This window comes from Actinoplanes sp. NPDC026670, from assembly GCF_040638175.1.
In the GTDB taxonomy this organism is placed as follows: Bacteria; Actinomycetota; Actinomycetes; order Mycobacteriales; family Micromonosporaceae; genus Actinoplanes.
On the sequence record NZ_JBEZXU010000013.1, the window covers coordinates 1 to 56,237 of the forward strand.

The 56,237-nt window shown below is 71.4% G+C and carries 53 protein-coding genes (1 of these 53 running past the window's edge); 19 read left to right on the forward strand and 34 right to left on the reverse strand.

Annotation, left to right across the window (positions count from 1 at the left end; all coding sequences use genetic code 11):
- The first annotated feature begins 266 nt into the window (after positions 1-266).
- On the forward strand, positions 267-923 hold the full coding sequence (locus AB0E94_RS14840; protein ID WP_360326371.1) for a hypothetical protein: 657 nt from the start codon (positions 267-269) through the stop codon (positions 921-923).
- 163 nt (positions 924-1,086) lie between these two features.
- On the opposite strand, the gene AB0E94_RS14845 is transcribed toward AB0E94_RS14840, so the two are convergent.
- From AB0E94_RS14845 to AB0E94_RS14880, 8 genes are all read right to left on the reverse strand, one after another.
- The gene (locus tag AB0E94_RS14845) at positions 1,087-2,493 is read right to left on the reverse strand and encodes a protein adenylyltransferase SelO (protein ID WP_360326372.1); all 1,407 of its coding nucleotides are present in this window, start codon (positions 2,491-2,493) and stop codon (positions 1,087-1,089) included.
- Positions 2,494-2,566: 73 nt separating this feature from the next.
- Positions 2,567-3,253, reverse strand: coding sequence for a hypothetical protein (locus tag AB0E94_RS14850; protein ID WP_360326373.1), 687 nt, complete (start codon positions 3,251-3,253; stop codon positions 2,567-2,569).
- Positions 3,254-3,440: 187 nt separating this feature from the next.
- The gene (locus AB0E94_RS14855) at positions 3,441-4,250 is read right to left on the reverse strand and encodes a hypothetical protein (protein WP_360326375.1); all 810 of its coding nucleotides are present in this window, start codon (positions 4,248-4,250) and stop codon (positions 3,441-3,443) included.
- Positions 4,251-4,258: 8 nt separating this feature from the next.
- A complete protein-coding gene (locus AB0E94_RS14860) occupies positions 4,259-5,407 on the reverse strand; it encodes a hypothetical protein (protein WP_360326377.1) in 1,149 nt (382 codons plus the stop codon).
- Positions 5,407-5,688 carry a hypothetical protein gene (locus tag AB0E94_RS14865; protein WP_360326379.1) on the reverse strand — a complete coding sequence of 94 codons (282 nt, stop codon included), beginning with the start codon at positions 5,686-5,688 and terminating at the stop codon, positions 5,407-5,409. The genes AB0E94_RS14860 and AB0E94_RS14865 overlap by 1 nt, the downstream gene beginning before the upstream one ends.
- Positions 5,685-6,008, reverse strand: coding sequence for an SAV_915 family protein (locus AB0E94_RS14870; RefSeq protein ID WP_360326380.1), 324 nt, complete (start codon positions 6,006-6,008; stop codon positions 5,685-5,687). Before AB0E94_RS14870 ends, AB0E94_RS14865 begins: the two co-directional genes overlap by 4 nt.
- A gap of 102 nt (positions 6,009-6,110) precedes the next feature.
- Positions 6,111-6,707, reverse strand: coding sequence for a hypothetical protein (locus tag AB0E94_RS14875; protein ID WP_360326382.1), 597 nt, complete (start codon positions 6,705-6,707; stop codon positions 6,111-6,113).
- 209 nt (positions 6,708-6,916) lie between these two features.
- Positions 6,917-7,381: an Asp23/Gls24 family envelope stress response protein gene (locus AB0E94_RS14880; RefSeq protein WP_360326383.1), complete on the reverse strand. Its 465-nt coding sequence runs from the start codon at positions 7,379-7,381 to the stop codon at positions 6,917-6,919.
- Between the two features lie 369 nt (positions 7,382-7,750).
- Here AB0E94_RS14880 and AB0E94_RS14885 point away from each other — a divergent pair, with 369 nt between their 5' ends.
- From AB0E94_RS14885 to AB0E94_RS14895, 3 genes are all read left to right on the forward strand, one after another.
- A complete protein-coding gene (locus AB0E94_RS14885; RefSeq protein WP_360326385.1) occupies positions 7,751-8,110 on the forward strand; it encodes a PadR family transcriptional regulator in 360 nt (119 codons plus the stop codon).
- The gene (locus tag AB0E94_RS14890) at positions 8,107-9,078 is read left to right on the forward strand and encodes a permease prefix domain 1-containing protein (RefSeq protein ID WP_360326387.1); all 972 of its coding nucleotides are present in this window, start codon (positions 8,107-8,109) and stop codon (positions 9,076-9,078) included. The genes AB0E94_RS14885 and AB0E94_RS14890 overlap by 4 nt, the downstream gene beginning before the upstream one ends.
- Before the next feature lie 128 nt (positions 9,079-9,206).
- Positions 9,207-9,821 (forward strand): hypothetical protein, encoded by a 615-nt coding sequence (locus tag AB0E94_RS14895; protein WP_360326388.1) that lies wholly within the window; start codon positions 9,207-9,209, stop codon positions 9,819-9,821.
- Positions 9,822-9,859: 38 nt separating this feature from the next.
- On the opposite strand, the gene AB0E94_RS14900 is transcribed toward AB0E94_RS14895, so the two are convergent.
- Positions 9,860-12,076 carry an EAL domain-containing protein gene (locus AB0E94_RS14900; RefSeq protein WP_360326389.1) on the reverse strand — a complete coding sequence of 739 codons (2,217 nt, stop codon included), beginning with the start codon at positions 12,074-12,076 and terminating at the stop codon, positions 9,860-9,862.
- 85 nt (positions 12,077-12,161) lie between these two features.
- Positions 12,162-12,479 carry a hypothetical protein gene (locus tag AB0E94_RS14905; RefSeq protein ID WP_360326390.1) on the reverse strand — a complete coding sequence of 106 codons (318 nt, stop codon included), beginning with the start codon at positions 12,477-12,479 and terminating at the stop codon, positions 12,162-12,164.
- Positions 12,480-12,544: 65 nt separating this feature from the next.
- Here AB0E94_RS14905 and AB0E94_RS14910 point away from each other — a divergent pair, with 65 nt between their 5' ends.
- Complete coding sequence (locus tag AB0E94_RS14910; protein WP_360326392.1) at positions 12,545-13,333, forward strand: alpha/beta hydrolase; 789 nt, start codon at positions 12,545-12,547, stop codon at positions 13,331-13,333.
- Positions 13,334-13,349: 16 nt separating this feature from the next.
- On the opposite strand, the gene AB0E94_RS14915 is transcribed toward AB0E94_RS14910, so the two are convergent.
- Positions 13,350-16,049, reverse strand: a complete 2,700-nt coding sequence (locus AB0E94_RS14915; RefSeq protein ID WP_360326394.1) for a LuxR family transcriptional regulator — start codon at positions 16,047-16,049, stop codon at positions 13,350-13,352.
- Between the two features lie 107 nt (positions 16,050-16,156).
- Between AB0E94_RS14915 and AB0E94_RS14920 the strand changes: the two genes are divergently transcribed.
- From AB0E94_RS14920 to AB0E94_RS14930, 3 genes are read left to right on the forward strand one after another with little or no spacing between them, the layout of a single operon-like run.
- Positions 16,157-16,597 carry a hypothetical protein gene (locus AB0E94_RS14920; RefSeq protein ID WP_360326396.1) on the forward strand — a complete coding sequence of 147 codons (441 nt, stop codon included), beginning with the start codon at positions 16,157-16,159 and terminating at the stop codon, positions 16,595-16,597.
- Positions 16,598-16,629: 32 nt separating this feature from the next.
- A complete protein-coding gene (locus tag AB0E94_RS14925; RefSeq protein ID WP_360326397.1) occupies positions 16,630-17,055 on the forward strand; it encodes a hemerythrin domain-containing protein in 426 nt (141 codons plus the stop codon).
- Positions 17,055-17,963 carry a hypothetical protein gene (locus AB0E94_RS14930; protein ID WP_360326399.1) on the forward strand — a complete coding sequence of 303 codons (909 nt, stop codon included), beginning with the start codon at positions 17,055-17,057 and terminating at the stop codon, positions 17,961-17,963. Before AB0E94_RS14925 ends, AB0E94_RS14930 begins: the two co-directional genes overlap by 1 nt.
- 15 nt (positions 17,964-17,978) lie before the next feature.
- Here the strand turns inward: AB0E94_RS14930 and AB0E94_RS14935 are convergent, their stop codons facing one another.
- From AB0E94_RS14935 to ispH, 4 genes are all read right to left on the reverse strand, one after another.
- Positions 17,979-18,425 carry a VOC family protein gene (locus tag AB0E94_RS14935; RefSeq protein WP_360326401.1) on the reverse strand — a complete coding sequence of 149 codons (447 nt, stop codon included), beginning with the start codon at positions 18,423-18,425 and terminating at the stop codon, positions 17,979-17,981.
- Positions 18,426-18,543: 118 nt separating this feature from the next.
- Positions 18,544-19,179 (reverse strand): TetR/AcrR family transcriptional regulator, encoded by a 636-nt coding sequence (locus AB0E94_RS14940; RefSeq protein WP_360326403.1) that lies wholly within the window; start codon positions 19,177-19,179, stop codon positions 18,544-18,546.
- A 120-nt stretch (positions 19,180-19,299) separates the two neighbouring features.
- Positions 19,300-19,917, reverse strand: coding sequence for a VOC family protein (locus AB0E94_RS14945; protein WP_360326404.1), 618 nt, complete (start codon positions 19,915-19,917; stop codon positions 19,300-19,302).
- Positions 19,918-19,940: 23 nt separating this feature from the next.
- Positions 19,941-20,927, reverse strand: coding sequence for a 4-hydroxy-3-methylbut-2-enyl diphosphate reductase (gene ispH, locus AB0E94_RS14950; protein ID WP_360326406.1), 987 nt, complete (start codon positions 20,925-20,927; stop codon positions 19,941-19,943).
- 119 nt (positions 20,928-21,046) lie between these two features.
- Between ispH and AB0E94_RS14955 the strand changes: the two genes are divergently transcribed.
- Genes AB0E94_RS14955 through AB0E94_RS14965 form a run of 3 tightly spaced genes read left to right on the forward strand, consistent with a single transcriptional unit; the run spans position 21,047 to position 24,373 of the window.
- Complete coding sequence (locus AB0E94_RS14955; protein ID WP_360326407.1) at positions 21,047-22,459, forward strand: family 2B encapsulin nanocompartment shell protein; 1,413 nt, start codon at positions 21,047-21,049, stop codon at positions 22,457-22,459.
- A 1-nt stretch (position 22,460) separates the two neighbouring features.
- On the forward strand, positions 22,461-23,525 hold the full coding sequence (locus tag AB0E94_RS14960) for a family 2 encapsulin nanocompartment cargo protein terpene cyclase (RefSeq protein WP_360326409.1): 1,065 nt from the start codon (positions 22,461-22,463) through the stop codon (positions 23,523-23,525).
- A 2-nt stretch (positions 23,526-23,527) separates the two neighbouring features.
- Entirely contained in the window at positions 23,528-24,373 is an 846-nt protein-coding gene (locus AB0E94_RS14965; RefSeq protein ID WP_360326410.1) for a geranyl diphosphate 2-C-methyltransferase, read from the forward strand.
- Positions 24,374-24,413: 40 nt separating this feature from the next.
- On the opposite strand, the gene AB0E94_RS14970 is transcribed toward AB0E94_RS14965, so the two are convergent.
- From AB0E94_RS14970 to AB0E94_RS14980, 3 genes are all read right to left on the reverse strand, one after another.
- Positions 24,414-26,357: an ATP-binding protein gene (locus tag AB0E94_RS14970; protein ID WP_360326411.1), complete on the reverse strand. Its 1,944-nt coding sequence runs from the start codon at positions 26,355-26,357 to the stop codon at positions 24,414-24,416.
- A gap of 145 nt (positions 26,358-26,502) precedes the next feature.
- Complete coding sequence (locus AB0E94_RS14975) at positions 26,503-26,931, reverse strand: hotdog domain-containing protein (protein ID WP_360326413.1); 429 nt, start codon at positions 26,929-26,931, stop codon at positions 26,503-26,505.
- Positions 26,928-27,563, reverse strand: a complete 636-nt coding sequence (locus AB0E94_RS14980) for a TetR/AcrR family transcriptional regulator (RefSeq protein ID WP_360326415.1) — start codon at positions 27,561-27,563, stop codon at positions 26,928-26,930. Before AB0E94_RS14980 ends, AB0E94_RS14975 begins: the two co-directional genes overlap by 4 nt.
- A 94-nt stretch (positions 27,564-27,657) precedes the next feature.
- Here AB0E94_RS14980 and AB0E94_RS14985 point away from each other — a divergent pair, with 94 nt between their 5' ends.
- Positions 27,658-28,671, forward strand: coding sequence for an arabinan endo-1,5-alpha-L-arabinosidase (locus AB0E94_RS14985; RefSeq protein ID WP_360326416.1), 1,014 nt, complete (start codon positions 27,658-27,660; stop codon positions 28,669-28,671).
- A gap of 58 nt (positions 28,672-28,729) precedes the next feature.
- Here AB0E94_RS14985 and AB0E94_RS14990 read toward each other — a convergent pair whose 3' ends face one another.
- The 5 genes from AB0E94_RS14990 to AB0E94_RS15010 all read right to left on the reverse strand — a co-directional run bounded on the left by AB0E94_RS14990 (position 28,730) and on the right by AB0E94_RS15010 (position 36,528).
- Positions 28,730-29,956, reverse strand: a complete 1,227-nt coding sequence (locus AB0E94_RS14990) for an alkaline phosphatase (RefSeq protein ID WP_360326418.1) — start codon at positions 29,954-29,956, stop codon at positions 28,730-28,732.
- Positions 29,957-30,000: 44 nt separating this feature from the next.
- A complete protein-coding gene (locus tag AB0E94_RS14995; RefSeq protein WP_360326419.1) occupies positions 30,001-32,049 on the reverse strand; it encodes a hypothetical protein in 2,049 nt (682 codons plus the stop codon).
- A gap of 359 nt (positions 32,050-32,408) precedes the next feature.
- On the reverse strand, positions 32,409-33,551 hold the full coding sequence (locus AB0E94_RS15000; protein WP_360326420.1) for a hypothetical protein: 1,143 nt from the start codon (positions 33,549-33,551) through the stop codon (positions 32,409-32,411).
- Between the two features lie 95 nt (positions 33,552-33,646).
- Positions 33,647-34,174: a hypothetical protein gene (locus AB0E94_RS15005; RefSeq protein ID WP_360326421.1), complete on the reverse strand. Its 528-nt coding sequence runs from the start codon at positions 34,172-34,174 to the stop codon at positions 33,647-33,649.
- Positions 34,175-34,209: 35 nt separating this feature from the next.
- Entirely contained in the window at positions 34,210-36,528 is a 2,319-nt protein-coding gene (locus AB0E94_RS15010) for a helix-turn-helix domain-containing protein (RefSeq protein ID WP_360326423.1), read from the reverse strand.
- Positions 36,529-36,717: 189 nt separating this feature from the next.
- Here AB0E94_RS15010 and AB0E94_RS15015 point away from each other — a divergent pair, with 189 nt between their 5' ends.
- Both AB0E94_RS15015 and AB0E94_RS15020 read left to right on the forward strand, forming a co-directional pair.
- A complete protein-coding gene (locus AB0E94_RS15015; protein WP_360326424.1) occupies positions 36,718-37,122 on the forward strand; it encodes a DUF1801 domain-containing protein in 405 nt (134 codons plus the stop codon).
- Positions 37,123-37,162: 40 nt separating this feature from the next.
- On the forward strand, positions 37,163-37,657 hold the full coding sequence (locus AB0E94_RS15020; protein ID WP_360326426.1) for a hypothetical protein: 495 nt from the start codon (positions 37,163-37,165) through the stop codon (positions 37,655-37,657).
- A 10-nt stretch (positions 37,658-37,667) separates the two neighbouring features.
- On the opposite strand, the gene AB0E94_RS15025 is transcribed toward AB0E94_RS15020, so the two are convergent.
- Positions 37,668-38,735, reverse strand: coding sequence for an LCP family protein (locus tag AB0E94_RS15025; RefSeq protein ID WP_360326427.1), 1,068 nt, complete (start codon positions 38,733-38,735; stop codon positions 37,668-37,670).
- A 153-nt stretch (positions 38,736-38,888) separates the two neighbouring features.
- Here AB0E94_RS15025 and AB0E94_RS15030 point away from each other — a divergent pair, with 153 nt between their 5' ends.
- On the forward strand, positions 38,889-39,512 hold the full coding sequence (locus AB0E94_RS15030) for a hypothetical protein (RefSeq protein ID WP_360326429.1): 624 nt from the start codon (positions 38,889-38,891) through the stop codon (positions 39,510-39,512).
- 447 nt (positions 39,513-39,959) lie between these two features.
- Here AB0E94_RS15030 and AB0E94_RS15035 read toward each other — a convergent pair whose 3' ends face one another.
- Together AB0E94_RS15035 and eccCb are read right to left on the reverse strand one after the other, a co-directional pair.
- Complete coding sequence (locus AB0E94_RS15035; RefSeq protein ID WP_360326431.1) at positions 39,960-41,075, reverse strand: cytochrome P450; 1,116 nt, start codon at positions 41,073-41,075, stop codon at positions 39,960-39,962.
- 169 nt (positions 41,076-41,244) lie between these two features.
- Positions 41,245-44,670 carry a type VII secretion protein EccCb gene (gene eccCb, locus AB0E94_RS15040; protein WP_360326433.1) on the reverse strand — a complete coding sequence of 1,142 codons (3,426 nt, stop codon included), beginning with the start codon at positions 44,668-44,670 and terminating at the stop codon, positions 41,245-41,247.
- Positions 44,671-44,944: 274 nt separating this feature from the next.
- On the opposite strand from eccCb, the gene AB0E94_RS15045 reads away from it, so the two are divergent.
- Positions 44,945-46,483 (forward strand): plasmid pRiA4b ORF-3 family protein, encoded by a 1,539-nt coding sequence (locus tag AB0E94_RS15045; RefSeq protein ID WP_360326435.1) that lies wholly within the window; start codon positions 44,945-44,947, stop codon positions 46,481-46,483.
- A gap of 46 nt (positions 46,484-46,529) precedes the next feature.
- Here the strand turns inward: AB0E94_RS15045 and AB0E94_RS15050 are convergent, their stop codons facing one another.
- The 6 genes from AB0E94_RS15050 to AB0E94_RS15075 form a co-directional block, all read right to left on the reverse strand.
- Positions 46,530-47,243 (reverse strand): cutinase family protein, encoded by a 714-nt coding sequence (locus AB0E94_RS15050; RefSeq protein WP_360326437.1) that lies wholly within the window; start codon positions 47,241-47,243, stop codon positions 46,530-46,532.
- A gap of 105 nt (positions 47,244-47,348) precedes the next feature.
- Complete coding sequence (locus AB0E94_RS15055) at positions 47,349-48,125, reverse strand: amino acid ABC transporter ATP-binding protein (protein ID WP_360326438.1); 777 nt, start codon at positions 48,123-48,125, stop codon at positions 47,349-47,351.
- Positions 48,125-48,913, reverse strand: a complete 789-nt coding sequence (locus tag AB0E94_RS15060; protein ID WP_360326440.1) for an amino acid ABC transporter permease — start codon at positions 48,911-48,913, stop codon at positions 48,125-48,127. Before AB0E94_RS15060 ends, AB0E94_RS15055 begins: the two co-directional genes overlap by 1 nt.
- 2 nt (positions 48,914-48,915) lie before the next feature.
- Positions 48,916-49,728: a transporter substrate-binding domain-containing protein gene (locus AB0E94_RS15065; RefSeq protein ID WP_360326441.1), complete on the reverse strand. Its 813-nt coding sequence runs from the start codon at positions 49,726-49,728 to the stop codon at positions 48,916-48,918.
- Positions 49,729-49,790: 62 nt separating this feature from the next.
- Positions 49,791-50,735, reverse strand: coding sequence for an NAD(P)-dependent alcohol dehydrogenase (locus tag AB0E94_RS15070; RefSeq protein WP_360326443.1), 945 nt, complete (start codon positions 50,733-50,735; stop codon positions 49,791-49,793).
- Between the two features lie 87 nt (positions 50,736-50,822).
- Positions 50,823-51,920: a neprosin family prolyl endopeptidase gene (locus AB0E94_RS15075; RefSeq protein WP_360326444.1), complete on the reverse strand. Its 1,098-nt coding sequence runs from the start codon at positions 51,918-51,920 to the stop codon at positions 50,823-50,825.
- A gap of 243 nt (positions 51,921-52,163) precedes the next feature.
- Here AB0E94_RS15075 and AB0E94_RS15080 point away from each other — a divergent pair, with 243 nt between their 5' ends.
- A complete protein-coding gene (locus AB0E94_RS15080) occupies positions 52,164-52,460 on the forward strand; it encodes a hypothetical protein (protein ID WP_360326446.1) in 297 nt (98 codons plus the stop codon).
- Between the two features lie 71 nt (positions 52,461-52,531).
- Positions 52,532-53,551 carry a GDSL-type esterase/lipase family protein gene (locus AB0E94_RS15085; RefSeq protein WP_360326448.1) on the forward strand — a complete coding sequence of 340 codons (1,020 nt, stop codon included), beginning with the start codon at positions 52,532-52,534 and terminating at the stop codon, positions 53,549-53,551.
- Between the two features lie 86 nt (positions 53,552-53,637).
- Here the strand turns inward: AB0E94_RS15085 and AB0E94_RS15090 are convergent, their stop codons facing one another.
- Entirely contained in the window at positions 53,638-55,194 is a 1,557-nt protein-coding gene (locus tag AB0E94_RS15090; protein ID WP_360326450.1) for a GGDEF domain-containing protein, read from the reverse strand.
- Positions 55,195-55,304: 110 nt separating this feature from the next.
- On the reverse strand, positions 55,305-55,790 hold the full coding sequence (locus AB0E94_RS15095) for a hypothetical protein (RefSeq protein WP_360326451.1): 486 nt from the start codon (positions 55,788-55,790) through the stop codon (positions 55,305-55,307).
- A gap of 117 nt (positions 55,791-55,907) precedes the next feature.
- Between AB0E94_RS15095 and AB0E94_RS15100 the strand changes: the two genes are divergently transcribed.
- Positions 55,908-56,237, forward strand: partial view of an alpha/beta hydrolase gene (locus AB0E94_RS15100; RefSeq protein WP_360326452.1) — the start only. 471 nt of this gene lie beyond the right edge of the window; 330 of the gene's 801 nt are visible here — the first part of the coding sequence; it begins with the start codon at positions 55,908-55,910; its stop codon lies off the right edge, out of view.

Below are 56,237 nucleotides of genomic sequence, written 5' to 3' on the forward strand. Positions count from 1 at the left end.
AAAAAACGTTACTACCGCCGGGGGGCGCGCCGCGGTGGGGGGGGGGGTTCTCGGTGGGGGGCGCCGCCCCCGCCCCCCCCGCCGACGGAAGCGCTGCTGGCGGAAGCGCTGCTGGCGGAAGCGCTGCTGGCGGAAGCGCCTACCCACGGAAGCGCTGCTGGCGGAGGAGACGTCATTCGCCTGACGGCTGTCTTTCTCAGGGTGAGGTGGCTGGGCAGAAGACTCCCCTGGGCGGGCGGACCCGCAAGATCAGGGAGGATGGCGCCATGAGGGCTGAGGAGTCGCCGTTTCCGGCGTCGTGGTGGGGTACCGGTTTGGCGGAGGCCGGCGTGCCGGCACGTCCCGATGTGGGCACCTACGGGCGGTACTCGTTCGCGGAACTGCCGCCGCTGCCGTTCCCGTTGAGCGGCGATTTCGGCTGGTTGCGGGATCAGCCGGCCCACGACGAGTGGGCGATCAACGAGGACGGCGGGACGCAGGCGGAGCTTCCGCTTCTGCGGTCGGCTTGCGAGGCTGCCGGGCTGGCGCTGCCGGATTCGTTCGTACGGTTCATGGCCGCCCCGGAGCTACAGGAGCGGGTGCGCTCGTCCACCGCCTGCTACCTGGATCTGGATGTCGGCCCGGTGCCGTCGCCCACCGGGAGGGGCCACCTGATCCGGTTCCTGAACGACCAGCAGGGCTGCCTCTTCTGGTACCTGTACCTGACCGAGGACGGCGCCGAACACGCCGTGGTCTGCACAGTCGACATGTACACACACGGAGACGACCCGGCCGCGGAACCCGACGAGATCCAGTTCTGTGCGGAGTCGTTCGAGGCGTTCATCTGCCGTTACTGGCTGGAGAACGAGATCTTCTTCGCCGAGGACGCCGGGGACGAGATGCCGGCCGTGGCCGCCGAGTACATCGAGCAGTACCGCATCTGACCCGCCGGCTGTACACCAGCACGGTAATTCCAGCCCCGAAAGGCGGCTGAGCGACGGCTGGCGGTCTTTGGACCGCCTCCGCCCGAAAGACGCGCTGGCGGCCGTGAGGCTGCCGGGAGGCCGCGGGGTAGCCACGGCGCTCTCGGTAGCCGTACAAAATAGGTTATGTCCCGCAGAACGTGCGGTAAGTGCCGAAGTCAGGCGGGGCGGCTTCGGTGAAGCGTTCGAGGCCGGGGCGCTCGTCGAAGGGTGAGGTGATCGCCTCGAGGAGCCGGTGGAGTGGTTCGAGGTCACCGTCCGTAGCCGCCGCGAGGGCCTCTTCGACGAGGTGGTTGCGGGGTATGTAGAGCGGGTTGACCCGGTTCATGGCTTCGGTGTCGGGGCTGAGGGCGCGCCACCGCTTGATCCAGTCGGCCAGTTCGCCGTCACCCTCGGAGCCGCCGGCCAGATTCCGGAAGAATGACGTGAAATCGATCCGGCCGGCCTTGAGGAGAGCGAGCAGATCCTCGGTGAGGGAGGTGAGAGCGGCGTCATCGACATCACGCTCAGTGAGACCGAGCTTGGCCCGGAACCCGCGCAGAGTGGCCGCCACATACCGCTCCCGGAATTCCGAGAGCGCCTCGGTGGCCCGGCTGATCGCCTGCTCCTGATCGTCGCCGAAGAGCGGGAGCAGCGCTTCGGCGAGCCGGGCGAGGTTCCACTGGGCGATGGCGGGCTGATTGCCGTAGGCATACCGCCCGCCCTCGTCGATGGAGCTGAACACGGTGGCCGGGTCGAACGCATCCATGAACGCACACGGACCGTAGTCGATGGTCTCGCCGGAGATCGTCATGTTGTCGGTGTTCATGACGCCGTGGATGAACCCGGTGAGCATCCATCGGGCGATGAGCTCGGCCTGCGCGCCGACAACCGCCCGGTAGAGCCCGACCGGGTCGCCCACCTGCGGATAGTGCCGCTCGATGGCGTGCGCGGCGAGCCGTCCGAGCAGGTCGTCGTCACCTGTCGCCCGGGCGAACTGGAAGCTGCCGACCCGCAGATGACTGGCCGCGACCCGGACCAGGATCGCACCCGGCGCGAGGTTCTCCCGGACGATGCTCTTCCCGGTGGCGATCACCGCGAGTGACCGCGTGGTGGGGATGCCGAGCGCGTGCATGGCCTCGCTGATCACGTATTCGCGCAGCATCGGCCCGACCGCCGCGAGCCCGTCCCCACCGCGGGCGAACGGTGTCCGCCCCGACCCTTTGAGGTGCAGGTCACGCCCGCCGAGCTCGCCGAGCAGCAGCGCCCGCCCGTCTCCGAGCCGTGGCGAATACCCACCGAACTGGTGCCCCGCGTAGGCCTGGGCGACCGGTTTCGCGCCGTCGGGCACCGCGTTCCCGGTGAGGAACCGCAGCCCGTCGCGGGTGCGCAACCACTCCGGATCGAGGCCGAGTTCGACGGCGAGCGGCTCGTTGAGCACGAGCAGCCGGGGCGCGGCCACCTCGGCGGCCGAGAAGGCGACAGCCATCTCGGGCAGCTCGTCGGCGAACCGGTGCGCGAGGGCGATGACGGGCGCGGATACGTCGCTCACCGGGCCAACGGTACGTCGCCAGCCACCGGCCGTCCCGCCGAGCCGGCCGTGGGCAAGGTCACCGCGTCGCGTGTCATCCGCCCGGACGGGTCAGGCCGCGGATCAGCTCGCCGAGCGCCGCCCGCCGCCGAGGGTCGGGGTGGAGGGCCGCGGCCAGCGGTTCGTCCAGCCGGTCCCATTCCGGCCGCAGCCGCGCCACCGGCAGCGGATCCGGACCGGGCGCCTCCCCGGTGACCAGGTGATACACGATCGCCGCGAGCTGATAGACGTCGGTCGCCGCCCCACCCGCGGCCCGCTGCTGCTCGGGCGCCCGGTAGGCGTCGGTCCCCTCGCCGGCTTCCGGCGGCGTCGCGGCCAGCCCGGCGTCGCGCAGCCACATCCGATCCCGCGACGCGAGCAGCACTTCCGGTCTCAGCGCGCGATGCGCCCGTCCGGTTTCATGAAGACCTTCGAGGGTACGGCCGACGAGCGCGATTCCACGAAGGACGTCGTGCAGGACCCGCCCGGCCAGCGGCGGCCGCCCGTGCAGCTCGGTGATGGCCACACCCGGCGGCATCCCGGTCGCGAAGGTGTACGACCCGGCCTCGTCGTACCGGAACACCACCCGGGGCAGCCCCGCAACCACGTCGTGCAGCCGGGCCTCCACTTTTAGCTCGGCCCGCCGCCGCTCCGGACAGTCCCCACGCCTCGCCACCTCGAGCCGGGCAAGCCGCACGTCCCGCCCCCGGACACTGCCCTGCCGGGCCTCGGCCCGAAGCACGACACAGCCCTCTTCCAGGGCAGAGACCTCCGCGGCCCCCCGAACACAGAAGATCTCACTGCCGGCCCGGATCTCCCGCCGCCCCGACCACATATCGACACCAGTCGACAACACCCGGTCACCATAGGCCGCCACCCGCCACTCGGCAACATTGCGTGACCAGATGATGACGAAGCGGTAGGCATGGTCAGCGCAGGATCAGCCGCTGCTGGTCGATTCGCTGCCGGGCGGCTTCCGTGGCCAACTCGGTGCGGTGGGTCGGATTGGCGTGGTAGTGCCGCAAGGTTTGGTAGACGGTCTCGGTCTCACCGGCCAGCCACATACCGCGCAGAATCATCGACGGCAGACGGAAGCCACGGCGCCCGCCGATGCGGGTGAACCAGGCGAAGACGACATCGACCGGCGCCGCCGCGGACGGCAGGACGACGACCGCCGGGGCGTTGCCGATCGTCGCCGGGATGACGTCGACGATCGAGTGCCAGGGCAGACGGTGCACGAGGCCGAGACTGCGATGCTCCAGGCCGTCCGGGCTGACGCGCAGTCTCCCCCGGCCTCCGAGCCACAGCCGAAGGCTCGACAGAAGGAGCCAGGCCGCGGCAGCGAAGGCCACGATCGCGGCGACCACGCTGACCGTGTCGCCATCACCGACGATGCCCACACCGAAGAGGATCAGCACGGCCGCGGTCAACAGCAGGTTGGTCGCCGCCAGGACACGAGCCCAGCTCGAGAAGCGGAAGGTCAAGCCTCCGTTCTCGGCGACGACCGCAGACGGCCGGCGGACTCTGCGCGGCCGCCAGAAGTTCGCGTCACCGATCGCGGCGAGATGACCGAAGTACACGGCTACGACCAGGCTGATCAGCGCACCGAGACGATCCTCGGTCACCAGCCCGTAGACAGCGAAGGCCACGAAGCTCAGGGCCAGCAACGCCCCGAACGCGATCGAGACACCGATCAGGCGACCCGGTCCGGTTCCCTTCCACGGTGACTGCTCGTCCACGGCTCCCCTTAGAAGATCTTGTCCCACAGCTTCTTGGCCTCGCCGCCGGCCTCTCCGAGGGCCTTGCTGACCGTGGCCTGACCGTCGTTGAAGGCGTCCTTCACTCCCTCAGGGAGCCTGTCGTAGGCGGCATCGATCACCCCGCTGGCGATCAGTCCACCCGCGACACCACCGACGACTGATCCCACGACAGTGCCGATGGGGCCGCCGGTCAGTGTTCCGCCCATCGCGCCGCCTGCCATACCGCCCAGGATTCCCCCGATGATGCCGCCTCCCCCGGAAGCGACCGCCTTCACCGCGGGTTTGCCGTTCTCGATGTCGTATCCGATCCCGGCGACGGCGATCGCCGCCCCGATGAACGGAACCCGGCCGGCGATGCGCCTCCCGAGACCGGTGGCGGCCCGTTCCTCGACCTGCTTGGCGGCCAGGACCTCTTTCGACATCAGTTCATGAAGGGACCGGGAGTGCGCTGACCCACCTTGCGATTTCAGGTAGGCGGTCTCGAGCTTCTTGATCTCCTCTGCGGCACCCTTGGCATGTGCGTTCAGGGCCTTGAGGTGCTCTCTGAGCAGTCCGCCGGTCAGGCCGTTGGCCCCGTCCCCGATCAGAAAGAACCACTTCTTGCGTACGTCGTCCTTGATGTTCTTCCAGGTGTCACCGAAGAACCTCACGAGCGCCGTCGCTTTGCCCGCCTCACCCTCGGCCTGGGCGTAGGCGTCCACCTGACGCTGATGCAGCGCAACCGCGTCGGTGTGCGCGGCAAGCACCTCCGGTGGCGCTGTACCGTGCGGCGCCGGCGGGGCTCCTCCCGGATCCCCGATCAGATAGCCGTCCACCGGGAGGCCACCATCCACCGCGATCGCCCGGGCGTTGGCCATGTGCTGCTGCGCCTGCGCGAGCTGATTCGCGAGGTCGGTCATCCGGGCGGCCTTGTTCGTGATCTCGGCGCGCAGTTCTCCGGCGGTTGCTGCCTCCCGGGACATCCGGCCCCGAAAAGCGTCGCCGGCCGCGCCCTGCCAGCCCTGCGTGGCGTCGACACCGGCCGTGGTCATCGCGGTAGCGCCGGCGCCGACCTCGAAGGCGAGCTGATCAAGCAGCCATCGGGCGGTAGCGTGGACCTGCTCGGGACTGCCGTCGAGACGCGTGTCGACAGGCATCAGTACGCTCCGCGGATCGCGCCGCCTGCGGCGGCGTCCTCCTGGCCGTACCGGCTGATCGCCTCGGTGACGCGGCTACCTGAGGTACGCAGGCTCTCCGCCAGCTGCGCGGCACCGCCACACAGCAGACTCAGGACCTCGGCGACGTCGGCGGTGGCGGGGCCGGCGTCCGGAGGCGGAGGCACAGCGGCGCCGGTCGCGTCGATGTCGCCGCCCGCCTGGGCGAGCCGGTCAGCGACCGCGTCGAGCAGCGCCATGTCCACGTTCAGCCGATCGGTCATCCTGATTCTCCTCCCGCGCCCCGCCGCAGATGCTCGGGTATACACACGTCGAGCAGGATCAGTTCAAAACCCGTAGCCACCCGGATCTGCTCCAGTTCGGTGGCCGGCAGCACGGTCCACGGCTGTTCCGGACCGCAGTTGTCGACCAGCCGGTCCAGTGCGGAGTAGACCAGCAGGACGATCTGCCCGGCCTTGGTCGATCGCAGATCCACCGACAGATCGGCGTCGCCCGCGTTGAACGGCGAACACGGAACGTAGACGTACGGCGGAAGATCCATCGGCCCGACGTGTACCGGATCCGGCTTCGGGACGTCAGGCATAGCGGATCTCCGATCGGCTGGCTGGACCCCGGATGCTAGGTAACGTCACCCACGGGAGCCAGTGCCGTGTCCTTGATCTGAAGGCAGCGAGGGCCGGCGGGCTCAGCTTCGGCGGTTGCCGCAGAAGCGGACCAGTTCGTCGGAGGCGTTCGGGTCGATCCATTCGAAGGTGCCGCGCAACAGGTCGGCCCGCTGGTCGACGGTGGTCACCGCGGCGGTCAGCTCGCCCCACGGCATCGTCACGTGGAGCAGGGTGCGCTCTATGCCGTACGGCAGAGAAGGAAGATTGTCGTCGGTCGTCGCCCGTAGCAGCAGGCCGGAGGTGGAGATGTCCTCGACCCGGCCGGTCACCGGGACCAGGTGGCGGCCGTCGATGTTCTCGATCTGGGCGGTGCCGACCGCCGGATAGGTGCCGGGACGCCGGGCCGAGGCGCGGCGCTGCACCACGTCGGTGGGCGCGTCGCCGATGACGGTCAGCTGGTCGTTGCGGAGTTCGGCCTCGACCCAGGTCACGCCGGCGGAGGTGACGAGTTCGAGGATGCCGATGCGGCGGACTCCGGGGCCGTCGAGGCTGAGGACCGGGATCGGCTCGAGGTCGGCGAGGAACGGCGCGGACACGTCGGCCAGGGAGACGAGGACGATGGCCTGGGTGCCCGGGCATCGGAGCGTGAGGCTGCTCCCCGCGGGCACGGTGATCATCATTCCCCCCGGTGAAACGCCGCCGACGAACCGCACGTTACCGCCCCCCGACCCGCACTTCCGGGAATATCCGAAATGTCGGAAATGTGGGCGACGCGAAAAGGACGGAAGGCAGGGCGAGGCGAGGCGGCGCAGCGCGAGGCGAGGCGGCGCGAGGCCAGGCGGCGCGAAGCGAGGCAGCGCGAAGCGAGGCGGAAGCCGGGCCGGGGTCAGCTCTCCGGCAGCCGGATGTCGTCGACCTTCACGGTGCACTCGCTGACGTGCAGGCCGTACCGCTCGACCGCCTCGATCACCACGGTGCGCACGGCCGCGGTGACGTCCGCGACCACCTCGCCGGCCGAGATCACCAGGATGACGGTGAGCTCCACGTCGGTGCCGTCCACCTTGGCCCACACGCCGCGGGTCGAGTCGCCGACCTTGTCCAGGCCGATCTTGTCGAGCACCGAGTTGAAGAACCGGGCCACATCCCCGCCGAGCTCGACGACCCCGGGGATCGACCGGGCCGCCGACGAGGCGATCTTCTCGATCACTTCGCTCTCGAACTTGGTCTCGCCACGGTAGGCCGCGACCTCGATCACCTCGGCGCCACCGTGCTGCGGCGGCACGGCCGGGACCACAGCCGACACGTAGAACTCCTGCGTCCGGTCAGCGTGGAAGTCGGCCTCGTCACTCATATCCGTCCCTCTGCCCGCGGGGCCGGGAGCCCCGCGTCTTCGATCCCCGAAACACAACGGCCCGAAGCCTACTAGTGAAACCTCTTCAACCCCGAGGCACACCACAGGCCAGATTCGGTACGGCACAAACCTCCCCCGACCACACGTTCCCCGCCCCGCCGGCGCCCCGCGAGACCCCGTTCCCTCCGGGCCGAAAGGCGCCTCACGGGCGTAGCTACCCCTCACCGAACCCCCGGCCGGCTCTCACCGCCGCCAAACACCCTCCGAGACAGCGGTGGGGCAACGGGGTTGAGCCGCTCCGCCGCAGGTGGGCGCGGAACAATGCCGTGTCGGTTGCCATAGTGCGTGAGACACAGTATCGTGGGATGCATGACAATGGATGCGACGCTCTCCGGGCACTTGCAGGAGCTGCGCCGTGGCACGGTCGTCGTTGCGAGTCTCACGGTGCTGCGGACACCCGGGTATGGGTATTCGCTGCTCGAGACGTTGAGCGCGGCCGGGTTCGAGGTGGAGGCCAACACGCTCTACCCCCTGCTACGGCGCCTGGAGTCCCAGGGCCTGCTGACCAGTGAGTGGAACACCGACGAGGCCCGGCCGCGGAAGTTCTACCGCACCACCGAGCAGGGCGACGCCATCGCGTCGGCGCTGCGTGACGAGTGGGTGCGGCTGGACTCCGCGATCGGCGACCTGGACACCCCCGCCGGCACCGAATCAGGGAGCGACCTGTGACCACCCTCATCGACCGTTACGTCTTCACCGTGCTGCGCCGCGTTCCGGAGCAGCAGCGATCCGACATCGAGCGCGAGCTGCGCACCTCCATCGACGACGCGGTCGACGCCCGGGTCGACGGCGGCGCCGCCCACGACACCGCCGTCGAGCAGACGCTGCTCGAGCTCGGCGACCCGGACCGGCTGGCCGACGGTTACGCGGACCGGCCCCGTTATCTGATCGGGCCGGCGGTCTTCCCGGCCTGGCAGCGCCTGCTGACCATGCTGCTGTCGATCGTGCTGCCGGCCGTGGTGACCCTCTCGGTGGTGATCCGGGTGCTCGGCGGCGCCACGTTCGGCGAGGTCGTCGGCACCGTGATCGGCACTCTGCTCACCGTCGGCGCGCACATGGTGTTCTGGTCGACGCTGACGTTCGCGCTGCTGGAGCGGGCCGGCGTGACCCGGGCCGGGCCGCCCAGCCGGCCGTGGACTCCGGCTGATCTGCCCCGCTACGAGCCCGGCTTCCTGACCCCGGCCCAGCTGTGGGCGGCGGTCATCTGGCCGGTGCTGCTGATCGCCGCCCTGGTCCTTCAGCAGTTCACGTTCACCGAGCAGCCCGTCCTCGACCCGGCGAACTGGGCGTTCTGGTGGCCGTACCTCATCGTGGTCTTGATCCTGGAGGCTCTTTATGCGGTCTGGTTGTCGCGGCGCGGCGCCTGGTCGCACACGGTGACCCTGGTCAACGCGGCCCTGGCCGTGCTGTTCACCGGCCCGATCGTGTGGCTGGCCACGGCTGAGCAGTTCTTCAACCCGGCCTGGATCGCCACCCTGAACTGGGGTGACGCCGACCCGCTGCGGTGGCTCACCGGCATGGTGATCGTCGTCGCGGTGGCCGGCGCCCTGTACGACGTGGCCGAGGTCGCCGTCCGCGCCGAGCGTGCCCGCCGGGGCCTGCCGACCGCGGTCCCGGGCACCCAGCCCTACCTCTGAGATATCCCTCAAGTCGCCGCCGGGGGTGCCGATTCTCGCGGCGCTACCGGAAAAGGCAAGGCCACGGACGGCCTGGCCTCGTGGTCCGGAAACCGCACACGGACGAGCGGGAAGGACGCGAATCCCCCATGACCCAGTTACCCGAAGGCACGATGCCGGTGCGGGGTGATCGATGGAGACCGTCGAACCCGCTGCTGGAGAACGTGATCCAGAAATACATCGACGAGGCCCGCCGGGAGGCGTGCGACACGACCGGCAACACCGGGACGATCACCGCCGGCGGACTGGTCCTCGTCGGGTTCGGGATCATCCTGGCGATGGGCACCGGCAACCCGCTGGCCGCGATCTTCGTGGTGATCGTGCTGGCGCTGGCCGGTCTCGCCTGGATGGGTGTGAAAGCACCGCCGTTGCGGCTGGATCCGCTACAGATCCTCGAGGCGATGGGCGGGCCGGGCAACCTGCCGGCCGGCTACCTGGTCCACCCGCTCGCCTGGAAGGCCGGCATGCCGGAGTACCTGCGGGGTGTCCCGGAGCGCCGCCTGCGGATCGCCGTCGACCTGTGCCGGCAGCACCCGGGCGCGGTCACCGACCTGTTCCGCATGGTGGAGCGGTCGGAGCGGTGGGTCGCCGAGCAGCAGCCGGGCAAGGACTTCAGCCCGGCCGGCCGGGACGCGGAGGTCGTCAAGTTCGCGAAGCGCCTGATCGAGCACCAGATCCGCAACGTCCCGGTCATCACCCGCTGATCGGATGCACACGACGCCCCCGGCCCCGGCCGGGGGCGTCATGCTGCGGCCTGGTACCCGATCTCCCGTTCCAGCAGCCAGGCCGTGGTGGTGGCGGCGTCCTGCGGCCGGGCGATCCCGTACCCCTGGGCGAGGTCGCAGCCGTAGTCGCGCAGCCGTTCGAAGATGTCCGAGTCCTCGACGCCCTCGGCGACGATCTGCATGCCGAGCGAGTGCGCCAGCTGGACCGTGCTGTGCACGATCGCGGCGCTGCGCGGGTCGACCCCGCACCGGCTGACGAAGGCCCGGTCCAGTTTCAGGTCGTCGACCGGCAGGACCTGGAGGTAGCTGAGGCTGGAGTAGCCGGTGCCGTAGTCGTCGACGGCCAGCCGGACACCCATGTCGCGGAGCCGCCCGAGCGACTGGAGCGCGTTGTCGGCGTCGGTCATGAGGACGCTCTCGGTGACTTCGAGCTCGAGGGCGGCGGGCGGCAGGCCGTGCCGCCGCAGCAGCTCCCCGACCTGTTCCGGGAACCCGGGATCACGCAGGTTGGACACCGACAGGTTGACCGCCACCGAGACCGGGAGCCCCTGGTCACGCCATTCCCGGCTCTGCCGGCAGGCGAGGTCGAGCACGACGGTGGTGATCCGGCCCATCAGGTCGGCGCTCTCCGCGGTGTAGAGGAACGCGTCCGGATAGATCAGCCCGCGGACCGGATGCTGCCAGCGGACCAGCGCCTCCACCCCGGTGACCCGGGCGGCCGCGTCCACCGTCACCTTGGGCTGGTAGTGCAGCACCAACTCGCCGCGGTCCAGCCCGGTACGCAGTTCCTCGAGCATGGTCAGCCGGGCCCGCGCGTGATCGTCGAGCCCGGTGGCGAAGACCGGCGCGCCGCCGTGGCCGGTCTTGGCCGCGTACATGGCCACGTCGGCCCGCCGCAGCAGGGTGGACCGGTCCACGCCGTCGTCGGGGCAGACCGCGATGCCGACGCTGGCGTCGACGTGCAGATCCACCTCGGGCAGCACGAACGGCTCCCGCAGAGTGCTCAGCACCCCGTCGACGATCTCCGCGGCCCGGTCCCGGCCGGTATCGGGCATGATCAGGCCGAACTCGTCACCGCCGAGCCGGGCGAGCAGCACCTCCGGTTCCAGCGACTCCCGCATCCGGTCGCCGACCAGCCGCAGCAGGGTGTCCCCGACGTCGTGGCCGAAGCTGTCGTTGACCTCCTTGAACCGGTCCAGGTCGACGTAGGCGACGGCCAGTCCCGGATCGGGGCGGTCGAGTTCGCGTTCCAGGCGTTCGACGAAGAACCGGCGGTTCGCGAGACTGGTCAGCTCATCGGTGCGGGCCTGCCGGCGGGCCGTGCCGAGCGCTTCGGCGGCCCGGACGCTGGCCATCATCCGTACGATCGCCGCCGCCACCGCGACACCCGCGAGCACACTGCTGACCGGCTCGATGTAGTACGCGGTCAGCGCCGCCCACAGCAGCAGACCCAGGCAGCAGACCGCGAGACCAGCCGGGACGGCGGTGCTCAGCCACATGCTGGGGCGGGCCGCCCGGGTGTGCCGGGACGGCTGCCGGGCGGCCAGCGCCAGCACGCTCAGGGCCACGAGCCAGGCCAGGTCGACGGCGGCCGGAACCTCGACGCCCTCCCACAGCAGCACCATGCTGACCGTGTCGGCCGCCGCGAACAGGCCCATTCCGGCGATCAGGAGGCCGAGCACCCGGTCAGCGCGCCATCCGGACAGCGCCCACGCGCCGAGCAGGCAGCCGGCGACGGCGATGTCGGCGACCGGGTAGGCGGCGTTCACGATCACGCCCAGGATCGTCGAGTGCGGGGCCGGCTCGACCGCCCCGAGCACCGGCACCGACACCAGCGACGCGACCGCGGTGGCCGCGATCACCCCGTCCATCCAGGCGGAGGCGCTGACCCGGGGCAGGCGGTGCCGCAGCACCAGCACGAGCGCGGTCACCAGGCAGGGGTAGAAGGCCAGCCACAGCGGGTCGGCCGGGGTGATCAGCGGTTCCGGGTCGAGGTCGCGGACGAACATCCACCAGTAGAGGTTCGCCATCGCGTAGGACAGCAGACCGGCGGACAGGAACGCCCAGGCGGTACGGACCGGGCCGGGCGCGCGGCCGGCGACGCTCGCGACCAGCAGGCCCGGCACCAGGTAGAGGACGTTGTGCAGCAGTCCCGCGACGGGATTGTCATCGACCCCGGCCGCGTAGATCACCAGCTGCGCGATCAGCAGGACGGCGAGGCTCCACCACGCCACACGTTCGCGACGTGTCGTCTCCGTGAATGGACCACACTCCCCCGCCTATCGGCCGCGGCGCGCCGATCTTGAGGGTTAGCCGGGGTCAGCCTGGTCTTCCGGAGACCCGGCAGGGCCGCCGGCCCACCTCCTGACGTCCCACGTCGAGCTGCTGGTGCTCGGGCAGCCGGGTGCCGTGCGCGGCCAGGTGCACCGCGGTCAGCACCTCGACGGTGTCGCCGGCCGGCAGGGTGATCCGGGATCCGGGCGGCGCGACCGTGTCGGGCGGGCAGAGCAGGGTGAACCCGTCCGGCCGGCGGGCGATCACACACGGGCCGACGGGGGTGGCACGGCGTCCGGGCGCCTCCACCCGGACGGTGCAGGGCTCGTCGACGTGGAGCAGAGCGAATTCCAGCCAGTTCACGTCTTCAAGATTGCCCGACGGCGACGGCTCAAACACCATCCCCCCGGGCGTGGCAGGATCGCCGGATGCCGTACTACGCCGCCCCCGACGGCCTGCGCCTGTTCTATGACGTGGCCGGGGACGGTCCGCCGCTGGTGGTGCTGCCCGGCGGTCCCGGGATGGACGTGCGGTATCTCGGCGATCTGGGCGGGCTGTCGGCGACGCGGCGGCTGATCCTGGCCGACGCGCGGGCCGGTGGCCGTTCGGAGGTGCCGGCCGACCACTCGACCGTGTCGTTCACGGCGCAGGCCGGTGATCTGGAGGCGTTGCGCGAGCACCTGGGCCTCGACCGGCTCGACGTGCTGGCGCATTCGGCGGGGACGCTCACCGCGCAGGAGTACGCGGTGACCCGCCCGGACCGGGTCCGCCGCCTGGTCCTGGTGACGCCGATCGGCCGGGCCGGCCGGGACATCGACCCGGCCGAGGTGGCGCGGATCCGGGCGTCGCGGTCGGCCGAGCCGTGGTATCCGCAGGCCGCGGCCGCCCGGGGGCCGTTCGCGCAGGCGTTCATGGTCCCGTTCCACTGGCATCGCTGGACGCCCGAGCTGCGCGCCGAGTACGTGCCGGGCCACGCCAATCGGCTCCCGTGGCTCCGCGACGAGTTCTACGCCGGCGCGGCCCGGCCGGGCCCGGTGCTCGCCCCGGTGCTGGTGGTGGCGGGCGCCTCGGACGGCATGATCGGCACCGCCCCGGCCCGCGTGGTGGCGGCCGCCCACCCCGACGCCCGCTACGAGCTGATGACCGAATCCGGTCACCGCCCCTGGGTGGAGCAGCCGGAGTTGTTCCGCAAACTGGTGGAGGATTTCCTGGCCTGACGGTGACTGCCGGTGATCAGATCGCGGCGGCCAGCTCCCGGCGGGACGTCACGCCCAGCTTGGCGAAGATCTTGCGCAGGTGCCATTCGACGGTGCGCGGGCTGAGGAACAGGACCGCCCCGATCTCCGGGTTCGTGCGGCCGGCGGCGGCCAGCCGGGCGATCTGCCCCTCCTGGGCGGTCAGCTCCTCCCGTACCCCCGATGTCCTTCTCCGCACGGTCTCCCCGGTGGCGAGCAGCTCCCGCGCGGCGCGCTCGGCGAAGCCCTCCGCGCCCATCGTCGCGAAGGCGTCGTGCGCCGGCCGCAGCTGGAGCCGGGCGTCGGCCCGGCGGTTCTCCCGGCGCAGCCATTCGCCGTAGAGCAGCCGGGCGCGGGCCGTCTGCAGGTCGAGGCCGGTGCCGGCGAACTGCTCGATCGCCTCCCGGTAGGAGGAGTCGGGGTCGGTCCCGGTAAGCGCGTCGGCGAGCGCGCGCGTGCCGCGGGCCCATCCGCCGGCGGAGGCGCCGGCCCGGGCGGCGAGGCGGTCCCGCGCCGCCTTGGCGAGATCCATCTCGTGGGTACGGGCAGCCGCCTCGACCAACTCCCCGAGCCCCCACTGGAGAACCGCCAGGTCGTCGTGCCCGGTGGCCTGCCGGGCGGCGGCCAGCGCGGCCGGATAGTCGCCGTGCCCGTTGTGCAGCACCGCCCGCGCGTACCCGGCGACGCCGATCAGCCAGCCGACACCACCCGCCTCGGCCTCGGTGCGCAGCGACTCGATCGCCTCCAGCGCCGGCCCGGTGCGCCCCCGGTGGGCGGCCAGGATCGCGGCGGTCGCCGGGTGTGGTGACGGCCCGGTGGCGTACGCGAGCGCCTCGGCCTCGTCGATCAGGTCCGAGGCGTCCGCGAACCGTCCGGAATAGATCAGCGCGGTGGCCCGGAAGGTGAGCGCGCTGGGCAGCAGCGCGAGAAGCCCCTCCCGGCGGGCGAACGCGACCGCCTTCCCGGTGCGGGACAGGAACGAGACGTGGTCGAAGATCTCGTGCTCGGCCATTCCGGCCAGCCAGTGCAGATCGAGGTCGTTCTCCGGGGTGACCGCCTCCAGCGCCCGGCGGAACAGCGGCGCGGCGGCGGTGTGCCCGTCGAGGCTCCACGTGGTGAACGCGGTGAGCAGCCGCCCGGCCGGTTCGTCGCCGGCCGGGACGGAGCGGGCGGCCTCGGCGGCGCGGCGCAGGTCGTCGCCGCCGAGCCGGCCGGCGTTGACCGCGGCACCGATCGCCGACAGGTAGGTGGCGCGGGCCGCGGCCGGATCGAGCGCCAGCAACCGGCCGGCTGCTTCGAGCAGTGGGGTGACCGCGGACCGGCCGGAGTTCACGGCGAACGCGACGCGGGCCCGGAGCCGTTCGATCTCGGCCTGCCGGACCGGGTCGTAGGGGCCGAGCTCGGCGGCGGCGAGCAGCTCCGGCACGGCGCCGACCGCGCCGGAGGCGAACCGGGCCCGGGCGGCGGCGACGGTACGTCCGGCGCGTGCCTCCGGATCCAGGGTGAGTTCGGCCGCCCGTTCCAGGAACGACGCGGCCGCAGCCCGTCCGCCCCGGGCGAGCGCGCGGCCGGCGGACTGTTCGAGCTCGGCGGCGACCGGCTCGTCCGGGCCGATCGCGGCGTGCGCCCGGTGCCAGGCCCGCCGGTCCGGGTCGCGCTCACCGTCGGTGACCTCGGCGAGCGCGTGGTGAACGGCCCGTAGCCCGGCGGCCCCGGCCGACCGGTGGCTGGCCGACCGGACGAGCGGATGCCGGAACCGCACCCGCGCCCCGAACTCGACCAGCCCGGCCGCCTCGATCGGCGCGGCCGCCTCGGGGCCGATGCCGAGCCGTTCCGCGGCCCGCCAGAGCAGCGGAACGTCGCCGACGGGTTCGACGGCGGCGGCCAGCAGCAGGGTGCGGGAGTCGTCGGGCAGGGCGGCGATCCGGCGTCCGAAGGTCTCCTCGACGCGGCCCACGACGGTGGCCGTCGTGCTCTGCCCATCCCTCATGGTCTGGCCGAAGCCGAAGGCCAGCTCGGCCGGGGACAGGTCGCGGGGCAGTTCGAGCAGGGCCAGCGGATTGCCCCGGGTCTCGGCGACGATCCGGTCCCGGACCCGGGCGTCGACCAGGCCCGGCAGCACCGAGTCGAGCAGGGCGTGGGCCTCGGCGTCCGGCAGGCCCTCCAGCCGCAGGTCGGGCAGCCCGTCGAGGACCGTGCCACGGGCCGCGAAGATCAAGGCGACCGACTCGGAATCCAGCCGGCGGGCCACGAAGGTGAGGATCACCTCGGACATCCGGTCCAGCCACTGGGCGTCGTCGACGACACAGATCAGCGGCTGCTCGGCGGCCGCCTCGGCGAGCAGGCCGAGCACGGCGAGCCCGATGACCAGGCCCTCCGGCGGGCGGCCGCTGCTCAGGCCGAACGCAGTGGACAGCGCGTCCCGCTGCGGCTCGGGGAGTCGGCCGAGGTGCTCCAGGAGCGGGGCGCACAGTTGCTGAAGCGCCGAGTAGGCGAGCTCGGTCTCCGGCTCGACCCCGGCCGAGCGGACCACCCGGCCGGCCGGGGCGTGCCCGGTCAGGTAGTCGAGCAGCGCGGTCTTGCCGACCCCGGCCTCGCCGCGCAGCACCAGGACACGGCTGCGGCCGGCCCGTACGTCGCGCAGCAGCCGGTCGAGCGTCTCCCGCTCGCGGTGCCGCCCCCGCAGTTCGAGTCCCACGTCAGTCCTTCCCCGCCGTCCACCGGCGTCGCAGACTACCGGGGCCAGGGTCCCCGCCAGGGTTCCACCCGGGTTCGGCGCACGCCGTTTCCGGCGAGGCTCGTCACATGTCAACGATCCACTTCCACAAGACCATGTCGGTGACGCCGGAACAGTTCGTCGCCGCGATCACCGACTTCGGCCCCGGCCGTTCGGAGATCTTCGGCAACAGCTCGGACGACTTCCTGAAGGTGCACGACCTGGGGCCGACCCACGCCGACGTGACCGAAGGGGGCGGCGGCGTCTGGGAGCGGCTCAGCTACGACTGGTCGGACCCGTACCGGGTGGTGATGCGGACGACCGACTCCAACGTGTGGGGCGGGGCGTCGGGGCACACGTACAACCTGTCCCGGCGGCCGGACGGGACCACCGTCCTGGACGCGGTCGTGGTCCGCGACGGCAAGAACCTCAAGGGCCGGATCGTCGGACTCCTGCTGGGCACGGTGGCCAAGCCGTTCCTCGGCAAGGCGCTCGACCAGACCATCAGAGCGGTCGAGGCCCGAAATTGACTATAGGACTCTCTAGTCAATATGGTGCCGCCATGTCTGAACCACAGTCGGTCGTGGAGACCCGTGTCATCCACGACCTGCACCGCGCCGCCACCACGCTGCTGGCCGACGCCACCCGCCGCCCGGAGGCCGACCCGGCCGCCGTGGACGAGCTGCGGACCTTCGTCATCGCGCACCTCCGCCACCATCACGAATCCGAGGACGACAGGTTGTGGCCGATGATCGAGCGGGTCGCCCCGGGCGCGTCCGCGCCGCTCGCCACACTCACCGGCGAACACCACGAGCTGGACGAGGCGCTCGAGGCGCTGGCCGCGGCGCCGCTCGGCGGCCCGTCGCTGGCCGGCGCCGCGGCGACCGTCCGCGACACCGTGCACCGGCACCTCGAACACGAGGAGCCGGTGCTGTTCCCTGCGTTGCGCGAGCAGGCCGCCGCCACCTTCGCCGCGCTGGGCGCCTGATGCTCTGGTCGGAGACGGCGCAGACGGTGATGGCCGGGGACCTGGTGACCGTGTTCGCCTACGGCACCCCGGCCGGTGGGGTGATCGCGATCCCGGTCTCCCCCACCGGCCTCGCCGACCGGGCGGCTGGGACGATCGGTGTCACCACCTCGCTGGCGTTCAGCCACAAACTGCGGCACATCCTGCGCGACCCGCGGGTCGCGATGGCCTACCACACCCGGGAGCACGGCTTCGGCGCGTCCGCGGGTGACCGGTTCGTGCTGGCCCAAGGGGTCGCCGGCGTCGGGCTGACACCGTCGCCGGCGCGGCTGGCGGCGCTCGCCCCGCAGGTCGCCAGGTTCCTCGGCGACACCCCGGCCGGGCCGTTCTGGAACTGGCTACTGCGTGAGTACCACGAGCAGCGGGTGGTCATCGACATCGCGGTCGAGCGGGTGAGCGAGACACCCGGGCCCGCCGCGGCGCTCCCCGCCCAGGCGCCGCCGGTCCGGGGAGCCGCGCCCCGAACCGATCCGGCGAAACTGTTCCGGCAGGTGACGAAGCTGCCGCACCGGGTTCTCGGCTACCGCGGGGAGGACGGGTTCCCGGTGATCGTGCCGGTACGGGTCACCGGGCACAGCGCCGCCGGGCTGGTGCTCGAGGGGCCGCTGCCGGACGGGGCACGGCGGGCCGCGTTCACCGCGCACTCGTTCGGCCCGCAAGCGATCGGGCTGTCCAACCGGATCTGCACCGGCTGGCTCGACGTGACCGGCGGGGTCGCCGTCTACGCCCCGCACACCGTGGGCGGGTTCACGTCGCCGCCGCTCAAGCGAGTCCAGCTGGCCGTCAACGGGGCGATGGCCAAACACGGCATCCGCAAGGCCCGCCGCGACGGCACCCTTGAAGAGCTGGCCCGGCTGACCGCCGCATAGCCGGGCCGCCCGGTCTCACCGGCCCGGATGGCGTTCGGTCACCTCCTGCAGCAGGAAACCGTTGCCGTCCGGGTCGGTGAACGACGCGAACGAGGCATACGACAGCCGGCCCGGATACAGGCCCGGCTGCCGCCTGCTCTCGTCGGCGTGATGGAACAGCACCGCCTCCGGGTCGTGGAAGATCTCACTCACCGCAACACCGCGGGCGATCAGCTCGGCGCGAGCCGCGACGATGTCCCGGACGATCAGATGTACGTTCTCTGCCGACCCCGGCGCGGCCGTGCCGATCCCGGCGCCCACCACGATGGAACACGCCGAGCCCGGCGGGGTGAAGTGGACCACCCGGAAATCCGGCCCGCCCGCATAGTCCAGGTCCTCCCGGAACCCGATCCGCCGGTAGAACTCCCTGGCCCGCTCCACGTCGGAGACCGGCAGCACGATCAACTCCAGCGAGTACTCCACCGGTTCACCGGCCCAGCACGTCGAAGATTCGCATGGGCCCATGCTCGGCCCGCCACCCACGTGTTCGCCCCAGGCAGACTCCCTGGTCCCGGCGGCCAGGGACCCGTACCCACAGCCGTCAGCCGGGGCCGGGAGCGACGGGGCCGAGGAGGGCGGCGGTGGCAGAGGTGATCAGCCAGTCTCGGGTGCGTTCGAGGGGCCAGCCCCGGTCGAGGGACAGTGACGACCAGGCGGCGTCGCCGAAGTAGAACCAGAGGATGTCCAGGACCTCGTCGCGGGACAGGCCGGGACGCAGGCCGCCCAGTTCGGCGAGACGGTCGGCGACGACGCCGATGGCGGCCTGGTAGAGCTCGAGGATGTTCGCGTGCACGGCCGCCGCCGACGGTTCGGAGCGGGCCTGTGGGAACAATCCGACGATGGTGTCCCAGTGCCGGCGGTGGCTGTGCCAGGTTCCCTCACCGACGATGGCGATGACCCGGGCCGGGTCGTCGACGGCGCTGATGGCGGCGGCGACGTCCCCGGACGCCGGGTCGTCGGTGATGGTGGCGAGCAGGGCGGCCAGGATGTCGGCCTTACCGCCGGTGCTGGCGTAGACGGTGGGCACCGCGACCCGGGCGGCCCGGGCGATCTGCGGGACCGTCGTCCCGGCGTACCCATTGGTCATGAAGAGGTCTTTGGCGCAAGCCAGGATCTCCGCCCGGGTGGCGGCGGCCGCGTCGGCCCGCCGCGGCGAGTGATATCTGCTCGGTCCCACGGCCCGGATTATCCAGCAGGCCGTGGGACCGGGCGGACCTCAGCCTTCCACGGCCGGGACACGCGCGGCCGGCAACCTCAGGTGCCTCTGCGACATGGTTCCCGGGCCGGTGATCCGGACTCAGGCCGTCCCGTCGAGCCCGGCCGCGCGCGCCATGTGGGCGGCGTACCAGGCGGGCCACTGCTCGTCGTGTTTGCCGTCGAGCACGGTGGCCTCGTACTCCCCGTGGGCGATCGCCGCGTCGCGCAGCGCGGCCTCGACCGCGGCGACCGAGTCGTAGACGACGTGGCTGATCCGGCCGGGCCGGCGTTCGGTGATCTCCTGGAGGAAGAACTCGTTGCCGTCCGGGTCGGTGAAGGACAGGAACGAGCCGTACGACTGCCGGTCCGGGTGCGGGCCGTCGACGCGGGCGGTGGTCCCGGCGTGGTGGAAGACCCCGCCGGCGTCGTGGAACACCTCGCTGACCGGCACGCCGTGGGCGGCCAGGTGATCGTGGGCGGCGACGATGTCGTCGACGACCAGGTGGACGCCCTTGGCCGAGCCGGGTTCGGCGTCGGTGACCCCGGCGCCGATGATGATCGACGCGGCCGAGCCGGGCGGGGTGAGGTGCACGACCCGGAACCCGTCCGGGCCGGTGAAATCGACGTCCTCGCGGAAGCCGAGGTTGCGGTAGAAGTCCCGGGACCGGTCCACGTCGGCGACCGGCAGCACCACGACCTCGATCTTGAAGTCCACCATCGTCTGCTCCCTAGCTGGTTCGCTTACCGGAACGACTGTCGCTCGCGGAGCCCCGGAGCCGCCCCAGGGTGAGTCCCTGGCCGGTACCCGGGGGACCCCGGGTCGCGCAGGGCCGGCGGCAGGACGAAGGTGACGTTCTCGTCGGTGACCCGGTGCTCGGTGACGGTGTCCGGGCCGAGCGCGGCGATCACCTCGGCGACCAGGTGCGGCGGCGCCGAGGCGCCTGCGGTCAATCCGACGGTACGGACCCCGTCCACCCACTCGGAGCGGATCTCCCCCGCGTCCTCGATGAGATGCGCGGGCGTGCCGTGCCGGCGGGCGACCTCGACGAGCCGTTGCGAGTTGGAGGAGTTGGCCGAACCGACGACGAGCACGACGTCGCTGGCCGCGGCGATGGCGGCGACCGCCTCCTGCCGGTTGGTGGTGGCGTAGCAGATGTCGCCGGCCGCCGGCCCGGCCAGTCCGGGGAACCGGTCCCGCAGCGTGCCGACGATCGCGGCGGTCTCGCCGGCGGCCAGCGTGGTCTGGGTGAGGTAGGCGACCCGGCGTGGATCGTCGACCTCGACCGTGGCGGCGTCGGCGACGTCACCGACCAGCCGGATCCCGGGGATCTGCCCGAGGGTGCCCTCCACCTCGTCGTGCCCGTCGTGGCCGATCAGCAGGACGGTGTCGCCGCGGGCGGCGAAGCGGCGGGCCTCGGCGTGCACCTTGGCGACGAGCGGGCAGGTGGCGTCGATGACGTGCAGGCCGCGGCGGGCGGCTTCGGCGCGGACGGCGGGCGCGACGCCGTGTGCGGAGAAGACGACGGTGGCGCCGTCCGGGATCTGGTCGAGCTCGTCGACGAAGATCGCGCCGAGGGCTTCCAGGCGGGTCACGACGTGGGCGTTGTGGACGATCTGGCGGCGTACCCAGATCGGTGGACCGTGCACGCGCAGGGCGTTCTCCACCATGTCGACGGCGCGTTCGACTCCGGCGCAGAAGGACCGTGGGGCAGCGAGCAGCACTTCCATGATCACGGAGCTTAGGTCGGATAGTTCGCTCTTCTACAAAAACCGCCAAACATGCTTTGAGCTGGGATAAAACGGGCTAGATGTAAGCCTTATTCCGGATGAAACGGGGCGTTACCACCGTGACCAGTTCAGTGAAGCCGGCCAAGACGCGTGAGGAACAGGACCAGGAGTACCAGCAGAGCCTCAGCACCGTCGCCGCACGGAACCTGACCCACACCACCAAGTCGGTCCCGCAGATGCAGGAGATCACCTCCCGGTGGCTGCTGCGCAAACTGCCCTGGGTCGAGGTCAAGGGCGGCGCCTACCGGGTGAACCGGCGGATGACCTACCGGCTCGGCGACGGCCGGCTGACCTTCATCAACACCGGGGCCTCGGTGCAGGTGGTGCCGTCCGAACTGCGCGAGATCGAGGTGCTCGCCGGGATCGACGACGAGGAGCTGCTGCGCGGGATAGCCGACCGGTTCGTCCAGCAGGAGTACCAGCCCGGACAGGTGATCGTCGAGTTCGGCTCGGTCGCCGACAACCTGTATCTGATCGCGCACGGCAAGGTGGACAAGGTCGGCGTCGGCGCGTACGGCGACCCGCTCAGCCTCGGTGTGCTCGCCGACGGGGAGAAGTTCGGCGAGCAGGTGCTGGTGGCCGACGACCCGATCTGGGCGTACACCGCGAAGGCGATGACCGCGGTGACCATCCTGGCGCTGCCCCGGTCCGCGTTCGCCGAGCTGACCTCGCGCAGCGAGATGTTGCGCGAGCACGTCGAGGGGTTCCGGGACAAGAGCCGCCGCCCGCAGAACAAGCACGGCGAGGCGGCGATCGCGGTCGCGGCCGGCCACTCCGGCGAACCGACGCTGGCCGGCACCTACGTCGACTACGAGACCAACCCCCGCGAGTACGAGCTGAGCGTCGCCCAGACCATCCTGAAGATCCACACCCGGGTCGCCGATCTCTACAACGACCCGATGGACCAGCTGGAGCAGCAGCTGCGGCTGACCGTGGAGGCGCTGCGCGAGCGCCAGGAGTACGAGCTCGTCAACAACCGCGAGTTCGGCCTGCTGCACAACGCCGACCTGCGGCAGCGCATACACACCAGGAGCGGGCCGCCCACCCCCGACGACCTGGACGAGCTGCTGAGCATGCGGCGCAACACGAAGTTCTTCCTGGCCCATCCGCAGGCGATCGCGGCGTTCGGGCGGGAGTGCACGAAGCGGGGCATCTACCCGCCGACCGTGGACATGGACGGGCACACCGTGCCGTCGTGGCGGGGCGTGCCGATCCTGCCGTCCGGCAAGATCCCGATCAGCCACACGCACACCACGTCGATCCTGGCGATGCGGATCGGCGAGTCCAACCAGGGCGTGATCGGCCTGCACCAGACCGGCATCCCGGACGAGTACCAGCCGGGGCTCAACGTGCGGTTCATGGGCATCAACGAGCAGGCCGTCATGTCGTACCTGGTCAGCGCTTATTATTCGGCGGCCGTGCTGGTGCCGGACGCGCTCGGCATCCTCGACCACGTCGAACTCTCGCACTGACATGTCCGTCATCTCAGACCTGCGGTTCGCGCCGCCTGCGGACCTGCGGAAGATCATCCCGCCGCTGGGCATGTCGGCCGCCCGGGCCTTCCTCGGGCCCTTGGCCGAGCCTCCGCGCGATGATCAGCTGTTCTGTCCGGGCGCGATCCGGGACGACCCGGCACTGGGCGATCTGGTCGACGACGGGCTGATCGACTGGGCCGGAAGTGTCGGTATCTATCCGGGCCGCCTCGACAAACTGCGATCCTATGGATTCGGCCGGTTCATGATGCTGGCCCACCCCGCCGTCAGCGACCCCGACCGTCTGCTGATGGCCACGAAATGCCTGGTCGCCGAGTGGGCGGCGGACGACTACTACGTCGACGAGGTGGAGCTCGGGGCCGAGCCGGAGGTGGTCGGGTCACGCCTGGCCCGGCTGATCTCGGTGGTCGACCCGGCCCAGATGGTCCCGAGGTATGCCAGGGACATGGCCGGATACCACCGGCTCCAGCCCATCTCGGAGGCGTTCCGCACCGCCATGGAGCACCTGGCCGTCTACGCCGGCCCGGCTCAGCTGGGCCGGTTCCAGCACCAGATGGCGATCCTCTTCCTGGCCTGGACCCAGGAGGCGGACTGGCACGTCAACCGGCGCACCCCGCCGGTGTGGGAGTACCTGGTCCAGCGGCACCTCAACAGTTACCTGCCGCCGATGATCCTGGTCGACGTGCTGGCCGGCTACGAGCTGTCGCCGCACGAGTTCTACCACCCGGACGTGCGCCGGGCGTACACCCTCGCCGGCAACGCGGCGGTGCTCGTCAACGACCTGCACTCCGGCCCGGCCGAGTCGGAGACCGACTTCAACCTGCCACGGGTCCTCCAGGTCAACGAGGGCCTCGGCCCGAAGGAGGCGATGGCCCGCACCGTCGAGATCCACAACGAGCTGATGCACACCTTCGTCGGGCTGGCCACCCAGCTCAGCGCGGCCGGATCGCCGAACCTGCGGCGGTTCCTCGCGGATGTCTGGGCCTGGACCGGCGGCAGCCGCCGGTGGCACGCCACCACCGGCCGATACAACCAAGGGAGCTGATGATGACCAGCACGATCCTCCGCACCGACTTCGAGAAGTCGGTCGCCGCGTACTGGAACACCAACCAGGACGACCCGGTGAACCTGCGTCTCGGCGAGGTCGACGACCTGTACCACCACCACTACGGGGTCGGTCCCTACGATCCGGCGGTCCTGGACGGCCCGGCCGCCACCCGTGAGCAGCGGATCATCGCCGAGCTGCACCGGCTGGAGAGCGCCCAGGCCGACCTGCTGCTCGACCACCTCGGCCCGATCGCGCCGGAGCACCTGATCCTGGACGGCGGCTCCGGCCGCGGCGGGACCAGCATCATGGCGCACCAGCGGTTCGGCTGCGAGGTCGACGGCGTGTCGATCTCCGAGTACCAGGTCGGTTTCGCCAACGAGCAGGCCGCGCGGCGCGGCATCGCCGACCGGGTCCGCTTCCACTTCCGCAACATGCTGGAGACCCAGCTGCCGGGCAACACCCGGCAGGCGATCTGGACCAACGAGACCACCATGTACGTGGACCTCTTCGACCTCTACGCCGAGTTCGCCCGTCTGCTCAGGTTCGGCGGACGCTACGTGTGCATCACCGGGTGCGCCAACGACGTGACGGGCCTGCGCTCGAAGGCGGTCAGCCGGATCAACGAGCACTACACGTGTGACATCCACCCGCGCAGCCAGTACTTCAAGGCGCTGGCCGCGAACGGTCTCGTCCCGATCAACGTGGTCGACCTGACCGCGGCCACCATCCCGTACTGGGAGCTGCGTGCCAGGTCCGAGGTCGCCACCGGGATCGAGGAGCCGTTCCTGACCGCGTACCGGGAGGGCAGCTTCCACTACCTGCTGATCGCGGCCGACCGGATCTGACCGGCCCGCCGGGCGCGGATTCCGGCCGCGCCCGGCCCGATCACCTGGGCAGGTGGAACTCGACCTCGGTGCCCTGTCCGGGCCGGCTGAAGATCTCGGTGGCGCCGCCCAGGTCGGCGATCCGCCCGCGCATCGACTGGGCCACGCCGAGCCGGCCGGCGGCGGCTGCCTCCGCCAGGCGCTGCGGTTCGAACCCGGCGCCGTCGTCGCGCACGGTCACCCGTACCCCATCCGTCTCGTCCTCCAGCAGGATCCAGGCCCGGGCGCCGGGGCCGGCGTGCCGGCCGACGTTGTCCAGTGCCGCCTGCACCGCTGCCAGCAGTTCGGCCGCCCGGCCGGCGGGCAGGAGCACCGCGCCGGCCGGCGCGGACACCTCGACCCGAGGGGTGGCCAGCGCGGTCAGCGCGGCCCGCAGATCGGTGTCGCCGCGCGGGCCGTCCGGGGTTGCGGCGCCGCTGAGCAGGTTGCGCAGCGCCACCTCCTGTTCGCCGGCCAGCGCGGCGAGCTCGGTGCCGCCCTCGCGCTGGACCAGTGCCAGCACCTGGAGCACCCCGTCGTGGATGGGCCGGGCCAGCCGGTCCCGTTCGGCGGCGGCGGCCTCCTTCCGGATCTGTTCGGCGCGTTTGCGTTCGGCCCAGCGCTCGGTCAGGTGGTGGGCGATGCCGAGGCCGGCGATCGCGGCCGCCGCCACCAGCATCAGCACGGCCGAGGTGGACAGCGAGTCACCGGTTCCCGGAGTGTCCTGCGGTGGCCCGCCGCGCCGCAGCTGGATCACCCGGAGGGCCGGCACCCCGGCCACCGCGAGCACCGCGGCGATCGGCCCGAGCACGGCCGGGACCGCGCCGCGCGGCGCCAGCACGTGAGCGGCCGCCCCGTAGGTCGCCGTCACCGCCGCGACCGCCAGGACGAGCATCACGAACGTGGGTACGGTGCTCTGTTCGGCGGCCAGCCGCTGCGCCGCGCCGCCGGTGCCCGAGTCTGCGATGAACATGACCAGGGCGGCACCGACCGCGAGGGTGCCGGCGGCGGCGACCCGCCACCGGGTGGCCACGGCCGCGATGCCGACCGCCATACCGGCGACGACACCGGCCAGGCGCGCCGGCCCCGCAGGGTCCAGCGCGGTGTAGGCGACGACCAGCGGGTATGCCGCCGCCACCTGCACGGTCGCCGCGGTCAGGGCGCCGGTCAGGCCCCACAGCCCGGTCAGCGTGGCACAGACCGCGACCAGCGCCAGGGTGGCCACGCCGATGATGGCGGCCTTCTCGGTGCCGTACGCCAGGCTGTACCAGCTGATGCCGAGGAGCCGGGCCAGGTACTCGGTGGGGAACAGCGCCAGCGGAAGGACGACGAAGGAGGCGAGCCCCGCCGCGATCACCAGGCGCAGCCGCCGCCAGGACCAGAAGCCGGCCCCGGCCGGTCCCTCGGCGGCCCGGTCGCCGCGCCGCATCGCCCAGACCGCCGGCCCGGTGGCGGCCAGTCCGGCGACGAGCAGGCAGGCCGACCAGAAGACCGGATCAGCGCCGGTCTCATCGGTGATGCGGGCCAGTGCGCGGCCGGCCAGCACTCCCCCGGTGCCGAGCCCGGCCACCGCCGCGCCCAGCGCCACCGCCCGGCCGGTCAGCAGACTCTGCGCGCCGCCGAGAACACCGACGACCAGCAGCGGGAAGGCCGCCGTGAGCAGGTATCGGTAGGGCAGCTCCGACGAGTCGGGCAGCAGCTCCGGCCAGATGATCGCGGTGCTGATCAGGCCACCCGCCACCAGCAGGTACGGCCACCAGCGCAGCAGGCACAGGGCCAGCACGGTGGCCACGGTCGGGACGAGCGGGAGGACGAGGCCGCGCGAGTCGTAATACCCGTCCGGGCCCTGCACGCCGACCATCGGCGAGAACGTGGCGCCCAGCGCGGAGGAGGCGGCCAGCGTGATCAGGAGGCTGCCGCCCAGCGCGCCGAGGGCTGTCCACCATCGCAGTGTCCGCTCGTTCATGACAGTGATCATGACGGATGCGCCGGCCGCGCGATGCCCTGGACCGTTCAGACTCATGCATCGAAGATCGCGGAAGCGGGTGGACGCGCACATGAGTACAGGTACTCATTCCGGGCCCGCTCGCCGACTCAGAAAAGCCAGGCGGTCAGGCGGTCAGGGCGGCGGCCAGGCCGCGGGCATGCTCGGTCCACGGGGCCGGGCGCATGGTGGCCGGGTCGAGGCGGATGTTGACTCGCCGGCCCTCGGCGTAGACCTCGGCGCCGTCCAGAGAGGTCACCCGGAACCGGTAGTCGGCGCTGGTGGTGCCGAGTTTCGCCAGCCAGAAGTGCACGGCGATGTCACCGACCGAGGAGACCGGCCGGTGGAAGGTGATCGAGTACTCCCGGACGGCGTTGAACGCGTCGGGTGAGGTCGGGCGTCCGCCGCTGAACGAGACGCCCCGGTCGGCCCACCACTGGGAGACGGCCCGCTCGACCAGGACCGCGTATCGGGAGTTGTGCAGGATGCCCATGGCGTCCAGGTCGTCGAAGTGCACGGGCGTGTGCTCGACGGCACCGAGGGAGAGCGTGGTCATGTCGGCTCCGGGAGGATCGTGGGGTCGGTGGCGATGGCGCGCAGGTGCTCCAGCAGGGAGCTGCGGGCCCGGCGGCAGGTGGCCGCGGCGCCGAGGACCGGGGACTGCATGACGGCGCAGACCCCGAGCGCCTCGGTCTGGTAGGCGAGCTGACCCGGGTCGACGCCGGCCGGCAGGTCGCCGATCGTGACGGCCTCGGTGGCGAGCCCGGTGAGGAAGGTCATCCAGTCGGTGAGCTCGGCGGCGAGACGGTCGCGGATGACGCCGGGGCGGGCGTTGAACTCGAAGTGGGCGTTGGCGAAGAAGCAGCCACCGGGCAGCACCCCGGCCTCGTAGAAGGCGAGCCGGCTGTCGTGCACGGCCCACAGCCGGCGGACCCCGGGCGGGGCGGTCATGGCCGGCCGGATGACCCGCTCGGTCCACTGGGCGCGGGCCTGGTCGACGACGGCGAGCTGGAGCGCCTCCTTGGACCGCCAGTGCGCGAAGAGGCCGGATTTGCTGACCCCGAGCGCGTCGGCGACCTGGCTGAGCGAGAGCCCGTCCAGCCCGGAGACGGTGGCGAGCAGCAGTGCCTGCTCCAGCACCGCGCCACGGGTGCGTTCGCCCCGGACCAGCCGGCCGTCCTGTGTCATGCCGCGAATCTAACAAAGCGACCGACCGTTCGTAAATATTGAGCCGGTCACACAATGTCTTGACGCCGCCGATGTGATCGTTAACATCTTGGCAATGTCCGTGACTTCGCGGCCTCGTCGCCGCATCGCCCTGGTCGCTGCCCTGGTGGTCGCCGCCCTGGCAGCGGGCATCGTGGTGCTGCGGGCGCGCGACGGGGGTGCGCCCGCAGCCGGTTCCACACCGGTGGTGGCGCCGAGCGCCTATCCGGAGCCGGCGTTCCTGCTCGGCGACGCCGGCGTGCACGACCCGGCGATGGTCCGCAAGCCGGACGGCGGTTATCTGCTGGCGCACACCGGGGACAACCTGCGGCTACGGACGTCGGCCGACCTGAGCACCTTCACCGACGCGGGCGCGGTCTTCCCGGACGGCGCGGCGTGGACGCTTCCGTACACGAAGGGCAGCACGGCTCTGTGGGCGCCGGACATCTCGTTCCACGACGGGCGCTACTACCTGTACTACTCGGCGTCGACGTTCGGCTCGAACCGGTCGGCGATCTTCCTGGCCACCAGCGCCACCGGCGAGTCCGGCAGCTGGACCGACGCCGGCCTGGTGATCGAGAGCGGCGCCGGTTCGGACTTCAACGCGATCGACCCGAACCTGTTCGTCGACGACGAGGGCCACTGGTGGCTGACGTTCGGTTCGTTCTGGACCGGGATCAAGCAGATCGCCCTGGACCCGGCGACCGGCCGCCCGTCGAATCCGGCCCGGACCGCCCTGGCGACCCGCGGCGACACCGCGATCGAAGCGCCCTACCTGGTGAAACACGGCGACTACTACTATCTGTGGGTGTCGTTCGACGCGTGCTGCAAGGGCGCCGCGAGCACCTACCGCACCATGGTCGGCCGTTCGGCCGGCCCGAACGGCCCGTTCATCGACCGGAACGGCACACCGATGACGGCCGGCGGCGGCACCGAGGTCCTGTCCGGTCACGGCGCCGTGCACGGCCCGGGTCACCCGGCGGTCCTCGACGACCTGCTGCTCTACCACTACTACGCCGACAGCGGCTCGTCCCACCTCGGCCTCAACCGGATCGGCTACGACTCCGGCGGCTGGCCGTTCGCGTACTGACTCACCGTACGGTCTCCGCCTGGTCCATCGCGGTGCACCCCGGACGGGACGGCCCGGTTCAGCGGGTCAGAATCGGGGCGAGGACCTCATGGACGTACGTGTTGGGGTGCTTGCCGGTGAACCTGTCGGCGAGTGGGCCGTAGGCGGAGACCGGCACGTCCTGTGCGGTGTGCCCGGTGGTGGTCCACTGCATGGCGAAGCGGAGTCTCGTGCCCTTGACCGGGAAGGACGTGCTCGCCCCGGTCCCGTCGAGCAGGGCCAGCCCGCCGGTCTCGTGGTCGCCGGTGACCACGACCAGGGTGTCCGGGTGGGCGGCGGCGAATGACTGCGCGACCGCGACCGCCTGGTCCAGCCGGCCCATCGCCTGGAGCACCCGCCGCGCGTTGCCGGCGTGCGCGAACTCGTCGACGGCCTCCTCCTCGATCAGCAGGAAGAAGCCGTCGGGATCGGTGGAGAGGGCGCTGAGGGCCTTCTGTGTCATGGTGGCCAGGTCGACCGGCGGGGCGTAGACGTCACCGTTCTGCTGGAACATCTCCTCGTTGGCGAACAGGCCGAGCAGCTTGCCGGGCCCGGCCGCGGCGAGTTCGGCGGCGGTGGAGACGTACTGGTAGCCGCCCTTGCGGGCCTCGGCGATCAGGTCGCCCTCGGTGCCGGCGCTGAATTCGGTGGGGTCGGCGGCGGGCCGATCGGGGTAGGCGCCGGCGGTCCCCTCGGGCAGCCACCAGTCCTCACCGCCGCCGAGGATCACGTCGGGTTTGGACACCTCCAGGTACTGACGGGCGATGTCGTCCTGGGCGTCGCGGTCGACGGCGTTGGCGAAGAACGCGGCCGGGCTGGCATCGGTGACCTGCGCGGTGGTGACCAGACCGGTCGCCTTGCCGGCCTGCTTGGCCTGCGCGCCGAGGGTGGGCAGGGCTTTCCCTCCGCTGTCGACGCTGATCGCTCCGTTGTAGGTGCGCCGGCCGGTGGCCCAGGCGCTGGCGCCGGCGGCCGAGTCGGTGACGATCGACGCCGGGTCGGCCGGGCTGGTGCTGAGCTGCCCCGAGTAGGGGAACCGGTCCATGGTGAGGCTGCCGCCGGGCCCGGCGAGGTAGAGACGGCCGGCTTCGCGATGGGCCGCGCCCATCCCGTCACCGTTGATGAAGATGACGTTGCGAACGGCCTGACCGGCCGCCGCGACGGCCGTCCGGGACGCGACCTGGGCGTCGGCTGACGGTCGCTGCAGCAGATACAGGCCGGTGAGGGCCAGAAGACCAACGATCAGCGGTACGGCCAGTTTGCGCACGAAAAGTAACGGTACGCGAGTTCCCTGTGCGCCCGGTGCGGGCGCTATCGCCGGCCCAGGACCGTGCTGAACAGGGCGGTGCCCGCGGCCGGGCGGTGGGCGCGCAGGAAGCCCGGCAGGGCCGGATCGTCCTCGTCCAGCAGGACGGCCAGGGCGGCGAAGATACGCAGGTCGTCCGGGTCGATCGCGGTGATCGTGCCGCCGAGGTCGAGGAATTCCCGCTGCACACGGTCGCTGACCGGACCGGCCGGCCAGTCGGTGTTGCGCAGCACGATGACGCGCCGTCGCTGCGCCGCGGGGTCGAGGGCGGTCACCGAACGCAGCCGGGCCAGCCGCGCCTGGACGCCCCGCGCGCCGGGTTGAGCGAGCCCGCGGAAATACCAGTGGGCCTCGTCCCCGGTCTCCGGGTCCAGGCTCTCGCACAGCCACGCGTGCGCCGCCGGGTGACCGGGTTCGACAGGCGGGACGGCGAACCGGTCCGCGCCCCGCTCGATCACCCACGCTCGCAACCCGGCCGCCAGCAGCCCCGGCATCACCGTGTCCTCGGTCGCCGGGTCGAGCGCGGCGGCGACGTCGGCTTCAGCGGCGAGCCGGGTGAGGCGTTCACCGAGACGCGCCGGCTGCTCGGGCCCGTCACTCCCCCGTTGCACCTCGAGGTTCGCCGGCACCGCACTCGCCCGCCGGCCACCGGGGTGATCCGCGGGCACGTCCTCCCGGTGCGCGCCGAGATCCGCCAGCGGGATGATCTTGTCGCCGGCCAGGCAGTGACGGACGTGTTCGTCGGCGCGGTCGATCAACTGCCGGGGCGTCCGGCCGGGCGCCCCTTCGAAGGCCTCCGGCCGGATCGGCCAGGTGGGATACGGCGGCTTGAACTCGGCCGCTTCGAAGAGCGGCGCGAACCGGGCAGCGATCAGCCGCTCCGCGACCTCCCGCGACGGCAGCGGGTCAAGGCGGATCTCCGGCCGGAACCGGTCACCGGGGTCACCGCCCCGGATCCGCTGCCAGGAAGCCGGGCGACAGGCGACCACGGTCGCCGTCCGGAAGAGCTTCTCCCGCAGGTCCATCAATCCGTGGGCCAGATCGACGACCACCGCGGGAGTACGGCCGGCGTCGCTCCCGGCCAGATCGACGCCAACCGCGGGGGTACGGCCGGAGCCGCTCCCGGCCACATCGACGCCAACCACGACGGCACGCGCGGAGTCACTCCCGGCCGGATCGACGCCAACCACGACGGCACGGCCGGAGTCACTCCCGGCCGGATCGACGCCAACCACGACGGCACGGCCGGAGCCGCTCCCGGCCGGGTCGGCGGCGGCCGGGGGGACGTGGGCAGCGCCGCTCTGGGCCAGGAGCACGTCGATCCGGTCGAATGCCAGCAGGCTGGGGCCGGTCAGGGCGAGCAGCCGGGAGATCTCCACGGCCACGTCCTGTTCGGATTTGCCGACCCGGGGCAGGCCCCACTGCTCGGCGTCGGCCGGCGCCGGTTCGGCCAGCGACAGCAGCCAGGACTCGCCCAGGTCGGCAACGTCGGTGTCGGTGGCGGCCAGCAGGACCAGGGCCCGCAGGGTGAACCGGCAGTCCCGGCCGGCCTCCGGGTCGGCGGCCCGGACCCCGGTGACGAACGCGTCGAGGGCGGCCGGGGTGAGCGGCGCCTGCCCGCGGATCGGGCGGCGCAGCGTGCTCGGGATCTCGGCGCGCTCGCTGAGCCGTTCCAGGAACATGGCGAGCTGGGTGTGCCGGTAGTAGCCGGAGCGGCGCAGCCCGCGCAGCAGGGTGTGCACGACAGCCGGCCAGAACGCGTGGCCGCCGGTGAGCCCCATCTCGAAGAAGTAGCCCTCACGCTGCTGCACCTGCTCCCGGGCCCAGCGCAGCAGGTGCGTCCGGCCGGCGCCGGGGCCGCCCTCGACGACCACACCCGGTGGGCTTCCGGTGCGCCGGGCCTCGGCCTCCTCGAACGCCTGCGCCACGGCCACCGCGGCCGCGCCGTTCAGGTCGTCGAGGTGCACGTCGAGGTCGGTCCACACGTCCTCGGTGGCCGCCCGGTTCAGGCGCCGCAGCTCGGTCAGCATCAGGCGCTGGTCGGGCTCGATCATCCGCGGCCGATCGTGATCAGGCGCCCGGCCCCGATGAGGTTCGCCACGCGATGGGCGGTGCTGAGGTGAGCAGCCATGAATGCGGTCTCCGAATGATCATTTGGTGCACCGTGCTTCGCTCTGAATCATTACCGGATTCGATGGAATCGCCATCATTCAACGGATGTCCGCTATCCGATTCACACGCACGCCGGTAAGTCCATTGACACTCGGCGAACGATCGGGCGCCCCCGTCGATCGAGGGCGCCCGCGTCGTTTCCCACCGCATCAGCCCGGCGGCCGCGTTTCGATCTTGCGGATCGCCTGCGTCGCGTCGTGGCTCACGGTGCTTCTACTCTGCCGTACCGAATCAATGTCTTTCAGCACCAGGTGAGGGTGGAATTCGTCCGGGTGACGTTGCTGACGGTGTTGTTGCTGCCGGTGCAGGGGTTCCAGCGGATGTTGGTATTGCTGACCGTCAGGTTCTGGAAGCGGATGCCGGAGGACGGCGCGAATTCGGTGCGCGCCGCGATGCGGATCTCGCCGCCGCCGCTGACCGTGCCGGAGACGCCGGCGACGATGACGTTGTAGCAGTTCTCGACCAGGATCGAATTGTTTCCGGTGTTGGCGATGTCGACCCGGTCGATGGTCGCGCCGCCGCTCTCCGAGACGCAGAAGATGCCGCGGCCGCCGCCACGCGCCTTGACCGTGCCGACCTTGATGTTGTTGGGATAGGAGCTGCCGACCCGGCCGTTGCGGTTGGCCATCCGGAACGCCGCGTAACCGGTGCCGGCGCCGGCGTTGTCGGCGTCGACGGTGCCGACCGTCGCGTTGATCGTCTGGTTGAGCAGCAGGCCCGACTCACCGACACTACGGGCGGTGACGGTGCCGATGGTGATGCCGTCCACGCCGTACGTCTCCATCGCGTGTGAGCTGGCGCCCTGCACGTAGACGTTGTCGACCCGGACGTTGCGGGTCCACTGGCTGGTGTCGCCGCGGTTGTCGATGCGCACGCCGAGGCCGGCGCTGAGACGCATGTCGATCTGGCCGAGCCACACGTTCGTCACGTTGCGCATGAAGATGCCGTAGATCGGCGCGCCCGTCACGTTGAGGTACGGGACCTCGATGTTGCTGACACCGCGGGCGTAGACCGGGGCGTAGTCGCCGCTGCCGGAGCCGGTCACGTTGATCGTGCCGCACACCGACAGTGAGGTGTAGCTCGCCAGCGAGATGCGGCTGCCGGCCGACATGGTGCCGTTGCCACGGACGACGACCCGCTGGATCGAGGTGCGCCCGGCGGTGAGACTGCCGATGCCGGCCTGGACCGCGGCCCGGAAATCGGTTCCGGTGTAGACGGCCGAGCCCGCGGCGTTGCGGGCGGTCCAGGTGCTGCCGCTGACGGTGACCTGGGATTGGAAGGTGCCGTCGCCGCAGGCGGCGGCGGACGCTTGCGGGAGGCCGACTGCGGTGCCGGCCACGGTGAGGAGCGCGATGAACGCGATCTTCAGGGAACGGGTTCTCATGGGGATTCCTTCGTTCACATCGGGGCATGTGAGCGCTAACCGGGGATCCCAGGAGTGTCCGCAGCTTTCTTAAGACTGTCAAGTTTATCGATGTCTTACGGCAGATAGACCTGCTCCGCCCGGGCGATCGCGCCGCCCTCGATCTCGAAGCGCAGCAGCATTCCGCCTTCCAGCCGGCCCAGTTCGGCCTTCGTCAACTCGCCCAGGTCGACGACTTTGATCTCGGCGCCCGGGGCGAATTTGACGGTACGCAGCTTCGTGTTGTTGTTGCGGATGTAGTAGCCGACGCACCAGTCGTTCTCGGCCGGTTTCTCGCCGTCGTCGGCGCACGCCTTCACCGCCGCCTTGCCCGCGAAATACTCGACCAGGTCGTAGGTCAGCTCACGGGTGGCCGGCTTGATCTCCTTGATGAACGCGTACTGCGGACCGGAAACGGTCGGACTCGGCGCAACTGTCGTGACGGTCGCGGTGGGCGTCGCCGGCTCGGTGGGTTCGGCCGGCGTGCCCGGCGCCGCCGTGGCCGGCGCGGCGGGCCCGGTGGGCGTGGCGGTGGCCTTGTCGCCCTGGCTGGAGCAGGCGGTGAGCAGGAGAAGGAACGGGACGAGGGCGAGGTGCCGGCGCATGCCGGTAACGTAACGGACCGCGACCGTCCGGTACCTCACCCGTCCAGGCCACTCTCCCCCGGCGGACCCGTCCGTGTCGCCTCCGCCGCCAGCCGGGCCGTCTCGTCGTGGTCGCGGCGGCACTCGATCTCCAGCTGCGCCTCGGCGAGTGACTCCAGCAGCGCCAGCGCCCGCCGGTGCTGCTCCAGGGCGGCCGGGAAGTCGGCGGACTCCCGCAACGTGACGCCGATCTGGTTGTGGCACCAGGCCTGCTGATGCGGCAGCCGGTTCTCCCCGGCCAACCGCAGGGCCTCCTCCAGCGTGGCCATCTCACCTGTCGCGCGTCCGAGAGTGATCAGTCCGGTGATCCGCGCGGGGCCGTCGGCGAGATCCAGGGCCGCCCGCGCCAGACCGGCCGCGCCGTCCCGGTCGCCCCGCTGTAGCGTCACCCACCCGTCGAAGGCGAGCGCCTGCGATTCCCCGCCGCGGTTCCCGGTCCGCGCGAACAGCTCCCGCGCCTGCCGGAACCGCTCCCCCGCCTCGGCGAACCTCCCCAGATCCCGCAGAACGAACCCGGTCCGCAACGCGAGCGCCGCGTCGAGCTCCACCCCGGCCGGGGCGGCATCGCCCGGGGCGGTTGGTGCGGCTGCGGCCTCGTAGGCGGCGAGGGCGTCGGTCAGGCGCCCGGCGGCGGCGTGGGCGAAGCCCAGGTCGGCGAGCAGGGACGCCCGGCGGCGGGCCCGGCCGAGCCGTCCGGCGGCGTCGGCGGCCGTCGCCAGCAGGCGCACGTGATCCGCGGTGCCCCGATGCCGGAAGAACCAGACCCGCATCGCGGGCGGCAGATCGGCCACCACCTCGTCGTCCCCGAGGCGCACCGCGGTGTCGAAGGCGGCCACCAGATTGGGATACTCCGCGTCGAACCACTCCGGCGACGCCTCGCCCGCCACCGCGAGATAGTGCCGCAGCACCCGGCGTACCGCGGCGTCCGCCTCGGGCCCGTCCTCGGCGGCCAGGTCGGCGGCGTACTGCCGGATCAGATCGTGCAGCCGGTACCGCCCGGGCGACGTCTCCTGCACCAGGTGCGCGTCGACGAGCTCGTCGACGAGCTCCGCGCACCGCCCGGCCGGCAGCCCGGTGAGAGCGGCCGCCGCCGCGGCGCCGAAGTCGTCGCCCGGCAGCACCCCGAGCAGCCGGAACACCCGCCGCTGCACCTCGTCGAGCTGCCGCAGCGACATCCCGAACGCCGCGTCGAACCGGTTGGCCCCGTCCCGCAGCCGCTCGGCGAGCACCGCGACCGTCCAGCCGGGACGGTGCCGCAACCGGGCACCGGCCATCCGGAGCGCGAGCGGCAGCCCTCCGCACTGCGCGAGCACCTGCTGAACACCGTCGTCATCTGCGGACGCGACGAAAGGCCCAGCGGGCACGGCAGACCGGACGGCCGGCGCGGCGGACGAGGTGGCCGAGCCCGCGGACGGGACGGCCGGCGTTACGGACGGGGCGGTAGGCGCGGCGGACGAGGTGGCCGAGCCTGCGGACGGGACGGCCGGCGTTACGGACGGGACGGCCGGCGCGGCGGAGGGGACAGCGCCGGGGCGGGTGGTCAGGCCGGCGGCTCGGGCGAACAGGCGGGCCGCGTCCGGGCCGGCCAGCGGGGTCAGCGACACCGGCGGGACCGCGTCCAGGCTGATCAGGCGGTTGCGGCTGGTCAGCAGGACCGCGGATCGGCCGGCGCCGGGCAGCAACGGGCGCACCTGGTCGGCGTCGGCCGCGTTGTCGAGGACGACGAGCACCCGGCGGCGGGACAGTTCGGAACGCCACCGGGCGGCCCGGTCGTCGACGACCGCCGGCGGGTGGGTGACGTCGAGGGCGCCGAGCAACCGTTCCAGCGCGACCGCCGGCGCCAGCGGCTCATGACCCGGCGTGAAACCGTGCAGGTCCAGGTAGAGGCCGCCGTCCGGGTAGGCGGCGGCGACCCGGTGGGCGACGTGCACGGCGAGGCTGGTCTTGCCGACCCCGGCCATCCCGTCGACGGCGACCGACCCGGCGGTACGCAGCAGCTCCTCGGCGCGGGCGATCTCGCTCTCCCGGCCGGTGAAGTCGAACAGATCGGCCGGCAGGTCGTTGCGGCGCGGCGGCGGGGCGGCCCCGGCCTTCTCCGCTTCGGCCCAGATCGGGCGCAGCGGGCGCGGGTCACGGCCGACGGCCCGGCAGAGCGCGACGACGGCGTCCCACGGCGGGACGAGCCGGCCGGTCAGGTACCTCGACAACGACGAGCTGCTCAGGCCCGCCTTCGTGGCCAGGGCACGCAGGCTGAGGCCGCTCACGTCCTTGATCTGGGCGAGCTGGGACACCAGTCGCTCGTGCGGGCCGGCCACGTGCAACACCGTACCGTCCCGTCCCACGGCGCTCGTCCGGCCGTACATCTGTGCAGGTCAAGGGTTTGATCTTTGTCCCACGGTGTCCCACCGGCGGTGCCGGACCGGACCGGCCGGTGGTCCGATGGGCGCAGCGAAGAGACGAGCCGATTGCCGGCGGCTCACCGTGCCGATCCGAAGGGGAAGATCATGACCACGACGTACGAGGGTTTCACCGAGGCCGAGCGTGGCGCCATGAAGGAGCGCGCGAAGGAGCTGAAGAACGGCGCCAAGGAGTCCGAGGTGCTCGCGAAGATCGCCGAGATGACCGGAACCGATCGGGTGCTGGGCGAGCGGGTGCACACCCTGATCCGTGCGGCGGCGCCCGGCCTCACCCCGAAGCTGTGGTACGGGATGCCCGCCTACGCCCGCGACGGCAAGGTGGTCTGCTTCTTCCAGCCGGCGGCCAAGTTCAAGTCCCGGTACGCGATGCTCGGCTTCAGCGACGAGGCGCACCTCGACGACGGCGACATGTGGGCGACGTACTTCGCAATCACCGAACTCACCGACCGCGTGGCGGCCCGGGTCAGCGCGCTGGTCGGCAAGGCCGCCTGATCCACCCGGTCCGGTTGCCCGGCGCGGCTACGGTTTCGCCATGGCTTCTGTCTCCTACGGGCGCGCTGTGGCGCTCGCCGCCCTGCAAGCAGCGCTCAGCAGCACCTGGATCGCCGCGCGGGAACTCTCCCCGGCCAAGCGCCGCCTGGCCCGGCTCGGGACGGTCGCCGCGGTGGCCACCGTCGGCTGGGTCACCTCGCCGAAGGAGGAGGACGACGACGAGTTCGAGCCTGAGCTCGTCGTCGGTGACCGGCCGTTCCCGGTGTCCGAGCCGCAGCCGGTCTCCGAGAGCGAGCCCGCGATCCCGTTCGACAAGCGCAAGGCGGCGGTCGGGCTCGCCATGCTGGGGCTGACCGTGGCAGCCGTGGTCGGGCGTCGCCAGCTGGAGAAACGCTGGCTGGCCCGGCTCACCCGCAACGGCCACCCACATCCGACCCGGGCGCTGGCGGTCCGGGTCGGCGCGGTCGAGTTCGCCGGGCAGCTGGCCCTTCAGGTGGCCGACGCGCACCGCATCGCGGCCCGGTCCCGCGGCTGACCGTTCCGGTTCACTCGCCGGCGGCGCGCAGGATGCCCTCGACGTCGTCGCTCTTGACCGCGCCGTACAGCTCCTTGCCGATCTCCTCGTCGGGGAAGACCACGCTCTCGTTGCCGACCATGCCGGTGCCGATCGTGGGGTCGGTCAGGAAGCTGAGGTCACCGCTGCGCAGGCCGCTCATCTCGGTGGCCGTGTCGAAGATCGACAGGGTCTTGTCGACCGAGACGGCGTCGGCGGTGGCCTCCAGCAGGTCGGTGAGTTTCCCCGGGTTGGTGAGGGTGCCGGCGCTGACCGCCTTGTTCAGGACACCCTTGATCACCTGCTGCTGGTGGCGGATCCGGGCGAAGTCACCGTCGGCGAACTGCTTGCGCTGGCGGGCATAGTCGAGGGCGGTCTCGCCGTCCATGTGCTGCACCCCCAGCTTGAAGTGGCGGTGCGGCTCGTGGATCGAGGTGAACTCCTGCTGCACGTCGATGTCGACGCCGCCGACCGCGTCGACGATCTGCTGGAAACCGGCGAAGTCGATGATCGCCACATTGTCGATGCGGACACCTGTGTACTTCTCCACGGTCTGCACGACGAGCGGCACGCCACCCCACGCGTACGCCGCGTTGATCTTCGCCTCCCGGCCGCCGTGTCTGCCGTCGCTGCTCTTCGGCACGTTCACCCAGGTGTCCCGGGGGATCGAGATGAGCTGCGCGCTGGACCGGTCGGCTGGCAGATGAGCCAGGATGATCGTGTCGCTGCGGGAGCCGCCGGTGTTCTCCGGATCGCGGGAGTCACTGCCAAGCAGCAGGATGTTGCGGGCCTCGGTGACCGCCTTCTGCGGGCGCTCCTGCTCGGGCACACCCTCGAAGGCGTCGACCCGCTCGATGCCCTTCTCCACCGACTTGAGGTAGAAGCCCCCGGCCACGGTGCCGCCGACGCCGATCAGCGCGAGCACCAGCAGGCCGATCAGCACATAACGGAGGCGCTTGCTCGGCTTCTTGTGCTTGGCCGGCGCCTGCTCAGGCGCCTGCTCCGGCTCCGGTAGCGGGATCTTCTCGGTCTCCGCGTCGAAGGGCGGCGGGTTTGACATGGCGAGGACTATACGAGTGACCCTCACCTGCATCCAGCCGCTGATCCGGATCCGACCGGGCTTGGTGACGGTTTGTGACGAACACGACCGGTAGATGGCCGGGGAACGGCCGGTGGCCGGGGAACAGCCGGTAGGCCGCCGGGGAAACAGCCGGTGACGCCGGCGAGTGACGCCCTGCGGCACATCGAGGCGCCGGCCGCCCTGCTGCCCGACGCACAGCGCAGCGCTCACGCTTCCGGAGCCCGAGGCCTGCCCGTTACCCCCTTCCGCGATCTTGTCGACTTCGGCCACACCTGGACCGTCGAAGTCCACAAGATCGCGGAAGGGGTGGGCTTCGAACAGTCCGTCCCTCGTGAATCATGCACGTTTCCTCCCGCTTTCCGCGATCTTGCACGATTCTCCCGTCGGGTGTCCCCGGCGAGCCTTGTGGATCTTGCACGGTTCTCCGCGTCGGCAGATCTTGCACGGTTCTTCACGCTGGCCGCGATCTTGCATGTTTCTTCACGCTCGAGTTTCGCCATTTGTGAAGCGACATTGCAGGTCGGGGCGGCAGCCGAAGTGAATCACGCATTCGCCCTGGTCAGCGTCATCCCCAACGAACCCCGCAAGATCACCGCGAGGTCCTACGGCCTTGGACGGCCGTCCAGAGACGATGCCGGGAGCGGATCGCCGAGGGCGGGCCCGCCAGCCGCAGCGGTGGTCAGCGCACACGTTTACCTGGGCGCAGCGGTGGTCAGCGCACACGTTCGCCGATCGTGTGCGCCTGCTTCGCTCTGACGGGGACGGGCGCACACGTTGTGCCGTCCGTGTGCGCCCGTCGTCGTTGCGGCGAGGATGAAATCGCACATTGCCGCATTGTGTGCGCTGGTCGTCGCGCGCCGGCCGAATACCGGCGACCGCGTCTGGCGGCCGCGCGCTGGCGACCGGGCCGGGCCGAGCGCCGCCGACCGCGTCCAGCGGAAGGCCGACGACCAAGCCTTGCGACGACGGACACCGGTGCGCCGCCACCCGAACGATCCCCGAAATGGCGAAACTCGAGTTCACGTCTGGTGTGTTTTGTCGTGCAAGGTCTACTGCGCCGGGGAGACCTTGCAGCTTTCTTCCTGTTGGGGTGTGGAAAGGGCTGCAAGATCGGCGCGAGCATGGAGAACCGTGCAAGATCCGTGGGCAGTAAGCGGTGGGCGGTGAGGCCGTTGCCGGCAGGGTGTTGCGGCCGAGGAGACGTCAGTCGAAGCGGACCGGGAGGGTGGCCAAGCCCCGTGCTCGGAAGGACGGGCGCCACCGTAGGTCCTCGGCGGGGACGGCCAGGCGCAGGCGGGGGAAACGGGCCAGGACGGCGCCGATGGCGATCTCCAACTCGATCCGGGCCAGCGGCGCCGCCACGCAGTAGTGAATGCCGTGACCGAAACTCAGGTGCCCGGCGGCGCGCCCGGGGCGCACCTCGGCCGGCTCGGGGAAGACGGCCGGGTCACGATTGGCCGCCCCGGCCACCAGCAGCACCGACTCTCCGCGCGGCAGCACGACCCCGGACACCTCGACGTCCTCGACCGGGAACCGCCGCAGCAGGACGGTGGCCGGCGACTCGTACCGCAGCAGCTCTTCGACGTCGAGCGGAAGCCCCGGATTGCGCAACATGGCGAGGATGCCGGTGCCGATGGCATGCACGGTGTTCTCGTAGCCGGCGAGCAGCAGCAGGAACGCCAGCGACGTCAGCTCGTCCTCGTCGAGCCGGTCGCCGGCGTCGCGGGCGGCGATCAACGCGGACAGCATGTCGTCGGCGGGTTCGGCGCGTTTGGCTTCGATCAGCTGTTGCAGGTAGGCGTGGATGGCGCCGATCGCGCGGGCGGCCGCGGCCCGGTCGCCGGCCGGCGGCAGCAGCATCGTGTCGGTCCAGATCCGGAAGTCGTCGCGGTCCGCGGCCGGCACGCCGAGCAGGTCGGAGATGACGGCGACCGGCAGAGGGCCGGCGTAGTCCCGGATCAGGTCCGCTTCGCCGCTTGCGGCGATCCGGTCGAGCAATTCCCCGGCGGTACGGGCGACAGCCGGCCGAAGTCCGTCGACACGACGTGGGGTGAACGCCTGCGAGACCAGCCGCCGGATCCGGGTGTGGTGTGGCGGGTCCATGTTGAGCAGGTTCGCGTCGAGCGCCGGCGGCAGCGAGAACCCGCGCCAGCTGCCGTCGGAGTTGGCCTTGTCGACGGACAGCCGCGGGTCGGCGAGCAGCGCCCGGACGTCGGCGTAGCGGGTGACGAGCCAGACCGGGGAGCCGTCCGGAAGGGTGACCCGGCACGGCGGCGCGTTGTCCCGGAGCCGTTCGTGCAGGTCGCCGGCGACCGTCAAGGTGCTGCCTCCAGGAGATGCCCCCGACGGCGCCGAAGGACAGCGCCGACGGACAATGAGAAGGCCGGGCATCCACGGGGGAAGATGCCCGGCCTTTCACTGCAAATCGAACCACATGCATCACGGTTTGCGCTAGCGGAGCGCGCTTCTTTGATCGATTCCAGTCGCGCTATGCCATGACGTCGGGGTTGCTCCAGGCGGTCTGGATCAGGGTGACGTCGTCGCCGCCGCGCACCAGGTAGCCCCGGCCGGGAGGCTGCGGACCGGGCCGTACGCTGCCGAAGAGCCGGCCCTCGTCACGGTCGCCGGACATGATCAGCGCGGGCACGGCGAGTTCGCGGAGCCGGTGCAGCAGGGGCTCGTACATGGCCCGGCCGGCGCCACCGGCCCGCCGCGCGATGATCAGATGCAGTCCGATGTCGTGCGCGTAGGGCAGGAGCTCGGCCAGCCGGCCCAGCGGGTTGACGCCACCGGCGGCCACCAGGTCGTAGTCGTCGACCAGGATGTACAGCTCGGGGCCGCTCCACCAGCTGCGGTTGCGCAGCTGTTCGGCGGTGACGTCGGGGCCGGGCAGCCGCCGGGACATGGCGGCGTGGATCGACTCGATGTTGTCGGCCAGGTGCTGGCTGGTGGTGGCGTGCACGAGCAGGTGCTCGCCGTCGATCGCGCCGCGCAGGCCACGGCGGTAGTCGACGAGCACGAGACGCGCCTCGGCCAGCGAGTGGGTGGCGACGACGGCCCGGGCGATCAGGCGCAGCAGGTTCGTCTTGCCGCACTCGCCGTCGCCGAAGATCACCAGGTGCCGGTCGGTGATCGGGTCGAGCGCGACCGGGGCCAGGTTCGCCTCGTTCAGGCCGATCGGCAGGCCGGGGACGCCGACCAGGTCACCGGCCGGGATCAGGGCGGGCAGCAGGCGTACCCGGGGCGCCGGCTCGTCGGGCCAGGCGGCCTTGATCCGGCCGGTGAGGTCGGTGACGCCGTCGGTGATGTCGTCGACGTCGGCGGATCCGTCGATGCGGGGCAGCGCGGTGCGGAAGTGCCGCCGGTCGGGGGTCACGCCGCGGCCCGGGGACCAGGGCGGGACGTCGGCGGCGGTCCGGCGGTCGATCACCGATTCGCCGGCGTCGTCGAGGCGCAGCTCCAGCCGGGCGCCGAACAGCGGTTGCATGGCCGGGTGCAGTTCGCTCCACCGGTTCGCGGTGACGACCACGTGCACGCCGACGCCGGGGCCGCGCAGGGCCACCTCGACGATGGTCTGTTCCAGCTCCTCGAACTCGCGGCGCAGTGTCGCCCAGCCGTCGATGATCAGGAACACGTCGCCGTCCTCGTCGCCGGGGTCCGGCGTGGACCGTTCGTCGACCAGCGCCGTCACTTCGAGCACGACGCGGCGCACGGTGTCCCGGTCGGCGCGGGCGGCGACCCCGGACAGGTGCGGCAGGCCCTCGAAGGCGCGCAGTCCGCCGCCGCCGAAGTCGAGGCAGAAGAACCGCACCTCACGCGGGGTGTGGGTGAGCGCCAGCGCGCTGACCAGGGTGCGCAGCAGGGTGCTCTTGCCGGACTGCGGGCCACCGGCGACGGCCAGGTTGCCGACCTCCAGCACGTACGGGTCGCGGCGCTGCTCGAACGGCAGGTCGACGACACCGAGCGGCACCGTCAGCCGGTCGCGGGCGGTCCACTCGGTGGCGACCAGGCCGTAGCCGTCGATGACGCGCAGGTCACCGAGCAGGTCGGCGAGAGCCGGCGGGTCGGTGAGCGGCGGCAGCCACACCTGGTGGGCCGGTTCCGCGTCGCCGGCGAGCCGGTCGACGACCACGTCGACGACGGTGTGCAGCCGGTAGCCGTCGCTGTCGCTCTCGCCGGCCGGCGCGGAGACGTAGGTGGCGCGGAACGGCGTCAGCGGGCCGTCGCCCGCTTTCAGGAGGCCGGTTCCCGGCAGTTTCGGCAGGTCGTAGGCGTCGGGGACACCGAGCGCGAGGCGGCTTTCGGCGGCCGAGAAGGTGCGCAGGACGATCCGGTACGACAGGTGGGCGTCGAGGCCGCGCAGGCTGCCCTCCTCCAGGCGCTGCGTCGCCAGCAGCAGGTGTACGCCGAGCGCCGCCCCGGTCCGGCCGATCCGGGCGAACAGGTCGAGCAGGTCGGGTTTCTGCTGGATCAGCTCGGTGAACTCGTCGCAGATCACCAGCAGCCGGGGCAGTGTCACACCGTCGTCGAGGGCTGTCTGGCGGCGGGCCAGCTCGCCGTCGAGGGCGTCGCGCAGCCGGGCGACCGCCGACGGCTCCTCGTCGTACCCCAGGAGGCCGCCGACGTGCGGCAGCGTCTCGAAGGGGGTGAAGGCGGCGCCGCCCCGGTGGTCGACCAGGACCAGGTTGAAGTCCTCGGGTCGGTGCGTGACGGCCAGGGTGGTGACGACGGTACGCAGCAGCTCGGTCTTGCCGGAGCCGGTGGCGCCGACGATCAGGCCGTGCGGGCCCATCGTGTCCAGGTCGAGTTCGACGATGTCGCCGTCCGGGCCGGCGCCGAACGGGATCCGGGGCCCGGAGTGGGTCTTCCGGGCGACGGACGGGTCGAGGGTGGTCAGGTCGTCGAAGCCGAGCAGGTCGGGCAGCTCGTTGCGGAGCACCCGGCGGGGCGGCTCGGGGGTCGGCTCGGCCGGCGGGTCCGGCACCGGTTCGGGGGCCGGGCCGGGGGCGACGTCCGGGAGCGTGTCGTGCGGCGGATCGTCGAAGAAGGCGGGCGGGCCGGCCCGGAACGTCGGCGGTTCGTCACCGGCGAGGGCGTCCGGGAGCGGTGGCGGCCGGTCGATCGCCGTGTCGCCGGTGGGCGCGAGCCGGTTGAGGGCGATCTGCTGCGCCGTCTGCTCGGCCTGCATCGTGGTCAGGGCGTCCGGGCGGCCCAGCGTGGTGACCCAGAGACCGGTGTCGACGGTCAGCGACGACGGGGAGACGTCGAGCCGTAGCAGCGAGCGCGTGTCCTCGTACCATCGCGGATTCTGATCCTCCGCCGGCGGACCGGAAAGCTCGACCACCGTCATGTCGGCCGGGATCTCGGCGGGCCGTTCGGCGCCGTCGAGGACGACCACCAGTGGGGCGGCCCCGGCCGCCAGTGCCTGATCGAGTTCGGTCATGGTGTCGAAGACGAGCCGGCCGCCAGCCGGGCCGGTGTGGGTGTGCGGAAGCCACAGCACCCAGTCCCAGCCGGCGCGGCGCTCGGGGGCGGCGACCACGGCGATCCGGAGCTCGTCCGGGGCGTGCAGGGTGGCGAGCTGGCCGAGCAGGGCCCGGGCCAGGCCGGTGACCGGCTCCCGGTCGCCGCGCAGCAGCACCCGGCGAAACTCGCGCAGCCGCACCGCGACCGGCAGGCCGGGCAGTGGCCCGGCGCTGACCGGCGCGCTCTCCGGAATGATCGGGCCGGCCGGCAGCCGGTGGCCGTCGACGGCCACGCGGACCTCGGCGAAGTCGTCGTCGCCGGCCCGCCGCTCCCACATCCGGGGTGAGCCGGCCACCGACGCAAGCGCCTCCGGTTCCGGATGCCGCCACAGCAGGGCGGTCCGCTGCTGGGCGAGGAACCGCAGGTAGTCCCGCGATTCGAGCAGCATCTCCGCACCCGGTGGCGGAGGCCCCGCCTGACGTGGTGGCCGTCGGAACACCTCAGCACTCACCCTTGCGCCTCCCGCGAATCGACGCCCATCGTAAGTGCTGAGCAGCCGTCCCGCGCCCGCTCGGGCGGCCGAATACCGGCCGCCGAAAACCCCTGCCTGATCAGCGGCGGACAGCGGGGCCGGTTCGCGGGGACGGCCGCACAACCCGCTCGAGGGGAATCCTTCGAGTGGCGGTTTTGCGGTGGGTACCGCGGATCGGCAGACTGGCGGGATGAGCCGTGGAAGCCGACGCCCCGCCAAACGGAACACCAGCCGGGCCGGCCGCCGACCGGCCCTCGCCGTGGTCTCCGATGTGGACCAGGTCTGTGACTGCCCCGACTGCACCGGGGAGGGGCCCGGCCTCGAGCAGATGCTGTCCGACCTGGTCGACGAGGCCATTGATCTGGTGGAGGTCACCGATCCGCTCGACGCGGAGGTGGCCGGTGCGGTGTTCGTGGCGATGGGCCGGAGCGGCGACGACGGGACGGCGGCGCTGATCGAGGGCGTCATCCCGACGATCGAGAAGCGGGACACCCGTGCGGCGCTGGCTCTGCTCACCGCGATCGAGGCGGTGGCCGGGGACCGGTCCGGGCCGGTCACCGAGTCGGCGAGAGCTGCTGCGGCACGGCTGCGCGACGCCGGTGTCGTGCCACCGGCCTGGGCGGCGGAGGTCACCGAGCCGTGGACTGCGGGCCCGTTCAGCAGGCTGCACGACGCCCGGGACGGCATGGCGGTCCTGACCGGTGTCTTCGAGCGGGCCGGGCGCTCGCACGCGCTGGTGATCGCGGTCGATCACCAGGACTGCGGCGCCGCCGAGGAGATCTACGTGCTCGACGGCGCGGAGCTGCCGGCCGCGATCAGGGGGATCCAGCAGAGCGCGCGAGCCGACGGGGTGCACCTCAAGACGTCGAAACTGGGAGCGCCCGAGTTCCGCTGGTATGCCGAGCAGGCTCTGGAGGCTCGCGCCGTCCACGATGAGGAGGACGGGCCGGATCCGGACGGCGAGGACGGGCCGGACTACCCGTCGCTCGCGGTGCTGACCGAAAACCGGCTGGCGACGCTGCCGCCCGCTCGCCGGCCCCGCGGCGCGGTTGCCTCCGGGCACGGCGACGACCGTACCCCGATGGAGATGTTCCAGGAGTTCGCCGCCATGACAGGTGCTTTCGGGGGCCGTGTGCCGCCGCCGCCGAAGCTTCCGGTGAAGCGGAAGAAGTCGAACGGTCCGGCGCCCGCCTACCAGATCAAGGTGAGCCTGCGGGGTGCGAGACCGCCGATCTGGCGCCGGCTGCTGGTGCCCGGCGACATCACCCTCAACCGGCTGCATCAGGCGATCCTCGCCGCGTTCGGCTGGCACGGCGGGCACATGCACGTCTTCGACACCGACTACGGCCAGTTCGGCCGGGCCGACCGGGAGCTCGGGCACCGCTCGGACGGCCCGGTCACGCTGGAACAGGTGGCGCCGGAGGTCAAGGACCGGCTCGCCTACACCTACGACTTCGGCGACAACTGGGAGCACGAGATCGTGGTCGAGAAGACCGGGCCGGCCGAGCCGGGCGCCGCGTATCCGGTCTGCACCGGCGGGCGTCGTGCGGCCCCGCCCGACGACTGCGGCGGCATGTGGGGCTACCAGGAGCTGATCGAGGTGCTCGCCGACCCGCGTCATCCGGAGCACACGGACCGGCTGGAGTGGCTCGGCCTCGACGACGCGGGCCAGTTCGCTCCCGACTCGTTCGACCTCGGCCAGGTCAATCAGCGGCTCCGGGCCCGGTGACGAACCGGGCGGCGGCGGGGTCCACCGCCACCGCCCGGAACGGGGATCAGCCGAGCTTGCCGGCCGCGAACTCGGCGGCCTGCTGGACCGTTCCGTTGCGCGGGTAGGCCAGGTGGGCGGCGAAGTTGTTGCCGCCGCCGCAGACCGGGTCGCCGTTGTTGCAGAACTCCTTGGCCTTCGGGCCGAACTCGGCGCTGCTGCCGGCGATCGTGCGCCGTTGCAGGCCGAGCGGGTTGCCGAAGACGACCACGGCCGACACCCGGTCGGTGAGGTCGGCGTCGATCGCCTCGCCCGCCGTGCCGGCGCCGCGGATGCCCATCGCGATGTCGGTGACGCTGGCGCCCTGCGAGTAGCCGCCGATGACGAACCGGGTGTCCGGGCAGGCCGCCGCGACCTGCGCGATGTGCTGGCTCATGTTGGTGGCGCCGGGGCCGGCGCTGCGCTGGTTGCCCGCGGCCGCGTAGACGACGGCGAACGAGCTCACGCTCTGGCCGGGCAGCTCGCCGGCGAGCGCCTGGGCCAGCGGCCGGCCGACGATGCCGAGGCCCTGCGGCTCCCCGGTGCCGCGGGCGAAGACGAGCTGCACATCGGTGCAGCCGCCGTTGCCCGCGGCCGGTGCGGCCGCGTTGTTCCTGGAGCCGAAGAAGCCGAACCTCGTCGCGGCGAACGCCTGAGGCGTCACCAGTGCTCCTGCGACGACGACGGCCGCGCTGATCCCGAACAGCATGAACCGCCGGGAACGCTTACGTTGTGTGACCATTTGCCTCACCCTTTCCGCCATGGGCCTGCACCGAGGGGTACGGCGGGAGCTGGGAAAGAGGCTCAACGGCCGCCGCTGTGCGCGACGGCCGTCTCAGGATGGTCGTCACTCCTTGCGCTGGACGCCGATCTCGTTCTCACTGACCCGGGCCGGTTCGAGCACCCGGTGCAGGAAGGCGCGGGTGCGCTCCTCACGGGGTGTGCCGAACACGTCGGCGGGCGGCCCCTGCTCGACGACGACCCCACCGTCCATGAACACCACCCGGGACGCGACCTCGCGGGCGAACGCCATCTCGTGGGTGACCACGAGCATGGTCATGCCCTCGGCGGCGAGCCCGCGCATGACGGCCAGCACCTCGCCGACGAGTTCCGGGTCGAGCGCGCTGGTCGGCTCGTCGAAGAGCATCAGCTGCGGGTCCATGGCCAGGGCGCGGGCGATGGCGACCCGCTGCTGCTGGCCGCCGGACAGCTGCGCCGGGTAGGAGCCGGCCTTCTCCAGCAGGCCGACCCGGGACAGGTTGGCGGTGGCGATCCGGGCGGCCGCGGCACGGCTGCGCCTGAGGACCCGCCGCTGCGCGATCGTCACGTTCTCCCGCACGGTCAGGTGGCCGAACAGGTTGAACTGCTGGAACACCATGCCGATGCCACGGCGTACCGCGTCGATGTCGCAGTCCGGGTCGGTGACCTCGACGCCGGCTACCCGGATCGACCCGGAGGTCGGCTCCTCGAGCAGGTTGACGCAGCGCAGCAGGGTCGACTTGCCGGACCCGGACGGCCCGATGACGCAGACCACCTCGCCCGGCTCGACGGACAGGTCGATGCCGCGCAGCACCTCCAGCGCGCCGAACGACTTGTGCAGGCCGCTGATCTCGATGGTCGACATCACCTCTCCCCTCCGGCGCGGCGTTCCAGCCCGCGGACCAGCTGTGACAGCGGCAGCGTGATCGCCAGGTAGAGCAGTCCGGCGACGACCAGCGGGGTGGGGTTGACCCGGGTGTTGAGGGTGTCGCCGGCGAACTTGGTCAGTTCGATCGTGGTCGACGTGACGCCCAGCACGTACACCAGGGAGGTGTCCTTGGTCAGCAGGATGATCTCGTTGGTGAGCGGCGGGATGACGATCCGGAACGCCTGCGGCAGGATGATGGAGATCATCGCGCGCGGGTGCGACATGCCGAGGGTCCGGGCGGCCTCCAGCTGTCCCTTCGGGACGGCCTGGATGCCGGCGCGGATGGTCTCGGCCATGTAGGCGGCGGCGGTCAGGCCGAGGCCGACCGCCACCGATCCGTAGACGCCGCCGGGAATCTCCCGATCAGGAAACGCCAGCGGTACGCCGTACCCGACCATGAACAGCACGAGCAGGGCCGGCAGCCCCCGGAACAGCTCGATGTAGGCGGTCGCGAACCAGCGGTACGGCAGGATCGACGACAGGCGCATCAGCGCGAGCAGCAGCCCGAGCGTCAGGCCGAACACGAACGCCAGCAGCGTGTAGACGATCGTGTTCCACAGGGCGACGGTGATCGCCTCGGGGAACATGCTGCCGGCGATGTCGAGGCGCAGGAACGCGTCGGACAGCCGCCCCCAGTCGGCGGCGGCGGCCACTCCGGCGATGACCGCGGCGAACAGGACGTAGCCTGCGACCCGGAAGATCTGCCGCCGGCGTCGTGGACTCATGCTCATGCTGTGGGTTTGTCGCCGATCCAGGTGGTGTAGAGCTTGTCGTACGTACCATCCGATCTGGCTGTGGCGAGCGCCTCGTTGACCGCCTTGAGCAGCGCCGCATTGACCTTCTTGACGGCGAAGCCGTATTGCTCGCCGGTGTCGAACCCGGCGGCGACGGTGACCTTGCCCGGGTTGGCCTTGATGTACTCGTTCCAGACCGGCAGGTCGTTGACGGCGCCCTCGACCTGGTTGGTGGCGAGGGCCTGCTGGAGCGCGGCGAGGTCCTTGTAGGAGACCACCTCGACGTCGAGTTTCTTCTCCGCGACCTGGGCCTTGATGTAGTCCTCGCCGGTGGTGCCGCCCTGCACGCCGAGGCGTTTGCCGGCGAACTCCTCGAGCGTCTTGAGGGTGCTGCCGGTGACCACGGCGAGCGCCTGGGTGGCGTCGAAGTACGGGTCGGAGAAGTCGAGCACCTTCTTGCGCTCGTCGGTGATCGTCATGCCGGCCGCGGCGACGTCGCACTTGCCGGAGTTGAGGTCGGCGCCGGACTTGATGCCCTCGAACGGCGTGTCGACGATCTCCTGGGAGACGCCGAGTTTCGTGGCGACCAGGTCGATCAGCGCCACGTCGAAACCGACCACCTTGCCGCTCGCGTCCTTCGACTGGAACGGCGCGTACGGCAGGTGGGTGCAGGTGGTCAGCGCCCCGGTCTTGATCAGCGGCACCCCGGTCGCGGTGGTGCCGCCGGTGTCCTCCTTGGCGCAGCCGGCGATGGCCAGCGTCACGGCGGCCGCGAGAAGCGCCGCCCGTCGAGTGCGTCCCAGCATTTTTCGTCTCCCCGGCCATTCCCTATCGGACCAACAGAGAATAGTCCAATGTGGTCGACTTCTCAGGTTGCCGGGAGAATCACGATCTTTCCGAGCGCCTTTCCCTCGCCGACCCGGGTCAGCGCCTCGGGCACCTGGTCGAGGGTGAAGGTGCGGTCGACGTGCACGGCCAGGTCGCCCGCGACACAGCGGTCGGCGACCGGGGTGAAGTGTTCCGGGCCGCTCCGGACGGCCAGCACGCGGATCCGGCGGCCGGTGAACGGGCCGGCGGTCAGGACGCGCAGCAGGGTCCGGGTCGATCCGCCGACACAGCGATAACGGCCGCCGCGGGCCAGGGCCCGCCGGTAGGCGAAAACGGAGCGGTGGGCGACGAGATCGAGAATCAGATCGTACGGTCCGGTACGGGTGAAGTCGTCGCGCCGGTAGTCGAGGACGTGATCGGCGCCGACCGAGCGCATGAAGTCGAGTTTGCCCGCGTTGTCGACGCCCGTCACCTCGGCCCCGGCGTGCTTGGCCAGCTGGATGGCGAACGCCCCGGAGCCGCCGCCGGCGCCGTTGATCAGGACGCGCTGCCCGGGCCGGGCGCCGGCGACACCCTGCATGGCGATCACGCCGGCCTGCGGGATGGTCGACGCGGCGGCGAAGCCGAGTGCGGCCGGCTTGGCGGCGAGCGCCTGCTCGGGCGCGACGGCGTACTCGGCGAAGCCGCCCTTGAGCGCGAGGTTGTCGCCGTACACCTCGTCGCCCGGCTGGAACCGGGTGACGCCGGGCCCGACTGCTTCGACACGGCCGGCGATGTCCGAGCCGAGGACCGGGCGGGCCGGGGTGCGCAAGCCGCCGATCCGGGAGTAGAAGGGAGTGCCGAGCAGGGTCTCCCAGTCACTGAGGTTGACGCTGGTGGCGGCGACCCGGATCAGCACCTGCCCGGCAGCGGGGGCCGGGGTGGGGATCTCCTCGACACGCAGCAGATCGGGTGGTCCGTACCGGTCGTGGACGACGGCTCTCACCCGCTCGAAAGTAGCAAGGCCGCGCCCCTCCCGACCGGCCCCGATGCCCGCTCCCGGAATGGAGCGGGCATCGGTCCTCCGGCCGGGTCAGCAGGCGCCGGGACCGCCGTAGCGGAAGGTTCGGTTGCTCAGCTTGGCGACGTCGTAGTACGGGCTGGTGCTGCGGACGTACAGGTCGACGGCCGGGCCGTTGATGTAGCTGACGCTGCCGATCCGGGCCGCCGAGTTGTCCGAGGCGCCGTCCAGGCCGTTGCCCATGTCGGTGCAGGGCGCGAGGCTGATGCCGGCCACCTCGCCGAAGGCCTGGATCATGCCGCTCTGGGTGAAGTTGTTGCTCCAGATCGAGCCCGGGAAGTAGCCGACCCACTCGGTGTCGTAGGCGATCCACCAGGCTCCGTCGTAGTACTGGATGCCGAGCCGCTTGGTGGCGTTCTGCGGCAGGGTGTCGCCGGGGCTGACGTTCTGGCTGTACTGGACGAAGCCACAGGCGTTGTAGCAGGTGGGCACGCCGTTGACCCAGTGGTAGACGAACAGGTGGGGGTCGGAGTCGCCGTTGACCAGCCGGTCCACGGTCCAGCCGACCTCGACGACCTGGCTGCCGTTGCTGGACTGCACGGCCAGCTCGGCGAGGCTGTGGAAGTCGGTGAGGGCCAGGCTGGGCTTGGTGATGGTGAAGTTGGCATAGGCGCCTTCAGTAACCGCGGCCTGGGAACCGACGTTGTACGAGAAGAAGACGGTCGACAGGGGCAGCGCCCCGGCGGCCGTGGACATGGCCGGCGGCTTCGGGGGGATGATCTCGGTCGGCTCGGAACTCAGGACGCCGGTGCGGGTGGATTTCCCTTTCGGGGCGTACTCCCCCACCACCGGTGCGCCGTCGGAGTCGGGGGCTGCCGCGTCCAGGCCCCCCGAGCTGAGCTGCTGGCTGGTCGCGCCGTCGGCCCCGGTGTCGATCTCGGTCGGCACCTGCCCCCAGGGGAGTCTCGGGGGCGGGCTGAGTTCGGGTTCCTCCTGCGGGGCGTCCGCCTCTTGCGAGGCCTCCGGCTCCGCCGGCGCGGAGGATTCGGTGATCGGGGCCGGCTCCGGCACCTCTTCCGCCCCGGCGTTCAGGGTGGAGGCGAGCCCGATGGAGCCGACCACTACGGCGACCAGGGCGGCAGCGAGCGGTCCTCGGCGTGAATTCGACACGTGTCAGTCCTTGGATTTTGTCGGAAGCCGGAATCATTGTCTCGGCGGCGCGGGTCACCGTATAGCTTCCGCGCGTGGCTCTGGAATAGCCCGGGAAGCCTTCTTCGATGGTTTATTCGAATGGGTTAGTCCGAACCGACGAGCAATCTCGTAGGTCGCTAAGACTCACCTTCACCTGCGGCGATGAGATTTATTCGGGTCTGCCGTGACATTGCCTGACTGGGGCGAGGGTCGGCTTTCGGGATGACCCCTGACGAGCGATTACTGAAAGAGTCAACACGGCTTACGGTTCTTTCCAACCATTCCCCCGCTCCCGCCGAGGAAGGCAGCCGTACCGTGAAGGTCATCACCGCCGTCATCCGCTGGATTCGCCGCCGGCGCGCCGCCGCCCCGATTCCCGCGCGACCGGACCCACTGCCGGTGCCGGTGGCCGCCGCGCCGGCGCCCGGACCGTCGAAAGCCACCTACCGGGCGAACTCGGCCGCGCACCGCCTGTCCTCGGCGCGCTCGGCCGACCACAGGTTCCCCGCCATGCATTGATTGACATCAATTGATCCGCGAGCGACGATACGACCACCTGAATGGGAGCGTTCCCATCGGAAGGGGTCGTCATGCGAGGTCGTCTGCGCGGAGCCATGCTGATCGCCGCGGCACTCACCGGCGGCCTGCTCACCCCAGCCGCACCGGCCCGGGCCGCGGCAGGTGACGGCACGCCCGGCGACACCAACATCAGCTTCGTCGGGCGCTGGAACACCACAAACGCCTCGGCCTACGTGCCGTACTGGGCCGGGGCGTACCTACGGGTCGGCTTCACCGGCCGAACCGTCAAGCTGAAGCAGCGCAACACCATCGACCTGTGGGCCTCGATCGACGGCGGGCCGTACACCGCCTACAAGGGCGCCGGCACGATCAACCTGACACCCACGGCGCTGGCCGCCGGCAACCACACGCTGATCGTCAGCTACCGGCAGGTGGCCGGCTCGTACACCGGCGACGCCGTCTTCCAGGGCCTGACCCTGGACGCGGGCGCCACCACCTACAAGGCGCCGGCCCGCACGAAGCTCATCGAGTTCGTCGGCGACTCGATCACCGCCGGCACGACCAGCAGCCAGCTCGCGGTCACCGGCTACGGCTTCAAGACCGGCGAGAAGCTCGGCCACAATCACACCCAGATCTCGATCGGCGGCATGTGCCTGTCCGAGACGACCGACGGCTGCTGGGCGCACGAGACCCGCTACTGGATGGCCAGCGGCGGCCAGGCCGGCACCACCGCCTGGGATTTCAGCCGCTACACGGCCGACGCCGTGGTGATCAACCTGGGCACCAACGACCGCAGCCACGGCGTGACCGGGCCCGACTTCCAGGCGAAGTACACCACCTTCCTCACCCGGATCCGCCAGAAGTTCCCGAACGCCAAAATCTTCGCGCTGCGCACGTTCATCGGCCGGTACGCAGCCGAGACCCAGGCCGCCGTACAGTCGCGCAACACGGCCGGCGACGCCGCGGTGTTCTACGTGGACACCACGGGCTGGCTGCCCTCCGACGGTTTGAGCGACTCGGTGCACCCCAACGACAAGGGCCACCAGGCGATCACCGACCGGCTGGCCCCGGTGATCAGCGCAAGGCTGTAAACGGAGACCGCGAGCCGTCGCTCAGCACTGGAATCCGGCCCGCATTACCTGGCTCAGCGACGGCTGGCGGCCGGGCCGCCGGCCGATCAGGCTGCGGCGGCGGCCAACTGGTCTCGGCCGGAGCGTTTCGCCACGTAAAGGTGCGCGTCCGCGCGGTCGTAGAGGTCACGCCCAGGCTCGCCGGGGCGGCACGCGGCCAGCCCCATGCTGAGGGTGACCCGCAGCCCCGGCATGATCGTGTTCCAGTCGCGGGCCTGAATGACCCGCCGGATCCGCTCGGCCACCTTCCGGGCCTCGGCCTCACCGGTGGCCAGGAACAGCGCGAACTCGTCACCGCCGAACCGGATCGCCACCTCGTCCTGCCGGCAGTGCGAGCGCAGCACCGCCGCGATCTCGCCGAGCACCCGGTCCCCGACGCCGTGCGAGTACCTGTCGTTGATGTCCTTGAAGTGATCGACGTCGATGAGCAGGAGGGTTCCGCCGTCGACGACGGTGTTGATCCGGCGATCGAACATCCGCCGGTTGCCGAGCCCGGTCAGCGCGTCCGACGCGGCGGCGAGGTCGGCCGAGGTCCGGGCCGCCTCGAGTTCGACCCGGCGGTACGCCTGCCGCAGCATGGTGCGCCGGTCGAGCCGCAGCTGCCACAGGGCCTCGACGTGGGTGCGCAGCGCCTCGAGCATCGCCTGGGTCGCCTCACCGGGCACTTCCAGTGCGGCGGTGACCGCGAGCTCGTACTGGAAGAGAAGCCTTTCGGCTTTGAGGGCGGCCAGTTCCAGGCCGGCCCGGAATTCGCGGTGCGCGGCCTTCCACTGGCCGGTGGCCCGTAGGGCCAGCCCGTGCGCGAGGTGCAGCAGACGCGACTCGTGGTGCTGGCCGGCCGCCCGCATCTTCGGCAGGAGTTCGGCGACGACCGCGGTCGCCTCGTCGATCCGGCCGGTCTTGGCGTGGCAGACGGCGAGCAGCGCGACACCGAGCGGCGAGTCGATGCCCTCCTTGATCCAGAATTCCAGCACCGGCACACACCTGTTGACCAGACCGGCTGCTTCTTCGGTACGGCCGACCTGCTCCAGTCGCAGCGCCCACTCCAGCCACAGTTCGGTGTGGGTGAGCTCGGCCCCGGATTTGTACAGCACGTCGGGTGAGTCGAACGAGTCGAGGCTGCGGCGCATCGCGTCGTCGGCCAGCTCGAACAGGTCGGCGCTGCGGGCCGCCTCGCCCAGCGACGACATCGCCGAGAAGTAGCGGGGCCCCTTGCTGGGCGCCACGTCGAGCAGGGTCATCGCCCGGGCCACGTGGTGCAGCCCGTCGTCGATCCGGCCGAGGTGGATCAGCACCCGCGCGACGTCGGCCAGGATCTTGGCGTCGGTCGCCCGCGGGCCGCCGAGCTCGTCCTGGTCGGCGATCAGCTCCTCACCGATCTGCAGCGCCTCGTCGAGGCGGCCCATCGCGTTCAACGCGTACATCCGTCCCAGCCGGCTGATCCGGTGGGTGCGCCGGTCGCCGAGCGCCAGCAGGATCGCCTCCGCCTCGTCGGCGGCGGTCAGCGTCTCCGCGTGGTGGCCCCGGATGGTCAGGTCATGCACGTGCAGCGCAAGCCCGGCGTAGGGGCCGTACGGCGACACCAGCACCGGCAGGCGGTTCATCGGCAGGCCCCTTTTCCCATGGCCCTACCGTCGGCCGCCGGGGCCGGGATGTGAGATGTCCGGCCGTGCTCAGCGGCTGCGGAGCCGCCGGAGGCCCGTCGAGGCCAGGATCAGCTGAGGCGGGTCCCGTGCGACGGCGCCTCGTGCGGGAACTCCCCGTTCGCGAGCCCGGCCGGGCCGACCCGGTCGTTCTGGTAGCGCAGCTCCTCGGACGCCGGTTCCCAGCGCGCGACCAGCCCGAACAGCACCACCGTGTCCAGGGCGATCATCAGCAGCGTCCAGAACGGGTACGCGCCGATCGTCACAACCTGAGCGACCGCGTGCAGGCTGATCACGATGACCGCGGCGTACCGGGCCCAGGTCCGGCCGGCGAGCAGGAATCCGCCGACGGTGAGCATCACGCCTCCGAAGATCACCAGAGCCCAGCCCCAGGAGGTGATGTCCACCAGCACGAACGCATCAGGGGTGGCGATCACCCGTTCGTCGTCGAGCAGCGCCACCATGCCCTGGAGAATGTTGATCAGACTGTTCACGACCATGATCACGGCGGCGAAGGCGATCCATCCCGCCCACGCCCTGCTTCGTTCCTCAGCCATAGCGGGCCTCCCGTCCGGCCACCATGCTGGCCCGGCCGTGACGGCCGGCGGACCACCCCGGGCGGATGACCGGCGGGCTCCAGAGTTCGTCAACTCGCGTCCGGCATGATCGGATCCGTGTCGCGTTCGGAGAGCCGTCAGGTCGTACGGGTAGGTGATGTCGCCCTCGTCTGTCACGTGCGCGGCCGGGGCCCCCGCTGTGTGGCGCACCCGGCCGGCCCCGGCATGCACTGGGAGTACCTGCGGATGCCGCTGGCCGAACGTGACCACACGATGATCTACGTGGAGCCGGCCGGCACCGGCGACTCCGGCGAGTTGCCCGCCTACGACCTGGACACCTACGTCGAACACCTGGACGCGGTGGTCCGGGCGTTCGCCGGCGAGCCGGTCTTCGTGCTCGGGCACGGGCACGGCGGGTTCATCACCCAGAGCTACCTGGCGGGCCGC

What these genes read in the sequence shown, in the direction of transcription:
- AB0E94_RS14840 (WP_360326371.1), top strand. Translation starts at nt 267, where the DNA reads ATGAGGGCTGAGGAGTCGCCGTTTCCGGCGTCGTGGTGGGGTACCGGT.
- AB0E94_RS14860 (WP_360326377.1), bottom strand. Translation starts at nt 5,407, where the DNA reads ATGCCTGTCGACACGCGTCTCGACGGCAGTCCCGAGCAGGTCCACGCT.
- AB0E94_RS14865 (WP_360326379.1), bottom strand. Translation starts at nt 5,688, where the DNA reads ATGACCGATCGGCTGAACGTGGACATGGCGCTGCTCGACGCGGTCGCT.
- AB0E94_RS14870 (WP_360326380.1), bottom strand. Translation starts at nt 6,008, where the DNA reads ATGCCTGACGTCCCGAAGCCGGATCCGGTACACGTCGGGCCGATGGAT.
- AB0E94_RS14875 (WP_360326382.1), bottom strand. Translation starts at nt 6,707, where the DNA reads ATGATCACCGTGCCCGCGGGGAGCAGCCTCACGCTCCGATGCCCGGGC.
- AB0E94_RS14880 (WP_360326383.1), bottom strand. Translation starts at nt 7,381, where the DNA reads ATGAGTGACGAGGCCGACTTCCACGCTGACCGGACGCAGGAGTTCTAC.
- AB0E94_RS14885 (WP_360326385.1), top strand. Translation starts at nt 7,751, where the DNA reads ATGACAATGGATGCGACGCTCTCCGGGCACTTGCAGGAGCTGCGCCGT.
- AB0E94_RS14895 (WP_360326388.1), top strand. Translation starts at nt 9,207, where the DNA reads ATGACCCAGTTACCCGAAGGCACGATGCCGGTGCGGGGTGATCGATGG.
- AB0E94_RS14910 (WP_360326392.1), top strand. Translation starts at nt 12,545, where the DNA reads ATGCCGTACTACGCCGCCCCCGACGGCCTGCGCCTGTTCTATGACGTG.
- AB0E94_RS14920 (WP_360326396.1), top strand. Translation starts at nt 16,157, where the DNA reads ATGTCAACGATCCACTTCCACAAGACCATGTCGGTGACGCCGGAACAG.
- AB0E94_RS14925 (WP_360326397.1), top strand. Translation starts at nt 16,630, where the DNA reads ATGTCTGAACCACAGTCGGTCGTGGAGACCCGTGTCATCCACGACCTG.
- AB0E94_RS14930 (WP_360326399.1), top strand. Translation starts at nt 17,055, where the DNA reads ATGCTCTGGTCGGAGACGGCGCAGACGGTGATGGCCGGGGACCTGGTG.
- AB0E94_RS14945 (WP_360326404.1), bottom strand. Translation starts at nt 19,917, where the DNA reads ATGGTGGACTTCAAGATCGAGGTCGTGGTGCTGCCGGTCGCCGACGTG.
- ispH (WP_360326406.1), bottom strand. Translation starts at nt 20,927, where the DNA reads ATGGAAGTGCTGCTCGCTGCCCCACGGTCCTTCTGCGCCGGAGTCGAA.
- AB0E94_RS14960 (WP_360326409.1), top strand. Translation starts at nt 22,461, where the DNA reads ATGTCCGTCATCTCAGACCTGCGGTTCGCGCCGCCTGCGGACCTGCGG.
- AB0E94_RS14965 (WP_360326410.1), top strand. Translation starts at nt 23,528, where the DNA reads ATGACCAGCACGATCCTCCGCACCGACTTCGAGAAGTCGGTCGCCGCG.
- AB0E94_RS14970 (WP_360326411.1), bottom strand. Translation starts at nt 26,357, where the DNA reads ATGAACGAGCGGACACTGCGATGGTGGACAGCCCTCGGCGCGCTGGGC.
- AB0E94_RS14975 (WP_360326413.1), bottom strand. Translation starts at nt 26,931, where the DNA reads ATGACCACGCTCTCCCTCGGTGCCGTCGAGCACACGCCCGTGCACTTC.
- AB0E94_RS14980 (WP_360326415.1), bottom strand. Translation starts at nt 27,563, where the DNA reads ATGACACAGGACGGCCGGCTGGTCCGGGGCGAACGCACCCGTGGCGCG.
- AB0E94_RS14985 (WP_360326416.1), top strand. Translation starts at nt 27,658, where the DNA reads ATGTCCGTGACTTCGCGGCCTCGTCGCCGCATCGCCCTGGTCGCTGCC.
- AB0E94_RS14995 (WP_360326419.1), bottom strand. Translation starts at nt 32,049, where the DNA reads ATGATCGAGCCCGACCAGCGCCTGATGCTGACCGAGCTGCGGCGCCTG.
- AB0E94_RS15000 (WP_360326420.1), bottom strand. Translation starts at nt 33,551, where the DNA reads ATGAGAACCCGTTCCCTGAAGATCGCGTTCATCGCGCTCCTCACCGTG.
- AB0E94_RS15005 (WP_360326421.1), bottom strand. Translation starts at nt 34,174, where the DNA reads ATGCGCCGGCACCTCGCCCTCGTCCCGTTCCTTCTCCTGCTCACCGCC.
- AB0E94_RS15015 (WP_360326424.1), top strand. Translation starts at nt 36,718, where the DNA reads ATGACCACGACGTACGAGGGTTTCACCGAGGCCGAGCGTGGCGCCATG.
- AB0E94_RS15020 (WP_360326426.1), top strand. Translation starts at nt 37,163, where the DNA reads ATGGCTTCTGTCTCCTACGGGCGCGCTGTGGCGCTCGCCGCCCTGCAA.
- AB0E94_RS15025 (WP_360326427.1), bottom strand. Translation starts at nt 38,735, where the DNA reads ATGTCAAACCCGCCGCCCTTCGACGCGGAGACCGAGAAGATCCCGCTA.
- eccCb (WP_360326433.1), bottom strand. Translation starts at nt 44,670, where the DNA reads ATGCTGCTCGAATCGCGGGACTACCTGCGGTTCCTCGCCCAGCAGCGG.
- AB0E94_RS15045 (WP_360326435.1), top strand. Translation starts at nt 44,945, where the DNA reads ATGAGCCGTGGAAGCCGACGCCCCGCCAAACGGAACACCAGCCGGGCC.
- AB0E94_RS15050 (WP_360326437.1), bottom strand. Translation starts at nt 47,243, where the DNA reads ATGGTCACACAACGTAAGCGTTCCCGGCGGTTCATGCTGTTCGGGATC.
- AB0E94_RS15055 (WP_360326438.1), bottom strand. Translation starts at nt 48,125, where the DNA reads ATGTCGACCATCGAGATCAGCGGCCTGCACAAGTCGTTCGGCGCGCTG.
- AB0E94_RS15060 (WP_360326440.1), bottom strand. Translation starts at nt 48,913, where the DNA reads ATGAGTCCACGACGCCGGCGGCAGATCTTCCGGGTCGCAGGCTACGTC.
- AB0E94_RS15065 (WP_360326441.1), bottom strand. Translation starts at nt 49,728, where the DNA reads ATGCTGGGACGCACTCGACGGGCGGCGCTTCTCGCGGCCGCCGTGACG.
- AB0E94_RS15080 (WP_360326446.1), top strand. Translation starts at nt 52,164, where the DNA reads ATGACCCCTGACGAGCGATTACTGAAAGAGTCAACACGGCTTACGGTT.
- AB0E94_RS15085 (WP_360326448.1), top strand. Translation starts at nt 52,532, where the DNA reads ATGCGAGGTCGTCTGCGCGGAGCCATGCTGATCGCCGCGGCACTCACC.
- AB0E94_RS15090 (WP_360326450.1), bottom strand. Translation starts at nt 55,194, where the DNA reads ATGAACCGCCTGCCGGTGCTGGTGTCGCCGTACGGCCCCTACGCCGGG.
- AB0E94_RS15095 (WP_360326451.1), bottom strand. Translation starts at nt 55,790, where the DNA reads ATGGCTGAGGAACGAAGCAGGGCGTGGGCGGGATGGATCGCCTTCGCC.